The organism is Staphylococcus sp. AS1337 (assembly GCF_051408735.1).
Lineage (GTDB): Bacteria > Bacillota > Bacilli > Staphylococcales > Staphylococcaceae > Staphylococcus > Staphylococcus xylosus_B.
Genome location: NZ_JBOIHZ010000003.1, coordinates 57,672 through 115,342 on the forward strand (window position 1 = coordinate 57,672; position 57,671 = coordinate 115,342).

The 57,671-nt window shown below is 32.9% G+C and carries 52 protein-coding genes (2 of these 52 cut by a window edge); 23 read left to right on the forward strand and 29 right to left on the reverse strand.

Features of this window, described 5'->3' with window-relative positions:
• Together ACSUE0_RS05825 and ACSUE0_RS05830 are read left to right on the forward strand one after the other, a co-directional pair.
• Positions 1 to 388: the final stretch of an APC family permease gene (locus tag ACSUE0_RS05825; RefSeq protein WP_119614203.1), read on the forward strand. The gene continues 968 nt to the left of window position 1, outside the view; 388 of the gene's 1,356 nt are visible here — the last part of the coding sequence; the start codon falls outside the window, past its left edge; its stop codon occupies positions 386 to 388.
• Positions 389 to 657: 269 nt separating this feature from the next.
• Positions 658 to 2,028, forward strand: coding sequence for a CitMHS family transporter (locus ACSUE0_RS05830; protein WP_119614202.1), 1,371 nt, complete (start codon positions 658 to 660; stop codon positions 2,026 to 2,028).
• A gap of 105 nt (positions 2,029 to 2,133) precedes the next feature.
• Here the strand turns inward: ACSUE0_RS05830 and ACSUE0_RS05835 are convergent, their stop codons facing one another.
• From ACSUE0_RS05835 to ACSUE0_RS05850, 4 genes are all read right to left on the reverse strand, one after another.
• Complete coding sequence (locus ACSUE0_RS05835) at positions 2,134 to 3,312, reverse strand: MFS transporter (RefSeq protein ID WP_436956501.1); 1,179 nt, start codon at positions 3,310 to 3,312, stop codon at positions 2,134 to 2,136.
• A 321-nt stretch (positions 3,313 to 3,633) separates the two neighbouring features.
• Positions 3,634 to 4,407, reverse strand: a complete 774-nt coding sequence (locus ACSUE0_RS05840; RefSeq protein WP_436956503.1) for an ABC transporter permease — start codon at positions 4,405 to 4,407, stop codon at positions 3,634 to 3,636.
• Positions 4,404 to 5,054: an ABC transporter ATP-binding protein gene (locus tag ACSUE0_RS05845; protein ID WP_436956505.1), complete on the reverse strand. Its 651-nt coding sequence runs from the start codon at positions 5,052 to 5,054 to the stop codon at positions 4,404 to 4,406. Before ACSUE0_RS05845 ends, ACSUE0_RS05840 begins: the two co-directional genes overlap by 4 nt.
• A 103-nt stretch (positions 5,055 to 5,157) precedes the next feature.
• Positions 5,158 to 5,934, reverse strand: a complete 777-nt coding sequence (locus tag ACSUE0_RS05850; protein WP_119614198.1) for a CPBP family intramembrane glutamic endopeptidase — start codon at positions 5,932 to 5,934, stop codon at positions 5,158 to 5,160.
• 191 nt (positions 5,935 to 6,125) lie between these two features.
• On the opposite strand from ACSUE0_RS05850, the gene ACSUE0_RS05855 reads away from it, so the two are divergent.
• Positions 6,126 to 7,709, forward strand: a complete 1,584-nt coding sequence (locus ACSUE0_RS05855) for an FMN-binding glutamate synthase family protein (RefSeq protein WP_436956507.1) — start codon at positions 6,126 to 6,128, stop codon at positions 7,707 to 7,709.
• Positions 7,710 to 7,763: 54 nt separating this feature from the next.
• Here ACSUE0_RS05855 and ACSUE0_RS05860 read toward each other — a convergent pair whose 3' ends face one another.
• Positions 7,764 to 8,282, reverse strand: a complete 519-nt coding sequence (locus tag ACSUE0_RS05860; RefSeq protein ID WP_119614196.1) for a thioredoxin domain-containing protein — start codon at positions 8,280 to 8,282, stop codon at positions 7,764 to 7,766.
• Positions 8,283 to 8,481: 199 nt separating this feature from the next.
• Between ACSUE0_RS05860 and ACSUE0_RS05865 the strand changes: the two genes are divergently transcribed.
• Positions 8,482 to 9,558, forward strand: coding sequence for a M42 family metallopeptidase (locus ACSUE0_RS05865; protein ID WP_119614195.1), 1,077 nt, complete (start codon positions 8,482 to 8,484; stop codon positions 9,556 to 9,558).
• 210 nt (positions 9,559 to 9,768) lie between these two features.
• Here the strand turns inward: ACSUE0_RS05865 and ACSUE0_RS05870 are convergent, their stop codons facing one another.
• The gene (locus tag ACSUE0_RS05870) at positions 9,769 to 10,587 is read right to left on the reverse strand and encodes an SDR family oxidoreductase (protein ID WP_119615025.1); all 819 of its coding nucleotides are present in this window, start codon (positions 10,585 to 10,587) and stop codon (positions 9,769 to 9,771) included.
• 222 nt (positions 10,588 to 10,809) lie between these two features.
• On the opposite strand from ACSUE0_RS05870, the gene ACSUE0_RS05875 reads away from it, so the two are divergent.
• From ACSUE0_RS05875 to hisIE, 13 genes are all read left to right on the forward strand, one after another.
• Positions 10,810 to 12,348: an AbgT family transporter gene (locus tag ACSUE0_RS05875; protein ID WP_436956510.1), complete on the forward strand. Its 1,539-nt coding sequence runs from the start codon at positions 10,810 to 10,812 to the stop codon at positions 12,346 to 12,348.
• Between the two features lie 237 nt (positions 12,349 to 12,585).
• Complete coding sequence (gene ppx, locus ACSUE0_RS05880; protein WP_182475184.1) at positions 12,586 to 14,115, forward strand: exopolyphosphatase; 1,530 nt, start codon at positions 12,586 to 12,588, stop codon at positions 14,113 to 14,115.
• 68 nt (positions 14,116 to 14,183) lie between these two features.
• The gene (locus tag ACSUE0_RS05885; protein WP_436956512.1) at positions 14,184 to 16,343 is read left to right on the forward strand and encodes an RNA degradosome polyphosphate kinase; all 2,160 of its coding nucleotides are present in this window, start codon (positions 14,184 to 14,186) and stop codon (positions 16,341 to 16,343) included.
• Between the two features lie 322 nt (positions 16,344 to 16,665).
• Positions 16,666 to 17,982, forward strand: a complete 1,317-nt coding sequence (locus ACSUE0_RS05890) for a D-serine ammonia-lyase (RefSeq protein ID WP_119614917.1) — start codon at positions 16,666 to 16,668, stop codon at positions 17,980 to 17,982.
• Between the two features lie 380 nt (positions 17,983 to 18,362).
• Positions 18,363 to 19,178 (forward strand): ATP phosphoribosyltransferase regulatory subunit, encoded by an 816-nt coding sequence (locus ACSUE0_RS05895; RefSeq protein WP_017723149.1) that lies wholly within the window; start codon positions 18,363 to 18,365, stop codon positions 19,176 to 19,178.
• A gap of 16 nt (positions 19,179 to 19,194) precedes the next feature.
• Entirely contained in the window at positions 19,195 to 19,812 is a 618-nt protein-coding gene (gene hisG, locus ACSUE0_RS05900; RefSeq protein ID WP_119614918.1) for an ATP phosphoribosyltransferase, read from the forward strand.
• Positions 19,802 to 21,058, forward strand: a complete 1,257-nt coding sequence (gene hisD, locus ACSUE0_RS05905; RefSeq protein ID WP_259338101.1) for a histidinol dehydrogenase — start codon at positions 19,802 to 19,804, stop codon at positions 21,056 to 21,058. Before hisG ends, hisD begins: the two co-directional genes overlap by 11 nt.
• Positions 21,058 to 22,062 (forward strand): pyridoxal phosphate-dependent aminotransferase, encoded by a 1,005-nt coding sequence (locus ACSUE0_RS05910; RefSeq protein WP_436956515.1) that lies wholly within the window; start codon positions 21,058 to 21,060, stop codon positions 22,060 to 22,062. Before hisD ends, ACSUE0_RS05910 begins: the two co-directional genes overlap by 1 nt.
• Complete coding sequence (gene hisB / locus ACSUE0_RS05915; protein ID WP_119614921.1) at positions 22,040 to 22,618, forward strand: imidazoleglycerol-phosphate dehydratase HisB; 579 nt, start codon at positions 22,040 to 22,042, stop codon at positions 22,616 to 22,618. The genes ACSUE0_RS05910 and hisB overlap by 23 nt, the downstream gene beginning before the upstream one ends.
• Positions 22,615 to 23,211 carry an imidazole glycerol phosphate synthase subunit HisH gene (gene hisH, locus ACSUE0_RS05920; RefSeq protein ID WP_119614922.1) on the forward strand — a complete coding sequence of 199 codons (597 nt, stop codon included), beginning with the start codon at positions 22,615 to 22,617 and terminating at the stop codon, positions 23,209 to 23,211. Before hisB ends, hisH begins: the two co-directional genes overlap by 4 nt.
• The gene (hisA, locus tag ACSUE0_RS05925; protein WP_119614923.1) at positions 23,186 to 23,890 is read left to right on the forward strand and encodes a 1-(5-phosphoribosyl)-5-((5-phosphoribosylamino)methylideneamino)imidazole-4-carboxamide isomerase; all 705 of its coding nucleotides are present in this window, start codon (positions 23,186 to 23,188) and stop codon (positions 23,888 to 23,890) included. The genes hisH and hisA overlap by 26 nt, the downstream gene beginning before the upstream one ends.
• The gene (hisF, locus tag ACSUE0_RS05930) at positions 23,887 to 24,645 is read left to right on the forward strand and encodes an imidazole glycerol phosphate synthase subunit HisF (RefSeq protein WP_119614924.1); all 759 of its coding nucleotides are present in this window, start codon (positions 23,887 to 23,889) and stop codon (positions 24,643 to 24,645) included. The genes hisA and hisF overlap by 4 nt, the downstream gene beginning before the upstream one ends.
• A complete protein-coding gene (hisIE, locus tag ACSUE0_RS05935) occupies positions 24,642 to 25,274 on the forward strand; it encodes a bifunctional phosphoribosyl-AMP cyclohydrolase/phosphoribosyl-ATP diphosphatase HisIE (protein WP_119614925.1) in 633 nt (210 codons plus the stop codon). Before hisF ends, hisIE begins: the two co-directional genes overlap by 4 nt.
• Positions 25,275 to 25,362: 88 nt before the next feature.
• On the opposite strand, the gene ACSUE0_RS05940 is transcribed toward hisIE, so the two are convergent.
• Positions 25,363 to 26,280 carry an ABC transporter substrate-binding protein gene (locus ACSUE0_RS05940; protein ID WP_436956517.1) on the reverse strand — a complete coding sequence of 306 codons (918 nt, stop codon included), beginning with the start codon at positions 26,278 to 26,280 and terminating at the stop codon, positions 25,363 to 25,365.
• Between the two features lie 179 nt (positions 26,281 to 26,459).
• Between ACSUE0_RS05940 and ACSUE0_RS05945 the strand changes: the two genes are divergently transcribed.
• Complete coding sequence (locus tag ACSUE0_RS05945; protein ID WP_119614406.1) at positions 26,460 to 26,828, forward strand: VOC family protein; 369 nt, start codon at positions 26,460 to 26,462, stop codon at positions 26,826 to 26,828.
• Between the two features lie 267 nt (positions 26,829 to 27,095).
• Here the strand turns inward: ACSUE0_RS05945 and ACSUE0_RS05950 are convergent, their stop codons facing one another.
• The 3 genes from ACSUE0_RS05950 to ACSUE0_RS05960 all read right to left on the reverse strand — a co-directional run bounded on the left by ACSUE0_RS05950 (position 27,096) and on the right by ACSUE0_RS05960 (position 29,031).
• Positions 27,096 to 27,629, reverse strand: a complete 534-nt coding sequence (locus tag ACSUE0_RS05950; RefSeq protein ID WP_119614405.1) for a GNAT family N-acetyltransferase — start codon at positions 27,627 to 27,629, stop codon at positions 27,096 to 27,098.
• Positions 27,630 to 27,670: 41 nt separating this feature from the next.
• Entirely contained in the window at positions 27,671 to 28,171 is a 501-nt protein-coding gene (locus ACSUE0_RS05955) for a GNAT family N-acetyltransferase (RefSeq protein WP_119614404.1), read from the reverse strand.
• A 155-nt stretch (positions 28,172 to 28,326) separates the two neighbouring features.
• On the reverse strand, positions 28,327 to 29,031 hold the full coding sequence (locus ACSUE0_RS05960) for an SDR family oxidoreductase (RefSeq protein ID WP_119614403.1): 705 nt from the start codon (positions 29,029 to 29,031) through the stop codon (positions 28,327 to 28,329).
• Between the two features lie 194 nt (positions 29,032 to 29,225).
• On the opposite strand from ACSUE0_RS05960, the gene ACSUE0_RS05965 reads away from it, so the two are divergent.
• Positions 29,226 to 29,495, forward strand: coding sequence for a DUF1413 domain-containing protein (locus ACSUE0_RS05965; protein ID WP_119614402.1), 270 nt, complete (start codon positions 29,226 to 29,228; stop codon positions 29,493 to 29,495).
• A 223-nt stretch (positions 29,496 to 29,718) separates the two neighbouring features.
• Here the strand turns inward: ACSUE0_RS05965 and ACSUE0_RS05970 are convergent, their stop codons facing one another.
• From ACSUE0_RS05970 to ACSUE0_RS05990, 5 genes are all read right to left on the reverse strand, one after another.
• On the reverse strand, positions 29,719 to 29,910 hold the full coding sequence (locus tag ACSUE0_RS05970) for a hypothetical protein (protein ID WP_119614401.1): 192 nt from the start codon (positions 29,908 to 29,910) through the stop codon (positions 29,719 to 29,721).
• 252 nt (positions 29,911 to 30,162) lie between these two features.
• Positions 30,163 to 31,206 carry a mannonate dehydratase gene (gene uxuA / locus ACSUE0_RS05975; RefSeq protein WP_436956521.1) on the reverse strand — a complete coding sequence of 348 codons (1,044 nt, stop codon included), beginning with the start codon at positions 31,204 to 31,206 and terminating at the stop codon, positions 30,163 to 30,165.
• Positions 31,207 to 31,225: 19 nt separating this feature from the next.
• The gene (uxaC, locus tag ACSUE0_RS05980) at positions 31,226 to 32,632 is read right to left on the reverse strand and encodes a glucuronate isomerase (RefSeq protein ID WP_119614399.1); all 1,407 of its coding nucleotides are present in this window, start codon (positions 32,630 to 32,632) and stop codon (positions 31,226 to 31,228) included.
• 20 nt (positions 32,633 to 32,652) lie between these two features.
• Positions 32,653 to 34,047 carry an MFS transporter gene (locus tag ACSUE0_RS05985; protein ID WP_436956763.1) on the reverse strand — a complete coding sequence of 465 codons (1,395 nt, stop codon included), beginning with the start codon at positions 34,045 to 34,047 and terminating at the stop codon, positions 32,653 to 32,655.
• 398 nt (positions 34,048 to 34,445) lie between these two features.
• Positions 34,446 to 35,084 carry a bifunctional 2-keto-4-hydroxyglutarate aldolase/2-keto-3-deoxy-6-phosphogluconate aldolase gene (locus ACSUE0_RS05990; RefSeq protein ID WP_119614397.1) on the reverse strand — a complete coding sequence of 213 codons (639 nt, stop codon included), beginning with the start codon at positions 35,082 to 35,084 and terminating at the stop codon, positions 34,446 to 34,448.
• Between the two features lie 520 nt (positions 35,085 to 35,604).
• Between ACSUE0_RS05990 and ACSUE0_RS05995 the strand changes: the two genes are divergently transcribed.
• Both ACSUE0_RS05995 and ACSUE0_RS06000 read left to right on the forward strand, forming a co-directional pair.
• Positions 35,605 to 36,450: an HAD hydrolase-like protein gene (locus tag ACSUE0_RS05995; protein ID WP_436956523.1), complete on the forward strand. Its 846-nt coding sequence runs from the start codon at positions 35,605 to 35,607 to the stop codon at positions 36,448 to 36,450.
• A 3-nt stretch (positions 36,451 to 36,453) separates the two neighbouring features.
• A complete protein-coding gene (locus ACSUE0_RS06000; protein WP_119614395.1) occupies positions 36,454 to 38,178 on the forward strand; it encodes a glycoside hydrolase family 3 protein in 1,725 nt (574 codons plus the stop codon).
• A 548-nt stretch (positions 38,179 to 38,726) separates the two neighbouring features.
• On the opposite strand, the gene uidA is transcribed toward ACSUE0_RS06000, so the two are convergent.
• The 12 genes from uidA to ACSUE0_RS06060 all read right to left on the reverse strand — a co-directional run bounded on the left by uidA (position 38,727) and on the right by ACSUE0_RS06060 (position 52,439).
• Positions 38,727 to 40,520 carry a beta-glucuronidase gene (gene uidA, locus ACSUE0_RS06005; protein WP_436956525.1) on the reverse strand — a complete coding sequence of 598 codons (1,794 nt, stop codon included), beginning with the start codon at positions 40,518 to 40,520 and terminating at the stop codon, positions 38,727 to 38,729.
• 34 nt (positions 40,521 to 40,554) lie between these two features.
• Entirely contained in the window at positions 40,555 to 41,958 is a 1,404-nt protein-coding gene (locus tag ACSUE0_RS06010; RefSeq protein ID WP_119614392.1) for an MFS transporter, read from the reverse strand.
• 529 nt (positions 41,959 to 42,487) lie between these two features.
• A complete protein-coding gene (locus ACSUE0_RS06015; protein WP_119614269.1) occupies positions 42,488 to 43,702 on the reverse strand; it encodes a helix-turn-helix domain-containing protein in 1,215 nt (404 codons plus the stop codon).
• 99 nt (positions 43,703 to 43,801) lie between these two features.
• On the reverse strand, positions 43,802 to 44,875 hold the full coding sequence (locus ACSUE0_RS06020; RefSeq protein WP_436956528.1) for a YkvI family membrane protein: 1,074 nt from the start codon (positions 44,873 to 44,875) through the stop codon (positions 43,802 to 43,804).
• A 303-nt stretch (positions 44,876 to 45,178) separates the two neighbouring features.
• On the reverse strand, positions 45,179 to 45,952 hold the full coding sequence (locus tag ACSUE0_RS06025; RefSeq protein WP_436956530.1) for an SDR family oxidoreductase: 774 nt from the start codon (positions 45,950 to 45,952) through the stop codon (positions 45,179 to 45,181).
• A 218-nt stretch (positions 45,953 to 46,170) separates the two neighbouring features.
• On the reverse strand, positions 46,171 to 47,529 hold the full coding sequence (locus tag ACSUE0_RS06030; RefSeq protein WP_119614272.1) for a gluconate:H+ symporter: 1,359 nt from the start codon (positions 47,527 to 47,529) through the stop codon (positions 46,171 to 46,173).
• 209 nt (positions 47,530 to 47,738) lie between these two features.
• Positions 47,739 to 49,277 (reverse strand): gluconokinase, encoded by a 1,539-nt coding sequence (gntK, locus tag ACSUE0_RS06035; protein ID WP_119614273.1) that lies wholly within the window; start codon positions 49,275 to 49,277, stop codon positions 47,739 to 47,741.
• Positions 49,278 to 49,312: 35 nt separating this feature from the next.
• The gene (locus tag ACSUE0_RS06040) at positions 49,313 to 49,993 is read right to left on the reverse strand and encodes a GntR family transcriptional regulator (RefSeq protein ID WP_039069717.1); all 681 of its coding nucleotides are present in this window, start codon (positions 49,991 to 49,993) and stop codon (positions 49,313 to 49,315) included.
• Between the two features lie 209 nt (positions 49,994 to 50,202).
• Entirely contained in the window at positions 50,203 to 50,649 is a 447-nt protein-coding gene (locus tag ACSUE0_RS06045) for a hypothetical protein (protein ID WP_436956532.1), read from the reverse strand.
• A gap of 36 nt (positions 50,650 to 50,685) precedes the next feature.
• Complete coding sequence (locus ACSUE0_RS06050) at positions 50,686 to 50,868, reverse strand: MerR family transcriptional regulator (protein WP_259338060.1); 183 nt, start codon at positions 50,866 to 50,868, stop codon at positions 50,686 to 50,688.
• Between the two features lie 134 nt (positions 50,869 to 51,002).
• Positions 51,003 to 51,698, reverse strand: coding sequence for a GTP pyrophosphokinase (locus tag ACSUE0_RS06055; protein ID WP_119614274.1), 696 nt, complete (start codon positions 51,696 to 51,698; stop codon positions 51,003 to 51,005).
• A 327-nt stretch (positions 51,699 to 52,025) separates the two neighbouring features.
• The gene (locus ACSUE0_RS06060; protein ID WP_119614275.1) at positions 52,026 to 52,439 is read right to left on the reverse strand and encodes a DUF2188 domain-containing protein; all 414 of its coding nucleotides are present in this window, start codon (positions 52,437 to 52,439) and stop codon (positions 52,026 to 52,028) included.
• A 183-nt stretch (positions 52,440 to 52,622) separates the two neighbouring features.
• Between ACSUE0_RS06060 and ACSUE0_RS06065 the strand changes: the two genes are divergently transcribed.
• Both ACSUE0_RS06065 and ACSUE0_RS06070 read left to right on the forward strand, forming a co-directional pair.
• Positions 52,623 to 53,783 (forward strand): hypothetical protein, encoded by a 1,161-nt coding sequence (locus ACSUE0_RS06065; protein ID WP_436956534.1) that lies wholly within the window; start codon positions 52,623 to 52,625, stop codon positions 53,781 to 53,783.
• Positions 53,783 to 55,000, forward strand: coding sequence for a 5,10-methylene-tetrahydrofolate dehydrogenase (locus ACSUE0_RS06070; RefSeq protein ID WP_119614277.1), 1,218 nt, complete (start codon positions 53,783 to 53,785; stop codon positions 54,998 to 55,000). Before ACSUE0_RS06065 ends, ACSUE0_RS06070 begins: the two co-directional genes overlap by 1 nt.
• A 149-nt stretch (positions 55,001 to 55,149) precedes the next feature.
• Here ACSUE0_RS06070 and ACSUE0_RS06075 read toward each other — a convergent pair whose 3' ends face one another.
• Together ACSUE0_RS06075 and budA are read right to left on the reverse strand one after the other, a co-directional pair.
• The gene (locus tag ACSUE0_RS06075; RefSeq protein WP_436956535.1) at positions 55,150 to 57,018 is read right to left on the reverse strand and encodes an FUSC family protein; all 1,869 of its coding nucleotides are present in this window, start codon (positions 57,016 to 57,018) and stop codon (positions 55,150 to 55,152) included.
• A gap of 479 nt (positions 57,019 to 57,497) precedes the next feature.
• Positions 57,498 to 57,671, reverse strand: the 3' end of a protein-coding gene (gene budA, locus ACSUE0_RS06080; RefSeq protein WP_119614279.1) for an acetolactate decarboxylase. The gene runs 525 nt beyond the window's last position; only the last 174 of its 699 coding nucleotides appear in the window; its start codon lies beyond the right edge, outside the window; it ends in the stop codon at positions 57,498 to 57,500.

Below are 57,671 nucleotides of genomic sequence, written 5' to 3' on the forward strand. Positions count from 1 at the left end.
TATTTTTTATATTATTGGTGCACTACCTATCGTTACGGGGATGTCACTAAATGTTGTTGCTCAATTAGGTACAGGCATATCATTAATAGTATTTGCATTTCCTGCATTAGCAGTAACACAATTACCTAAAAAATATCCTGAAGCCTATAAACAATCACCTTTTAAAGTGCCCTACCCTGTAATAATCGTTATAGCAATTACTGCTATAATTGTTTTACTATATCAGTCTTATTTATTAATATCTGACTTGAAAGTTGGTTATATGATAGGTACTTTAATATATATTTTACTTTCAGCTGCTATAGCGCAAGTTTCAAATACTAAAGCTAATTTAAATATAGATGATATACGCTTAAATTCAACTCAACTTTCAGAAAAAACAAATTAACGAATTATCTTTAACAGGAAGCAAGTTAGAACTCATATTATTCTATTATGATTTCTAACCTGCTTCTTTTTCTATATTATACATTTAAAAAATATAATTCCTGTCAGTACATTTGTTTTACTTATTATTTAATATAAGTAAATTAATATGAAATAAGACAAGAATAATCACTTAACAATATTCAATTTTGTTACAATTATCTATAATCATTACAATTTAATCAGATGATGATCGTTTTTGTAAGCGCTTTAACTTAAGGGGGAAGTAAAATGCAACAAGAAAGTATTTGGTTAACGATTGTAGGCCTAGTGATTATTATTTCCATTGTAGGCTTATTAATTGCGCAACGTATTAGCCCAGTAGTTGGTATGATTTTAATACCGAGTATTGGCGCATTACTTTTAGGTTACAATGTTGGGGATTTAGTGAAATTTTTCAATAGTGGATTGGATCAAGTTATAAACGTTGTTATTATGTTTATTTTCGCTATTATATTCTTTGGTATTATGAGTGACAGCGGTATGTTCAAGCCACTTGTAAAAAGGTTGATATTACTCACTAGAGGTAATGTCATAGTAGTCTGTATCGTTACTGCATTAATAGGTATCTTCGCACAACTTGATGGTGCTGGAGCAACAACTTTTTTATTATCTATTCCTGCATTATTACCACTTTATAAAGCATTAAATATGAATCGCTATTTATTACTACTATTATTAGCACTAAGTGCAGCTATAATGAATATGGTTCCTTGGGGAGGACCAATGGCTCGTACAGCTTCAGTATTAAATGTCAAAAATGTTAACGAACTATGGTATGGCGTAATTCCTGTTCAGTTAATCGGATTTGCACTTGTATTATTATTCTCAGTATATTTAGGCATTAGAGAAAAATCACGTATCAGTAAAAAGATTAATAATGGAGAAGTACCTGATACGCAACATCTAGATATTCATAAAATTGTAGATAATTATGAAAAAGATCAAGCTGTAAAGTTCCCAGTACGTGGTACTGCAGTTGATAAACCTTGGATTATATGGGTAAATGGAATACTAACGATTATTGTAATCGTTATGATGTTAGCTAATATCGCACCACCAGAGTTTGCTTTCTTGATTGGCGTTGCAATCGCATTGGTAATTAATTTTCCAAATGTAGATGAGCAAATGAGCCGCTTAAAAGCACATGCACCTAATGCATTAATGATGGCTGCCGTAATTATAGCAGCAGGTATGTTCTTAGGTGTATTAAATGAAACAGGTATGTTAGAAGCTATTGCTGTCAACTTCATAACAATTATTCCAGACGCAGTCGGACCATACTTACATATCATCGTGGGCATCTTTGGTGTTCCACTTGATTTACTTACGAGTACGGATGCTTATTATTTTGCCGTGCTTCCAATCGTAGAACAAACCGCGAGTCAATTTGGTGTTCCTTCGATTTCTACAGCATATGCAATGCTAATTGGTAATATTATTGGAACCTTTGTCAGTCCATTCTCGCCGGCCTTATGGTTAGCAATTGGTCTTGCAGAGGCAAATATGGGAACATATATAAAATATGCCTTTTTCTGGATATGGGGATTTGCTATTATCATGTTGATTATCGCTGTATTAATCGGTGTAGTAGCAGTCTAAATTACTTATATAAATTTTAACTTTCAAACTTAAAATGGGGACAACTATCTGACACTAAGCTTTAGTTAGTATTTCGGATAGTTGTCCCATTATTATATATAAACTTTACACCTGAGTTTTATTAAATTTCGCGACATTTTTTAAACTAATGATTAATATAAATGCTAATAAGGCAATCGCCGCACTAAAATACGTTGTTGCAAAAACATCTACTTTTGAAACAACTAAGCCACCTACTATGCCACCTATACCAATTCCTGCGTTTAAACTAGACATGTTCCAACTCATAACTTGGCTCGTATCACCTTCTACATGTTCAATGATACCACTTTGTACAGCTGGATTTGTACTCCACTGCATGATATTCCATATAAAGATAACCATCAATAATAAACCTGTGCCCGGTAAGAAGACATTTAAGATTAACATCATAATGATAAAAATGGTTGTCGCAATCGTTAACCAACGTTTACTTGTGAGTTTATCTGATAAGAATCCACCCATTGAGGTACCTATTACACCTGCTACACCATTAATCAATAATGCGATAGACACAAATGATAAATCATGGCCACTTTTCAGCATCAATGGATTAATATAAATAAATGTCACTGAATTGGCAACGAGTAGTAAAAACGTTATACTCAAATATTTTACAATTTCTGCCGGTCTTAATATTTTAGAATAACTACTTGTACGTTGCGTTGTTTCTGTACCTGTTTTAGGCGTTTCAAATTGTGGCTGTGGTACATAAAAGTACATTAGTATACCAACTAGCACGCTGACTGCGACGATAAATAAGAATGTATATCTCCACCCTACTAAGTCACCTATAATTGTCCCAATAGGTACACCAAACACATTAGCACCACTAAATCCTGAATATACAATACCAATCATTTTCCCACGGTGTTGCGGAGCTGTTAATAAGGCCGTTAATGCTAATATTTTAACCACGATTAACGCTGCCGCAGCAGATGATAATATACGTCCAAACACCAAGATTGAAAAATTAGGCGCCATAGCAATAATTATATTCCCTATAATAAAAATTGCTAACGCCCATAATAATACTGGTCTCGGTGAAAAGCGATTAGTTAATTTCACTAATATTGGACCAGCTATAGCAAATGTGATTGCATATAAAGTCACTAACTGGCCCACTACCGCTTCTGAGACATGTAAATCATTACTCATTAAATTCATAATCCCAGCAACCATCATTTCAACCATACCTACTATAAATATACTTAAAATGAATGTTGCGATTCTCATAACTGACATAGATTCACTCCTCCCTTTTATAAGTTTTTATTTTTACATAACCATTATATTATAAACCATTCGTCAACTCGTTTGAATATTTTAAAATAATAATGATTATCCATATCTAGTAAGGAGTTAAGTTATCCACTCATCTTTGGATTGTTAAATTTAAGCAGTATATAAAGAAACGCTAAAAAAACCAACAAACACTTAGCTTTGTTGGTTTTTCGTTTCAACTATAAATATGATAAATGAACCTTTAATTTGCATATACTATTTTACTCTTGTGAGGAGCAATTTTAATCATAATCAAATACGCTATCATAAAACTGTTGTATATTATCTTTCTTCCGTATGCATATGGCGTCCAATCAGTTGATCTCGATGATTAAAGAATTGTTTATAGCTTAGGTAAGTCGCAATTAAAGCTGACATAATTGTCGCAGTTGTATGGATAAATACAACCATCAACTGAAACTTCACTGCTTCTAAAGGTGCAACACCACCTAGTATCAGCCCCGTCATCATACCAGGTATAGAGACAATACCATATGTTTTGACAGAATCAATCGTAGGTACAATTGCTGTTTTAATACTGTTTCTAATCGTTGCCTTAGATGATAACTTAGGATTCGCACCTAAAGCTAATTTAGCTTCTATTTGACTCATTTCTTTTACAAATTCTTTATCTAAATTTTGATAGGCTAAATTGATGGCTATCAGACCATTACTTCCCAACATACCTGCTATCGGTATAACTTCATTCGGTTTAAACTGTATCGCACCAGTTAAGATAACGCCAACTAATGGCAAGGCAACACCAACGAATATAGATATAAATGAAATCCAAAACACATGATGCATGACTGGCGAAGCCCTACTTATTGTATTCCAAGAAGCGTTTATAATAATTATTAATACAAATGTAAGCAGTAACCACTTTTGGTTTACTCCAAAAATAAAATGTAAGAGATACCCCAATATAACGAGTTGGACCACTGCACGTAATGTAGCAATTAATAAATCTTTAATTATATGTAATTTTTCTTTATAAGAGACGATAATAGGAAATAACAATAGAAGGCCGGTTAATGCTAACGCAGTTGTACTCATGATAAATCATCCTCCTGTTCAATTCGACCTTCAACGACTTTAATTCTTTTCTTAAAGTGCCTACTACTTTGTTCATTACTATGAGTAATCCATAAAATAGAGACACCTTCTTTGGCCATATTAAAAATTAGCTTTTCAATTTTTTCACTATTTTGCCCGTCTAGTGCACTAGTCGCCTCATCTAATAATAGCATCTGTGGTTTGTACATTAACTGCCTTGCTATGGTTATTCTCTGTCTTTCACCACCGGATAAATGATCTATTCTTGTATTGAAATTGTAATGACCCAAACCAACGGACTTCAATAAATATTTTGCTCTTTTGCGGTCAAATTTATCATTACGCACTTTTGCTGGAAAAGCTAAATTCTCTCCTATAGTTCTATCAAACAAGTCACTCTCTTGTAATAGATAACTAATTTTCATACGCAATGCTTCTGGATCAATCTGCTCGTAAGGCTTACCATTTAAATATATTTCACCTTTTGTCGGACTAATTAAATTATTAATCAATCGCATTAATGTACTTTTCCCGCTTCCTGAAGGTCCTACAATCGCAATAGTATCCCCTTGCTCAATTTTCAAAGAAATATTGTTGATGATGTCACGGTTATCAACACGATATGAAACATTTTTCAGTTCTAACATGCTTCGCCCTCCCTAATATTTGCTTTACTAATCATTATTCCCTAACACATGATGTAAATAACCAGTTTCTAGAAAATATAACTTAACAATACTTTATTAAAAGTTATTTTAAAATAACAATCGTTATAAATGATATGAAATTATTTAAACTATGCAATATGATAGAAACAGCTAAATTCATACCACTTTTTAGATAAACAAAAGCTAAACTTGCACCGATTATAATATAACTTCCTATTTCAAAAGGCGACGTGGCACCTAGAACATGCACACTCGCGAAAAGAATCACTGACAGAACTGTAGCAAAACCATAGGTGATTTTTTTACCTAATTCATGAATAATTAAGTGCCTAAATAATAATTCTTCAATAAAAGAGGTTAAAATGACGATATCTATAAACAGCAATGGTAACATCCAATTATTATCAAACAGTTCTTCTAGTAACATTTGATTCTGAGTTTCTCCATATTGAAGAGATTCAGGCAAAAAATCTGTGATCCATTCGTATCCAGTAATCAATACTAGTGAAACCATATAAGTCAGTAAAATTATTAATAAATATTTTTGACCTTTCTTAAAACGGTCTATCGCAATCGGTATTAATCGATGGTTCTTATGTATTAAATAAAAACTTAGCAGAATAATAATTTCAGAGATTATTGTACTTATAATCTTATAATCATTGCCTACTACTTCATTTTTAATATTAAATAAAAAGAAAACTCCAAATATTACAGCTACGACAATTAAAGGTACAGCTTGATTGAATAGTATATAAAAAGGTATAAGCCAGAAATCTCTTTTCACAATACGCTTACTTTGCCATATGTTTTGTTCTTGAAATTGTTTCGTTCTTCTCAACGTTGATTCTTCATCCATAAGACACCTTCCTTTATATTTATGTATTGTAAATATATCATGATTCAAATTACTTATATATGTTTTATAAAATTTTTCATAGCATTTCATTTTTTAGAATTTTAATATCAAGTAACTTTTTCTTTTTTTAGTCATTTTATTGTAAAATGATCATTTTGTTGTAACATGTAGTTAAATGGGGGGGATGCTTTATGACAATATTAACCGTACTACAGTTTATAGTTAATATAATCATTGTTTTATTTCTAATAAGTGGGCTTATTATTGGTGCACTATTGCTATTTAAAGATAAGCGTCAAAAACAACACAGCGTATTACGTAATTATCCTTTATTAGCTAGAATACGTTATTTTGGTGAGAAAATAGGACCGGAATTACGTCAATATCTCTTTTTAGCAGATACCAAAGGTAAACCTTTTTCTAGAAATGATTTCACTAATATCGTTGTTGCAGGTAAATATAATTCCAGAATGACAAGTTTTGGTACACAACAAGATTATGAAGAGGGCTTTTATATTCAAAACACTATGTTTCCATTACAATCATCAGAATTGCACATCGATCAATCGCCTATGATATCTTCTTTTATTTATCAGATAGATAACGAGAGGCTATTTGATCGTGACGAGCATAGAATAAAAACAGAAATAGACCCTTACTATTTATCAGACGACAATCAAATTATACTTGGACCAGAGCTTGAACAACCTTTCAAACTAAAACGTTTGGTTGGTCAATCTGGTATGAGTTACGGTGCATTAGGTAGTCATGCTATTACTGCTCTTTCTAAAGGTTTAGGACAAGCTGGTACATGGATGAATACAGGTGAAGGTGGGCTATCAAAACACCATCTTTCTGGTGATGTAGATATTATTTTTCAAATCGGACCTGGTCTATTCGGAGTACGTGATAAGCAAGGTAATTTTGATACAGACGCCTTTACACATTTATCACAGCATCCTCGGATTAAAGCCTTCGAAATCAAACTAGCTCAAGGTGCTAAAACAAGGGGCGGCCATATGCAAGGCAATAAAGTCACTGAAGAAATTGCAGAAATTCGTAAAGTTGAGCCATGGAAAACGATAAATTCACCTAATCGTTTTGATCAAATCAACAATCCGGTTGCATTACTTTCTTGGGTACATCAATTACAGCAAATTGGTCAAAAACCTGTTGGCTTTAAAATAGTAATCAGTAAAGTCTCAGAGGTAGAAGATCTGGTGCGCTCAATGGTTGATACACAACAATATCCAAACTTTATAACAATAGATGGAGGAGAAGGTGGAACTGGTGCAACTTTCCAAGAATTAGAAGATGGTGTAGGTTTACCTCTTTTCACAGCACTGCCTATACTTACTTCTTTACTAGAAAAGTATGGCATTCGAGATCGTATTAAAATATTTGCTTCAGGCAAACTAATCACACCTGATAAGATTGCAATTGCACTAGGTTTAGGTGCAGATTTAATCAATATAGCTCGTGGCATGATGATTAGTGTAGGTTGTATTATGAGTCAACAATGTCATATGAACACTTGTCCAGTAGGCGTCGCCACTACAGACCCAAAAAGAGAAAAAGGCCTGATTATTGAAGAGAAAAAATACCGTGTCACTAATTTTGTAACAAGTCTGCATGAAGGTTTATTTAATATCGCAGCTGCAGTTGGTGTTGAATCACCTACACAAATTTCTAAAGAGCATATTATTATTAAAAATAAAGATGGTAGCATTCAATCAATCCAAGACTATAAATTAAAATTGATAGAAAATGTATAAAAAATCAAAAAACACTATGACAATCGTTAATATTGTTGTCATAGTGTTTTTATTTTATCTACTTAATTGGTTTATTTTGTCAGTAATCAATGCCTCTATTTCACTTTGTTTATCTTGTAATGGGTTGAACTCAAATTGAACTTCATTAATAAATACTGTTGGAATACCTTTAATACCACGTTTAAATGTTTCTTCATTAATTGCTAGTGAACGCTCATCCGCTTCTTTGTTAGGCACTAAGTTAAATGTTTGTGTCATTTTTTCTTCAATTGCAGTAAAGCTCTTCTTCCATTCATCTTGCGTATCGTATAAGTCGCGTATAACTTCTATCGTTTCATTAACTTTTTGATAATTTAAATGTATATTTGCAACCGTTCCTTTTAATAAAGCTTGCTTAGTTTTATCAAAATGTTTGATTACATGTTGTACTTTACCTGCCTCAATAAATGGTTTTAGAGCTTTGTCTGCAGCTCTAAAATAGTTCTTACAATATGGACATGCAAAATTAATAAAAGATTCGACTTGAATTGGCGCTTCATTTGACCCCAATGTAAGATAATTAACTTTTGTCATTTTAACCCCTCCACTTTATCTAATATATTCATTGAAACACGATTGTTTGTTTATTGCACACTTTTAGTCTTAGTGAATTAGTAAGATTTATTTCAAGATTTATACAGTTCTTATCAATTTTTATTTAAATCAAATGACTATATGGTATTAATCTTAAAATGGTAAAATATAACTATAAATCAAACTTGGGAGGGTTAATATGAATCAATCAGTAGAACTATTAAAATCTTTAACTGATGTCGACGGCATCGCAGGTCATGAAATGAAAGTGAAAGCTTTAATGCATGATTATTTAAAGCCTGTAAGTGATGAAATTGTAGAAGATAACCTTGGTGGTATCTTTGGTAAAAAATCCGCAGCAAATGGTAGCAAAACATTGATGGTTGCTGGCCATCTAGATGAAATTGGTTTCATTGTTACTAAAATTGATAATGATGGATTTTTAAAATTCACTCCAATTGGAGGTTGGTGGAACCAAGTCATGTTGTCACAAAAAGTTACTGTCACAACAGACAAAGGTAAGAAAATAAGAGGAATTATCGGTTCTAAACCTCCGCACATACTATCACCTGAAGAGCGTAAAAAAACGATTGATATGAAAGAAATGTTTATAGATATTGGTGTTAAAAGTAAAAAAGAAGCCGAGCAATTTGGTATTGAACTTGGAAATATGATTACGCCATACAGTGAATTTGAAACATTAGCAAACAACAAATATTTAACTGCAAAAGCATTTGATAATCGCTATGGATGTGCACTTTCTATTGATGTTTTACAACAATTAAAAAATGATAACATCGATGTCAATTTAGTCGCTGGTGCAAATGTCCAAGAAGAAGTTGGGCTCCGTGGTGCTAAAGTTGCTGCTAATAAAATCAAACCCGACTTAGCAATTGCTGTTGACGTTGCAATTGCATATGATACACCAGGAATGTCTGGTCAAGTTAGTGATACAGCTATTGGTAATGGACCTGTTGTCATTATTATGGATGCTTCTAATATCGGGCATGTCGGCTTTACCAAACATATTAAAGAGGTAGCTAAGAAACACAACATTTCTATTCAATTAGATACTACAGCTGGTGGCGGTACTGATGCTGGTAGCATACATGTTGCGAATGAAGGCATACCAACTGTTTCTATTGGCGTCGCATTACGTTATATGCATTCAAATGTGTCGGTACTACACACAGATGATTACAAGAATTCAGTTGCACTTGTAACCGAAATTGTTAAATCTTTAAATGATGACGTTGTAGAAGAAATTATTTGGTAATCTTTCTAACATAACTTGAGTAATTTTATTAAACTAATTTTTATATGTTAATGATTACACACTATGTAAAAAGACATAATACACTTAGCATATCAGCGATACTTTAAGCTATTACCAAGATGTGTTAAAACAGCGAGGCTGAGACAAAGTAATTGTCTCAGCCTCGCTGTTTTATATAATTATTTTATTCATTATTATAAACTGCTTATTTTATTTAGTCGTATTTTTCCAGCTATCATCACTTAACATTTCACCAGGCCATGTATAAGCCATTACCCCACCATCAATAGTAATCGTCTCGCCAGTAATAAATGAACTATCGTCTGAAGCTAGGAACGCAACAAGTTTCCCAATTTCTTCAGGTGTTCCTAACCTGCCTAAAGGTGTAACCCATTTTTGATTTTCTCTAAATGCTTTGCCAGATTCCTCATCGGCAGTCCCAGTCAATTTATCGACAAGTGGCGTTTCAATAGTACCTGGTGCAATCGCATTCGCTCTAATATTTTCTCGTCCATATTCTATTGCAGTGGAACGTGTGAAATTGATTACGCCACCTTTTGCAGCATTATATCCTGAACGATTTAAATCTGCTGCTAAACCTGAGAATGATGCCGTATTAATAATAGAACCACCTTCATCCATCATTAAAGGTAAGAAAAACTTAGTCATTAAAAATGTCCCTCTAAGATCGACGCCCATTATCTTATCGAAGACTTCTACAGGATATTCATGTATCCTACCAGCAGCATTATCAACACCCGCGTTATTAAAAAGTACATCGATTGCTGAGAATTTTTCTTTAATAGCTTCTGCAAATCGTTCTACTGCATGTTCATCTGAAATATCAACAGTATAACCTGATGCTTTATACCCTGCATTATTAATTTCTTTAACCGTATCATGTACTTTTTCTGAGATATCTACCGCTATGACATGAGCTCCCTCTTTAGCTAAAACGTGTGCAGTAGCAGCACCAATACCTGTACTGACACCTGTTAATATAGCTACTTTATCTACTAATCTTCCCATGATTACTCACGACTCCTTTTCTAAAATTATCTTTTTTTCTTAACACATCTCAATTATACACTTCCTTTTTTAATTACCTGCAAAACTTCATTTATTAGGTCTTTTAAATAAAAGCGTTTACAACAACTATATTTATTTAACCATCTAAGTTGTCAAAATTTTCATTTAATTATTAATTTTAATTTGTTATACTTTCGACAACTTAATTGGGAGGTAAAGATCATGTCATTAAATTCAAAAGAAAAACCAACGCTTTTCAATAAATTTTTAAACATAGTAGAAAAAGTTGGGAACAGATTACCTGATCCTAGTATTTTATTTTTCTTAATGTGCTTAGGTCTAGCCGTATTAACTTGGATAATTTCATTTTTCTCTATCACTGTTAAACACCCTGGCACAGGTGATACCATTGCAATTAAAAGTATTTTAAGTAGTGATGGCTTATCAATGATATTGAATGATACTGTTAAGAATTTTTCTGAATTCCCTGCACTAGGTCTTGTATTATCAGTCATGCTTGGTATTGGCGTATCGGAAAAAACAGGGTATTTTGATAAATTGATGATACAAGTAGTACATAAAGCGCCAAAGAAAATTATAGTTCCTGTAATTATATTAGTTGGTATCTTAGGTAATGCTGCTGGTGATGCCGCTACTATCGTGTTGCCACCACTTACTGCCATGGTGTTTATTAAATTAGGGTATCACCCTATTGCTGGGTTAGCTATGGCTTATGCGTCAGCACTTGGCGGTTTCTCAGCTAATGTCATGATTGGTATGTCTGATGCTTTACTTTATGCTTTTACAGAGCCTGCAGCAAAAATTGTTTCTGATAATGTACACGTAAATGTCGCAATGAATTGGTACTTTATAGCTGCTAGTATTATCGTTTTATTACCAGCTGTATATTGGGTAACCATGCGATTTGTTATACCTAGACTCGGAACATATGATACATCCAACTCAGATATTAAAGTTGATGAAGAAAATACAGGATTAACACCTGAAGAAAATAAAGCAGTTTTTTGGGCAAACATAAGCTTCTTTGCAATGATTGCTTTACTCATTGTTTTAGCAATTCCACAAAATAGTTTTCTAAGGAATGCTAAAACAGGTAGCTTACTTAACGATGCACCAATTATTAATGGTGTAGGATTGATTATTTTAGTCTTATTTTTAGTACCTGGTTTAGTATATGGGATTAAAATGAAAGTATTTCATAATTCTAAAGACTTAGGTAAAATGTTGGCTGATTCTATGGGATCGATGAGTTCTTTTATTGTTATAGTATTCTTTGCAGCACAACTACTAGCATTCTTAGAGTGGAGTAATCTTGGTGTTATTGTTGCTGTTAAAGGAGCTTCATTACTCCAAGGACAAAATGGAATTGTATTAATCTTAGGCATTATTATATTAAGCGCACTCATTAACTTACTGATAGGTAGCGCATCCGCTAAATGGGGAATTTTGGCACCTATATTTATACCAATGTTAATGCTTGTTGGATTTCATCCCGCGTTTACACAAATGTTATATAGAATTGGTGATTCCATCAGTAATCCAATCACTCCGATGATGCCATATTTACCACTGCTATTATCTTATGCTCAAAAATATGACAACAATATGAAATTAGGTTCTTTACTTTCAAGTTTAATGCCTTATACCATCATTTTAAGTATTGTTTGGCCATTGTTTATGATCATTTGGTATTTATTAGGTTGGCCATTAGGCCCTGGTGGTCCATTAAATATGAAATAATATGTTGAAAATTACACACATAATAGACAAATCTAACAGTCAGTAAATATAACTGACTATCGGATTTGTCTATTTTATATTGCGTATTGTAATTTATGCTATTTATTTTAAATTAATTTCTATTGAGCAGTATGAAAATAATTAGTAACCAATTATTATATTTAATGTAATATAAACTTAAGAAATGGGTAAATAAAATAGAACAATATAAATTACCTCATTAATATTTTAGGAGGCATTATGGAACGCATAGGATTAATTGATATCGGATCAAATACCGTTAGATTAGTTATTTTCGAATTTGATAAAAAAACAGGATTAAATGAATTATTAAATATTAAAACACCCGCAAGATTAAGCCAATATTTAACTGAAGATTTAGCAATGAACAACAATGGTATTAAAGTATTAACTGAAACGTTAAGTAGCTTTAAAAAAGTAGCAGATAAATTCGAAGTTGATGCATTACATCCTGTAGCTACTGCAGCAATCAGACAATCAACAAATAGAGATAAAATTCTCGAAAAAATAAAAAAAGAACTAAATATCAAAATTAAAATCATAAACGATCAAGAAGAAGCATTTTATGGTTTTTATGCAATTACACATACTACAGACATTAATGATGGTGTTTCTGTTGATATTGGTGGTGGCTCAACAGAAGTCACACTTTTTAAAGATAAGAAACTTATAGAATCGCACAGTTTCCCTTTCGGTGTCGTCACTTTACAACGCAAATTTTTTGATGGTAAAGATCATAACGACAAATCTGCAATTAAAGATATGGAAAAATTCTTATCTAAACAATTTGACCAATTATCATGGATAAAAAATCAAGAAGTCGCACTCGTAGGTATCGGTGGTTCTGCTCGTAACGTAGCACGTATACATCAGTCTGAACACTCGTACCCTATCGGCGGTGTACACAACTATACAATGTCTGAAGATAACATTGAAGAAGTATATACAATCATTAAAAAAAGTTCACGTGATGATTTAAAGGATATTGATGGACTAAGTAGAGACCGTGTAGATATTATACTGCCAGCCGTAGCAGTCTTTAACACTCTATTTAAAAAAATAGACGCTACTCAATTTACATTCTCTCGAAAAGGTCTTCGTGAAGGATATGCCATGAATGTCATTGGTGAACGACACCCAGAAGAATTTAAAAAAGAAAATATTAGGACCGATGCTTTGTATCATTTAGCGAATGAATACGGTATTGAAGAATCAAGCGCTAACCAACGCGTAAAATTAGCACAATCACTCTTAGAGCAATTAATTAAATTAGATAAAATTGAAGTTTCAGAAAAAGAAAAATCTTTATTTGCTGAGGGCGCATACTTGTATTATCTAGGTAGATTTATTGACGCGGATTCTAGTTCACCACATACCTATTATATAATTGCCAATTCAATGATAGATGGCTTCAAACATGAAGATCGTGTCAAATTAGCGTTACTTGCAAGTTTTAAAAATAAATCACTATTAAAATTCTTTAGCCACGAAACAAAATGGCTTCGTGGTAAAGAACTAGATAACATTCAATATCTGGGAGGCATTATAAAATTCGTTAATGCACTCAATGTTTCTCACACAAATACTGTTGAGCGCTTAAATCTTAAACATGAGAACGATGGTTATACCCTTTACGTTTTTTATAATGGCGCGCCTATAGCTGAAGAATATCAAGCTCATAGACAAAAGAAACATATCGATAAAATCTTAAAGGAAAATATTTCTATAGTCTTTACAAAATCTTAAAATTCTTATGATAAATTAAGTGTAGCAAAACATGTATCTAAGACTACTAATGAGGTGTAATAACAGTTATGCATAGAAATTTGGGAGAGAAGTATTTAAATTCACCACAGTATTATAATAATAGAGAGCTAAGTTGGTTAGATTTTAACTATCGTGTGTTACAAGAAGCACAAGATAAAAACAATCCATTATTAGAACAGCTTAACTTTGTTTCTATATTCAGCTCAAATTTAGATGAATTTTTTATGGTACGGGTAGCCGGTCTACAAGATCAAGTCAAAATGGGCTATGATAAACCAGAAAACAAAGCACAATTGACACCAAAAGAACAACTTGATCAGATTAAAATAAAAAACAAAATGAACGTTGATTTACAGTATGAAGTTTATAACGAATTAATCAATGATTTACGTCAGTATCAAGTAGAAATCGTAAAACCTCATCAGTTACCTGAAACACTCTTAGCACAACTTGAAACAGAATTCAAAGTTGGTATATTACCTACTTTGACACCATTAGGTATCGATGCTTACCATCCATTTCCTAAATTAAATAATAAGAGTTTAAACATTTTTGTAAACATTGATACACCTGATGAAATTAATTCAGCTATTGTGCAAATCCCATCATTAATACCACGCTTTTACGCATTGAATGAAGGCGATAAACAATACATTATTATGGTTGAAGACATTATCACTTATTTTATAAATGATTTGTTTACAGGGTTTAATGTCATAAATACATTTACCTTTAGAATTACAAGAAATGCAGATTTAACCATCCATGAAGATGGTGCAGAAGATTTATTAATTGAAATTGAACGTTTCTTAAAAGAACGCAAACGCGGTACAGCTGTACGTTTAGAAGTGGATGGCAGAGATGCAACACATGAAGATATTATATGGATTATGAATCAATTAGAAGTTCATGACAATGATGTTTATTTCTTGGATGGACCACTCGACTTAACTATGCTTTCAGATTTAGTCGGACATTTATCTAATAAATTAAAACACTTAAAATATAATAACTATGTACCACAAATCCCAAAATCTTTAGGTGATAATAATATTTTTGATCTATCTTTAAAAAGAGATATATTTTTCCACCATCCCTATGAATCTTTCGAGCCTATCGTAGACTTTATACGTGAAGCATCTGAAGATCCTGATACGATTGCCATTAAACAAACACTTTATCGTGTTAGCAAAGACTCACCTATTATTAATAGCTTGAAAAATGCTGCAGAAAACGGTAAACAAGTTACCGTACTTGTAGAATTAAAAGCGCGTTTCGACGAAGAAAACAATGTTCATTGGGCTAGAATGTTAGAAGACGCTGGTTGCCATGTTATTTATGGTATGACACATTTAAAAACACACAGTAAAATTTCGCTAGTAGTTAAACGTATTAATAATAAACTTACTTCTTTTGTACATCTAGGAACTGGAAATTATAATGATAAGACTGCTAAGCTGTATACTGATATGGGAATTATAACGACGAACAATGAAATTGCCGAAGATGCAATTAACTTTTTTAATTATCTAAGTGGTTATTCGATAAAACCAGTTTATAACAAATTGATTGTTGCGCCATTCGATATCCGTGATGTCTTTTTAGCTCGTATAGATAACGAAATTAAGACTCATCTAGAACATGGTAATGGGAAGATTATTATGAAGATGAACTCTTTAACTGATAAAGATATTATACTCAAATTATTCGAAGCTTCCTGTACTGGTGTCAAAGTACAACTTATTATTCGTGGTATCTGTTGTTTAAAACCAGGAGTCCCTGGGATTAGTGAAAACATTGAAGTAGTGAGCATAGTCGGACGCTTTTTAGAACATTCTCGTATTTATTATTTCCATAACAATGGAGAAGATAAGATTTATCTCTCTTCTGCAGATGCGATGACGAGAAATATGATTAAACGCGTAGAAATTTTATTCCCTGTTGAAGATAAGGCAATTGCAAGTCGTCTGTTAGATTATATGAATCTTCAACTTTCTGATAATCAAAAAGGACGTTACCAAGATCAAAATGGTAATTACCATTATATTGAAAATAATTTGTCGCCATTAAATTCACAAGCTTATCTTATGAATGAAGCTATAAAATTTGGTCAATCTTTACAAGAAAAATCTGCACAACCTCGAGTTATTTCATCCAATAATCGCAAAGGTTGGTTTACTAAAATTCGAAAATCTTTTAAAAAATAAATTACTATCTTATAGTTTAGCTTTTAAGTCACGTCTATAAAGTGTTTTACTTATTAGATTATCAGGTATTGCACAAGAGATAAATTCATAAAAGTGGAATAGAAATCAAATTAAATCGTGATTTCTATTCCACTTCTTTTTCTATTTGTTAACTGTAACTATACTCTCTAACATGGCACATAAATGTTTTCTCAGATACTTGAATAATAAGTAAGGCTTTTTATCCATTCTACCAATGTTATATGAGTATATGCACCGATTATTAAGAGCAATTTGCTATAATATATATATGAGAATGAATTCGTACTGTAGGAGGATTACCATGACCACTCTCAATGAACTTAAACAAACGTTTCCTTTAATTAATGATTTACAAAACTATACGCCTTTATTCTGGGAAAATCCAAATTTTCAAAAACCAGGATCATTCCCTTTTACTATAAATGATATTGAAGAGGCTGCCGCAAGATTGGATAGGTTTACCAACTATATTCGTAAAGTTTTTCCTGAAACAGAAAAAAATAACGGCTTAATAGAATCACCTTTAAAGCATATTCCATTTATGCAAGACGCTTTAACGAAGTCAGAATTTCAAACTAATATAGGAAATTTATGGCTTAAATGCGATAGCCACCTTGCGATATCTGGTTCTATCAAAGCACGTGGAGGGATTTATGAAGTACTGAAATTAGCAGAAACCATTGCAATAGATCAAGGTGGCTTAAACTATAGCGATGACTACAGTATTTTAGCTGAACCAAAGTATCAGACACTATTCAGTCAATATAATGTGGCTGTTGGTTCAACAGGTAACCTCGGTTTAAGTATTGGTATTATAAGCGCAAAACTTGGATTCAGTGTGACAGTCCATATGTCGAGTGACGCGCGTCAATGGAAAAAAGATTTATTGCGTGACCGTGGTGTAGAAGTTATTGAACATCAATCTGATTATCAATTTGCTGTTGCAAAAGGTAGGAAAGCAGCAGAACATGATCCTACCTGCCATTTTGTAGATGATGAAGGATCAGCCGATTTATTCTTAGGCTATGCCGTAGCAGCTTTAAGATTAAGATCACAAATTAGAGAACAAAACATACAAGTTGATGCTGAACACCCTCTCTTTGTATATCTACCATGCGGTGTTGGCGGTGGCCCTGGTGGCGTAGCTTTTGGTTTAAACCAAATTTTGGGTGAGCATGTTTATTGTGTGTTTGTTGAACCGACACATGCTCCTTGTATGTTACTAGGAATGATGACACAACTACATGATGAAATTGCTGTCACAGATATTGGTTTAGATGGACGCACAGATGCTGACGGTTTAGCAGTATCACGTCCCTCTCGCCTAGTTGGTCAAATAATGAATAACTTACTTTACGGCGCATGTACTGTATCTGATAAGCAAATGTATCGATATTTATATACTTTGAGCCAAAAGGAACACATATTCATTGAACCTTCAGCAGCTTCTGGCTTTGCTGGTATAAAATCAGCAACTCAAACAGCAATTAATAATGGCATTGCTGTAGAAAATGCGAACCATATCGTTTGGGCAACAGGTGGTAATATGGTGCCTAAAGATGAAATGCTCAAGTACGTAGATTATGGCAAGAAATTAGTTGAAAATAAAAAATATTAATTTCACTCTTTGCTACAACAATATACAAAAATCACTCAATCAAAATAAATTACATCCCTAATTAAATTTAATATTGTTAATATCAAAACTTAGAACTGTATGGTGGGACAGCAATCAATTTTTGGTAAAATAATTTTGTTATTTCGTCTAGTTAATGATCACTAAACATACTAAGTCCGAGACATCTATTTTATGGCTCGGACTTTACTTTTATTTTTATTAAAATGTATCATATGTATATTTTGAGGTAGCTAAAATGAACTCTGCCCATTATTTTCAGAATATTTATTGAATTACAAAAACATCTGTGTTAAAGTGTTCTTTATCAATTCACTTTAGTTCGGTAGAGAAACAAAGTAAATGTAAAGGATGGTTATACTATGAATGCTACAACACTTATTAAAAACAAAGAAATTGAGCTCGCATTTTTAAAGCATTTTCAACAAGCAGGATTTAAACTTGTCGATTTCAGCTTTATAGAATCTCTATCATGGCAAACACTTACGAAAGACGACCTTCAACAAATGACAGAGCGTAGTTTCTGGCAACATGACCATCATATCTTTGCACTACGCAATGATTTTACTGATCAATTATTGCGTTATTATAGTAATTATCCGCGACAATTAAGCAATGTAGCTTATTCAGGCCCTATTGTGCGTGACAATGAAGTCTATACTCAATTAGGTATAGAACACTACAACCCTACCATTACAGATATGCAAGAAGACTTTATGGCTTTTTATGAGTTTATAAAAACTTCACTTAACGATGAGATAGATTTTGTTATTTTAGGTCATTACCAACTTATTGACTTACTTTTAACTACTAAAGAACAAACTGATGAGGTATTAAAACTCGTCCAAGAACGCAATATTTCAGAGCTTACTTCGCAACTTGGTATCGCTCATCCAATCGTTCAATTATTAACTACTAAAACAACAGAACAATTGGATCTATTAAGTCAGCTCTTCCAACACGACCATCGTACTATACAGGCATTAAGACGTTGGGATCAGTGGTTCAAATCACTTGGTATTAGTGATATACATCTAGATATTACACCTCAGCCACCTCGTTCATATTACAAAGGTGCATTTATGAGGTGTCATCTTAAAGAAAATAAATCTCAACAACTAACTGGTGGTTTTTACAAAGGTGATCTAGAAGGATTTGGACTCGGATTTATTTTATAAAAAAGGAGCGACACACATGCTTACAGTAGCTTTAGCAAAAGGAAGATTATTAAAAAGCTTTATTGCTTATTTAAATGAGATAAATGAACAATCATATGCACAAGCGTTAGAACAGAGAGAACGTCAATTATTAATTACTGTTGATTCTATCCAATTTGTATTAGTTAAAGGGAGCGATGTCCCTATCTATGTGGAACAAGGTGTAGCAGATGTAGGTATTGTCGGAAGTGATGTACTGGAAGAAAGTAATTATACAATCAATAACCTTCTAGACTTACCTTTTGGCAATTGTCACTTTGCTTTAGCTTCTAAACCAGAAACAACTAATTTCACTAAAGTTGCTACTTCATATATGAAAACAGCACGTAAATATTTTGAATCGCAAGGACTTGATGTAGAGCTTGTAAAATTATCTGGTTCTATCGAGTTAGCTTGTTTAGTTGATATGGTAGATGGCATCGTTGACATCGTCCAAACCGGCACAACATTGAAATCTAATGGGTTAGTCGAAAAAGATACCATTAAGAATATAAATGCAAAACTTATTACTAACAAACAATCATACTTTAAAAAATCAACGGAAATTGACGATTTAATTCAAACTTTGGAGGTTTCGCTCATTGATTATAAATAAAGAGACATTTTTAACTGACTATTTAGATCAGTCCTCTTTAAATGAGGATTTGTATCCCTTAGTTAAAACAATTTGTGAAAGAGTTAAATTGGAAGGTGATCAAGCACTCAAAGCATACAACAAAGAGTTAGACAAAGTAGATACACCTCAATTAGCAATTCCATTCTCAGAGTTAGAAGCAGCCTTCCACCGGTTAGACAATAACTTGCGAGAAGCTTTACAACACAGCCACGCACGCATTGAAACTTATCAAAAATCTATCAAATGGACAGGTCAACAAGGTTCTACTGAATGTTATGAAATGTATCATCCTATAGAACGTGTTGGTGTTTATGTACCTGGTGGCAAAGCGAGCTACCCTTCAACTGTATTAATGACTGCAACACTTGCGAAAGTTGCTGGCGTTGAAAATATAACTGTTGTAACACCACCGCAAGCAGATGGCCTACCTGATATCGTTTTGGCCGCATGTTATATTGCTGGTGTTGATTATGTATTTCAAGTTGGTGGCGCGCAAAGTGTAGCTGCACTTGCTTATGGAACTGAGACAATACCTAAAGTAGATAAAATTGTTGGCCCAGGCAATCAATATGTTGCTTATGCGAAAAAGTACCTCTTTGGACAGGTGGGTATAGATCAAATTGCAGGACCAAGTGAAATTGCTTTAATCATTGATAAGACTGCTGATTTAGATGCGATTACATATGATGTATTTGCGCAAGCTGAGCATGATGAATTAGCACGTACATTTGTTATTAGTGAAGATGTGGAACTACTAAAACAACTTGAACAAAAGATTCAACAAACACTCACTAAAATTGAACGTCAATCTATCGTAAAGGCAAGTTTAACTAATCATCATTTCTTGATTGCAGTTGATGATTTCACAGAAGCCTGTGATTTAATGAATCAAATCGCACCTGAACATGCATCAATCCAAACCGCTTCACCACGAGACTATTTAAATCATGTACGTTATGTAGGAGCTCTATTTTTAGGTCATTATTCACCAGAAGTCATAGGTGATTATGTTGCTGGACCAAGCCATGTATTACCTACTAATCAAACAGCAAGATTTACGAATGGTTTATCAGTGAATGATTTTTTAACGCGTCACTCGGTCATAGATTTGTCTCAAGATACCTTCAATCAAATTGAAAAGCCCGCTCGTGACCTTGCTCATATTGAACAACTATATAACCATGAACAATCTATTGAAATCAGAACAACAAAGGGGTCATATTGATGATAAGAATTAACAAAAACGAAAGCCCACTTCGTCCTTTAACAGATTCACAACTAGCTACAATAATACAAAAAGCATCATTTAACTTTTATCCAGATGATGAATACGAACGCTTTAAAGCAGCTTATGCAAATTATTATGGCTATACTGCTGAACAAGTCATAGCTGGTAATGGATCTGATGAACTGATTCAAAAATTAATGTTAATCATGCCAGAGGGTCCGGCATTAACACTTAATCCAGATTTTTTCATGTACCAGGCTTATGCCGCTCAAGTAAATCGTCCTATTGAATTTGTGGAAGCTGAGGATGATTTAACATTTAAGCTTGAACAGATTTTACAACGGATTGAGGAAGTGCAGCCAGCATTTTTTATAATGAGCAATCCACACAATCCATCAGGTAAACAATATGGCACTACATTTTTAAAAGCTATAGCTGACAAAGTGAACAATATTGGTGGCTATTTCGTAATAGATGAAGCATACCTGGATTTCGGTGAAGCTTACAACTTTGATATGCAACCGCATGTACTACAAATGCGTACTTTATCAAAAGCGTTCGGCATCGCTGGCTTAAGATTAGGCGTTCTAATTGGTACACCTGAGACAATTCAACATATACAGAGTATTGAACATCCCTATCCACTAAACACGCTTACGTTACACATTGCTTTGTATATGTTTGAACACCCTGAAAAAACCAAACAATTCATAGATCATCAACGCCAGTTAGCACTTAGATTAAGAAACTTGTTTAGCGACTATGTTGCAGATATTATGGTCGTATTTCCATCATATACTAATTTCGTACTTACTAAAGGACCAGAAGCACAAAACTTAGGGCAATATATTCAATCACATGGTTTTTTACCTAGATTATATGATGAACCAGAAATGAATGACTATGTGCGTTACTCCATTGCAACAGATTCACAATTGGATGACTTAGAAGAAATTATTAAAACTTGGAGGTCTCAATATGATTTATCAAAAAACACGTAACACTGCTGAAACACAATTATCTATCTCACTTGCAGACGACAATCGTCCAAGCAAAATCAACACTGGCGTGGGTTTTCTAGATCATATGTTGACCCTCTTCACCTTTCATAGCAACTTATCTATTACTATTGATGCGAACGGTGACACAGAAGTAGACGATCACCACGTCACAGAAGATATTGGTATTGTTTTAGGTCAATTGTTGCTAGAAATGACCCGAGAAAGAAAATCCTTTCAACGCTATGGCGTAAGTTATATCCCTATGGATGAAACGTTATCACGTACTGTCGTTGATATTAGTGGGCGTCCTTTCCTTTCATTTAATGCACATTTAAGCCGTGAAAAGGTAGGCACTTTCGATACGGAATTAGTGGAAGAATTCTTTCGTGCATTAGTCATTAATGCGCGCTTAACAACGCATATTGATTTAATACGTGGTGGCAATACCCACCATGAAATAGAAGGAATCTTCAAATCTTTTGCGCGTGCACTTAAAGAATCTCTATCAAGCAATGATATGGAAGGCACACCGTCATCTAAGGGTGTGATAGAATGATTGCCATTATTGATTACGGCTTAGGAAACATTAAAAATGTGCAACGTGCAATCAATCATCTTGGTTATGAATCTAAATTAACAGATGATCCAAAAGATATTGAAGCTGCTGATATGATTATTTTACCTGGTGTTGGTCACTTTAAAGATGCCATGCAGGCTATTCAATCTCGAGGTTTGCTGGAGATTTTGCAATCTGTTACAAACAAACCTATGATTGGTATTTGTCTTGGTATGCAGCTGCTATATGAGTGGAGTGCTGAAGGCGAAGTATCTGGTTTAAAACTAATTCCAGGTCAAATCATACCAATTGAAACGCCCTATCCAGTACCTCATTTAGGTTGGAACAATCTAATCAGCAATCAACCAACACTTTCTCAAGATGTCTATTTTGTGCATTCTTATCAGGCGGAAATGTCAACATATGTTGTAGCATTTGCCGAATATGGCACGCAAGTCCCTGCAATTGTACAATTTAAAAATTATATAGGCATCCAATTCCACCCTGAAAAGAGTGGCGATGATGGCTTAGCAATACTTAATCAAGCACTGAAAGGTGGATTCCTAAATGATCAAACTATGGCCAGCCATTGATTTAATCAATGCAACAAGCGTACGTCTTACTGAGGGGAAATATGATTCAGAAGAAAAAATGTCACGTAGTGCTGAAGAAAGCATTCAATTTTATAATCAATACAAATGTGTAGATCGTATTCATATAGTAGATTTAATCGGTGCTAAACAACAGTCATCTATTGAACAAGATTATATTAAAGACTTACGTTCCCTAACTGATAAACCTATAGAAGTTGGTGGTGGTATTAGAAGTCTAAAAACCATTGAAGCATATTTTAACGATGGTATTGATTATTGTATTATCGGTACCAAAGGTATTCAAAACTTAGAATGGTTAGCCGAAATGGCACACCAATTTCCTAATCGTTTATACCTTTCAGTAGATGCCTATAGACGAGAAGTAAAAATAAATGGTTGGGAACAAGATGCTGAATTAGATTTATTTGAGCTAATTGAAAAAATTGAGTCATTACCAATTGGCGGTATCATCTACACAGATATTTCTAAAGATGGACGATTAGAAGGACCTAATTTTGAAATTACTGGACAATTAGTCAACGAAACTCAAAAACCTGTCGTTGCTTCTGGCGGTATTCGTCATCAACAAGATTTAAAAAAATTAGAATCACTTGGTGTCTCTGCAGCTATCGTAGGTAAAGCTGCACATAACCCTACTTTTTGGGAGGGATTATCATGATTAAAAAGAGAATCATTCCTTGTTTGGATGTTAAGGATGGGCGTGTAGTTAAAGGCATACAATTTAAAGGATTAAGGGATATTGGTAACCCAGTCGAATATGCACTATATTATAACGAACAAGGCGCCGATGAGTTAGTTTTTTTAGATATTTCACGGACAGAAGCGGGACATGACCTAGTACTCGATGTGATTGAAGAAACTGCAGATAAACTATTTATACCGTTAACTGTCGGTGGTGGTATATCAACTATTGATGATATTTCTCAACTCTTAAATCATGGTGCTGACAAAGTATCATTGAATTCAAGTGCACTTAAAAACCCTTCATTTATTAAAGAAGCCAGTGAAAAATTTGGTAGTCAATGTATATGTATCGCTATTGATAGTAATTATGATAGTGAATTAAATGACTATTTTTGCTACACGCATGGTGGTAAGCAACGGACAGATAAACGTGTTTATGATTGGGTTCAAGAAGTTGAAGCTTTAGGTGCCGGTGAGTTACTTATCACAAGTATGACTCATGACGGCATGAAACAAGGATTCGATGTCATTCATTTACATGAAATCGAACAACTTGTAAATATTCCAGTTATAGCTAGTGGAGGCGGTGGCAATCCAGAACATTTTGTTAATTTATTTAAGCAAACTGATGTTTCTGCTGGTCTTGCTGCAAGTATTTTACATGATAAAGAAACAACTGTAGATGAAATTAAAAAAACAATGTCACAAGGAGGTATCCCAGTGAGATGAATACACAACAACCTGATTTTAGCAAAGGACTTTTACCAGCTATATTGCAAGATGTAAATTCAAAACAAGTGCTAATGCTCGGTTATATGAATGAAGCAGCTTATCAACAAACACTCACAAGTGGCGTTGTTTGTTTTTATTCACGTTCCAAAGATCGTTTATGGACAAAAGGAGAAACATCTGGAAATACTCAAATCGTAAAGGATATCCATTTAGATTGCGACCAGGATACGCTCCTTATCGATGTTGTCCCAAATGGGCCAACATGCCATACAGGTAGTCAAAGTTGCTTTAATACACCTGTACCTTTCAACGTACAACAACTAGAACAAACGGTAACTACTAGTGCCAAATCTAATAAAGAAAACTCATATACACAGTATTTATTGAATGAAGGACTAGAAAAAATCACGAAAAAATTCGGCGAAGAATCATTTGAAGTAGTCATAGGTGCAATGAAAAATGATCGCGAAGAAGTAACGAATGAAACTGCTGATTTAATGTATCATCTCTTTGTGTTATTACACTCCTTAGATATAAAATTTGACGACGTTGAACAAGTTCTCGCTCAACGTCATAAAACTGCTAATAATTTCAAAGGAGAACGTACAGATATTAATCATTGGTAATAATGTCTTAAATACAAAAACGAGATGAATTTGGAATAAAATCTATTTTGTAATTAGATTTTCGTAGTCCATACTCATCTCGTCTTTTTTATTTGTCTTTCAACAACTCTTTTTTAAATAGTTTTGCTTGTTTTTCTACAGAAATTAAATCTGCATATATTGCTTCATCCATATCATAATAAATTACGTTACCATTTTGTACAGCTTGATTATTGTTCCAAGTGTTTGATTTTACGAAATCATTATTAGGTTTCTGTCCGTCTTTTGTAGGGAGTAACAAATAATCGCCTGAATAAGCATTAAATTTCTCTTTGGGAACTTTCATAAATTTCTCTTTAGGCATAGCTTTTTTTGCTTCAGGATCCTCTTTTAAATTGAATCCTTCATAAATTGCTTCACTGCCTCGTCCAAATCTAGGGCCGAATTGATATATATCTTTGGCTTGAATATCCATGATTGAAAAAGTTTTATCTTTACCAATTGCTTTTTTAATTTCTTCACCATCTTTTGCTAGTTTAGATGATAATTTATTAGCTTGCTCTTTAGCTTTTTCTTCTTTATTTACTAGTTTACCTATTTCTATATGTGTATCTTTATAATCCATATTCTGCACCTTAATTGGAACAGTTGGCGCTATTTTTTCTAATTTTTTGTTATTTTTATTTTCTTTATATGTAATGATTAAATCGGGTTTTAATTTTGCTGCTGCTTCCACATCTTCCGGGTCTATCTTCTTAATTTTGTCCATATCTAAATATTTTGAATCAGGAAAAACACTCGTTATCGCAATCGGTTTAATACCTAATTTTTTAAAATTGCCATAATTAGCTGTTAAATCAAGTACTCTCTTAGGCTTTTTAGGAATTTGGACTTTACTACCTTCACTTGTTGTATATGTTTTCGTCTTGGTATCTTCTTTTGAAGTTGCATCTTTAGACTCAGTGTTATTACCACAAGCTGCTAAAAATAATAATAAACACAACATGAAATATAATAATTTCTTCAAAATATTAACCCCTTCCATAGTATTGTACTTCTATTGTAATCGAAAACGATTATCAATTTCAATATAATAATATAGAAATTTTAATTAATTATAGTATTACAAGTTTCAACTTCATAAATTATTATAATCGTTTTATTTTTACACTTTTGATATTATAAATTACAAAAGGAGTTGTTATTATGAAAAAGCACTTTACAGGAATTGATCATGTTCAAGTTGCAGCACCAGCAAATCAAGAAGATTTAGCTAGAGCATTTTATACTAAAAAATTAGGCTTTAAAGAAATACCCAAACCAGATAACCTTGCACAAAAAGGTGGAGTTTGGTTTCAAATCGGTCAACAACAACTTCATATTGGCATTGAAAACAATTTTAGCCCATCCAAAAAAGCACACCCAGCATTTGCAGTACACAACGCAACAGAAGTAAGGAAAAACCTTGAATTACAAGAAGTCGAAATTATATATGGAGATGAAATTGAAGGTGCTGATCGCTTTTATATTTACGACCCATTTGGCAATAGGATTGAAATTATAGAATGGCTGTAAATCCACTCTATATAAAGTACCACTCTATAAAGAGCCACTTCTTTATCTATAAAGATAGTGGCTCTTACACATGAGTTCCTACTCAGGTGTCCCTCTTTTAAAAGCTAGTGGGACTTATGCATGAGCGCTAGCTCAGGTAATCATAGTTGATTTATCCAGACTTACACATTGACCTTACACAGAGGGCTACTAAAAATTTACAATTATTTGTAGGGTAGCTATCAAACATCTCATCGCAAACACGTACCTTATAATCATAAATAGATGTCACTCAAAAAGATAGATGTCTCCCATTTCCTCAAAATTGTTATAACTGCTTAATTTTTCAAATCCTAACGATTGCGCAGTCATAATAGATGGGAGGTTGTCTTTTTTTGTGCGCACAAGTATTTGATGGTTCACTTGTATGTCCTCTTTCACATACTCTATGATTGCTAAACATGCTTCTTTGGTAAACCCTTTTCGGGCATACTCTGGATTCAATCGATAAGCCAAATTAAGGTATGTTTCACCTAACATTGTTTTATACGTCAAACCACACATACCAACCATTTGACCGCTTGCTTGTTCTATCATTAATGCGTAACCAAAACGGTATTTAAACCAATGTTCAATCCATGACTTAAGCATCTCTTCTGTTTCTTCTATACTTTGATGAGGCCCCGCGGGATTATAAATGTTTGTTCTCGGATCTGAATGTAAACTATGCAAGTCAGTTAAGTATTCTTGAGAAGGTCTTACTAAATATAATCTATTTGTTTCAATAATAAAATTTGTCTCCATAATATAATCTGTTTCCATATTTTACCCCACCTTAGTTTAATATCTACAACCGCTATATATTATAATTCCATGTACATTAAATCTTCATCATAATAACTATTACCATCAAATAGTGCTTTAGGTTCAGTTCCGTACCACTTAAATCCTATTTGTTCATATAATGAAATAGCACTTTTATTTTCGGATAGTACGCATAAGCCAATTATTTTCACAAAGCCTAGTTCATTTACCTCGTTAATTAATTTTTTAATCAATAAACTGGCAATACCTTGTCGTCTATATGATGGATCACAGTATATTGTCACTAAGTTGCCTTTATGCTTCACCTTTTCTAAAGTTTCACTATAAAAAGTACCTATACAAACTAATTCGGCATCGTCAAACGCACCCATTGTAAATTGAGTTTCTGAAGATATGATTCGGGATTTAAACTTATCTAGTGGGAATTCCACCTCACGTTTATAAGTAGATGCAAAACCTTTCGGATCAGTTTGCAATGATTTCAAACGAAGTTTGCGATATTGTTTCACATCGCTTTCAATTAATCGTCTATAGTACATTAATTATCACTTCTTTCATTTAAAGAGGTACAAAAATATAAATTTTAAGAGTGAGACAAAAATCAACATTTATAATTTGATTTTCACCTCACTCCTATATGGATTAACAGATAACAAAGTACATAATATATAAAACAACACTTACCTGTGATATTTTATACTGGTCTTACAGTAACTTCATTGATATTGACATGGCTAGGTTGTTGTAACGCATAAACGACAGCTTCAGCAATATCTTGCGGATCTAACTTTTTACGAGAACCCCAATCAGTGTTACCGCTTAGTGGTGTGTCTACCATACCAGGTGAAATACTTGTAACTCTTACACCTGTTTTAGCTAATTCTTTTTCTAACCCTTGTGTAATAGTATGTACCGCTGCTTTAGATGCGCTATATAAGGTACTTTGTTTTGTAACTTCAAAACCAGAAATAGAAGCAATATTTATAATATGACCTGTAGATTGATTTAAAAATATTGGTAAAACGGCATTAATACCATATAAAGTACCTTTGACATTGACATCAATCATATTTTCCCATGCTTCAACATCACCATCTGTAATTGCAGAAGAAAGCATTAAACCAGCACTATTCACTAATATATCTACATGACCAAATTTATTTTCAGTCTCTTCTACTAATTTGGCTACTTCATCTTTTTGCGTAACATCTACGATATGTGTATCAATTTCAGACTGACTATTTTCTTGAAGTTGTTTTGCTACATCAGATAAACGTGCTTCATTACGTCCTGTTAACACTACTTTAACGCTATGTTGTGATAATATTTCTGCAATACTTGCGCCGATACCACTACTCGCACCTGTAACAATTGCAACTTTATCTTTTAATTTACTCATCCATATCTTCCTTTCTACTTCAATTTAACTATGTATAAGGTCATTTCCCTATTTTCACTTATTTTATCATGTTAATTTATTTTTTATTAAATTTTTGAATTATAACAATTATTCATTACCTATACTTCCATTTAATGTGGGTATATAATGGGGAGATATCAATTTAATAACATTTGTTTAAAGGGGGATTAAATTTGAACTTTGATGAAAGAATCAATCATTTACATGCATCTATGGCCAAAGATAATTTTGAATTTCGTTTTGAAGCATTGTTCGAACAAGAAGAATGGATTCAAATGTCTTTAAGCCAACGCAATCAATTAGAACGTGAATTCCGTATCTACGTGGAACAACATGATCATTTACGTATTCCTTATGCTTCACAAGACCACATTCGCATGCGTATGTATAATTCCGTTTACGACTTTAATTCGGTTAAACATAATTTCAAGGCATATATCTAAGATTAGCCATTCAATAGGTTTTCTTTTAAATTAATGTAGAAAAAGCCTACACTACTGTAAAAACAGTATGTGTAGGCTTTTCTTAATACTGGGGGTGAGGGTGTTTAAATAAATCATGAAAGTTTCACTGGGGAGAAAAACTTGCACGAAGTTAATAGGTTTTATTGTAAGCGCATGTTAAAAACACTATTAACCTTCAATTCACATCGATGTATACAGTGTATTATTGGTTAACTAATAGCTCTTTCTTTAAACCATAGTTGTAAATTTTCTCTGCATCAATGTAAGCTATATAGTCAATACTTCTGTATCCATCTTTAATGTCATTAATAATACCTTGGTTTACACCTGTGTTTGTGTAAATTTCATAACTACTTTCGTTTGAAAAAATAACTGCTTCAATTACTTTTCTCATAATTAATCACTCCGTAGTTTTTCTATTAAGAAGCTTTGTTTATCTTCTACACCCTTATCATAATCCATGTTCTAGCAAATTAAAAGAGTTTTGTGATTTTTTTCACAAATTTATCACTTTTATTCTTTTTCCTTATTCTATTAAAGTCTTATATTTGACATTTCTCTTTGCCTTCATACATCATGATATTGTTCACTATAATCATTATTAAATACTTTACAAGGGCTGGCACTTATTTTCTAGGACTATGTGCTATGCTTTTTTAGTTATTGCCTCATATAAGCCATTTAAATATGTTGCACCTAATGCTCGATCATATAGACCATATCCTGCTTTACCTGTTTCCCCCCAAATCATACGTCCATGATCTGGTCTTATTGGCCCCTCGTATCCAAAATCATGTAGCGCCTTTATAACTTCATACATATCAATAGAACCAGCTTCTGATAAATGTGCCGACTCTTGGAATGACTTATCCCCAACTAATTTCACATTACGTGCATGGACAAAATGTACCCGCCCTTTTTGACCAAAATATGCTAACATTTCTGGAAAATTATTTTGCTTATCCGAACCCAAAGAACCTGAACACATAGTCAAACCATTATACTTAGACGGATGTAAGTGAAGGAACCTTTCTAGATTTTCTCTATTTGTAATAATTCTGGGTAATCCAAATATTCCCCAAGGTGGGTCGTCTGGATGTATTGCCATCAGTACATCCGCTTCTTCTGCAACAGGTATTACTTTGTTGATAAAGTAACTTAAATTCTCCCATAACTTTTCTTCATCAATTGTTTTGTAATCTGCAAAGAGTGTAGCTAAGTCTTCTTTCCTATAGCTTGAATCCCAACCAGGTAAAGAGAGTTCACCTTTTAGTGGATCCATTTTAGCAATTTCTTCTTCATCATATATTAGTGCGGTTGAACCATCCTCTAACGGAAAATCTAACTGTGAGCGCGTCCAATCAAATACTGGCATAAAGTTATAGCACACTACTTTAATACCTACTTGACCTAAATGACGTAACGTTTGGCAATAATTTTCAATATATTTATCGCGCGTTGCCTTCCCTAATTTGATATCTTCATGTACAGGTACACTCTCAATGACCGACAACTCTAAATTAGCATTTTCAATTTCTGATTTTAGCTCTTGGATTTTATCTAATGGCCACACTTCGCCTACTGGCATGTCATAAATTGCGCTGACAATACCTTTCATACCAGGTATTTGTTTGATATATTCTAAGCTGATGGGATCATCCTTACCATACCATCTAAATGTCATTTCCATTCCAAATGACAGCCCCTCTCTAAATCAATTTAAAGTAATTATAAGCGTTGTGATAACAAATGTTTTTTATTAACTTCCCTAATAATCTCGGGTCATCTGGTATTTCTCCTAACTCCACCAAATTACCAATATAAGTACATAGAATCCTTCTAAAATAATCATGCCTTGAGTAAGAGATAAAACTTCTAGAGTCTGTTAACATACCAACAAAATGCATTAATAATCCTTGATCTGCCAATGATGTCATTTGATTTAACATGCCACGTTTCGTATCATTAAACCACCATCCCGCACCATGTTGTACTTTACTTTGTATGTGAGACTGGTTTTGAAAATTTGCAATCGTAGATCCTACAACATCATTATATGTCGGATTCAAATTATATAATATTGTTTTTGGTAAGTGCTCACCTGAAGCCATCATATTTAGCAAGCTATTTAAGTTTTCAGCAAGATTTTGTTGGTCTCGTATAGAATCAAATCCAGCATCTGGACCTAATTGTTCAAATGCCACAGTATTATTATTACGTATTGCGCCAAAGTGAATTTGCATAACCCAATCTTTTTCATTATAAATTTTGCTTAATTCATTTAATAAGAACGTTTGAAATTGTGCATATGCTTTATTACTTATCTTTTGTTTTTTCAATCCTTTTTGGAAAATATCATCAACATCGTCGCAATTATATGGCTGATACTCAATCGTATTTAATCCATGATCTGCTAATCGTCCACCTCTATCATGGAAATAATTAACTCGTATTTTCATAGCTTCTATAAAGTCATCTACATTACTAATAGGGTGTGTTAAACCACTTAATGTTTCTATGAATTCAGCAAAACTTTCTTCGCCTACTTTAAAAGCAATATCTGGTCTAAACGAAGGTAAGACCTGAGTCTTGAGGTCTGACTGTGTAAGCAACTCATCATGATAACGCAAATCATCTGTAGGATTATCTGTAGTACAAATTACTTTAACATTTGATTGAGTAATTAAAGATTGTGGTGTAATATTATGATGCTTAATATAACTATTAACTTGGTCATATATTTCGTCAGCATTACTTTCATTTAACACTTCATGCACATCAAAATACATAGCTAACTCTAAATGAGACCAATGATATAAAGGATTTGCAACCGAATTTTCTAAAGTAAGTGCCCATTTTCTAAACTTCTCTCTTGGAGTAGCATTACCAGTTATATAGTATTCATCAATACCTTGTGCACGCATTGCTCTCCACTTATAATGATCTCCCCCTAGCCACAACGTGGTGATATTATCAAAGTGTGTATTCTCACTAATTTGTTGTGGGTCTAAATGGCAATGATAATCATAAATAGGCATATCTTTTGCGTATTTCTTATATAGCTGAACTGCTTTATTATTTTGTAACATAAAATGATCAGTGATAAATTGTGTCATTACCGAAAACGCCCTTTCCTTTAAATTTCTTCTCTTAATGCTAGTTCTTTAACAATTTGTTTATGACGCTTATCTGTTAGTGGATAACCAATTAAGAATATAATTAGCGCAATTAAACAACCTACACCTGGCACTGCAAAGAATAATATTTTAAGACCTGTTAATGTTTCCGTAGTCTGAGCAACATTTGGTTGATAGCCAATCATTGTTAATGCAAGACCAGGAATAAAACCTGCCAACGCTTGTGAAATCTTACGGGTGAAACTATAGCTTGAATACGTAATACCTTCAGAACGTATTCCAGATTTCCATTGCCCATATTCAACAACATCAGCAATAAATGCCCAAGTTACTGTATTAGGTATAACTAAAAAGAATGAAGAAATTGTATTTACTATTAAAAATGTAGTTATATAATCTCCAAAAAGTGCAAAGTTTAGAATTTCACACAGCACAAATCCAGCTATACCTATAATAGCTGTCATCTTTTTCCCTACCTTCTTACTTAACAACGTTGTTATATAAAGCGCTGGAATAAGCACGGCAAAGTTTAATGTACTCACAAGACCAACTAAATTAGGTGCATCCATAACATACTGGAAATAGTACAATTGAGATGACTGTTTTAAAAACATCGACATAATTGTTAATAGTGTATAAATTGCTAATACTGCAAATGCTCCATTTTTCAACAAGCTCACAAATGCCTTTTTACCCATACCTTTCGTCTTAGGACGTTGTATCACGTGTCTTTCTTTAACATTTTTATAACAAATTAAATGTAGAACAACTCCAACAATGGCTAATAATGCTACTGCAACAGGATATCCAACTGCATGATTAGTAAACTGATTAACTAAAGGTATGACCACAATACCTGCCACAAATAATGCAGCTTGTGACCCTAGGTTTCTATATACTGATAGCTGCGTTCTATCTTCAGCATTAACAGTCATAGACGCAGAAAGTGACCCATAAGGTATATTCACAACTGAGTACGCCGCATTAAATAACATATAAGTTGCAAATGCCCAAATCGTTTTACCAGTTTGATCTAAATTTGGCGCGATAAATGATAAAACCGTACAAATTGCAAGTGGTACTGTACCATATAAAATAAACGGTCTAAATTTACCACGTTTCCCAATATTTGTTCTCGAATCTACGTAAGTGCCTACACAAGTATCTACAAATGCATCAAATATTTTTGATACAAGAAACACCAGCCCACCATAAAAAGCGGAAATACCTAGTATATCCGTAAAAAATTTCAATAAATATATTTGTCCCATATCAAACATCATACCGTTACCTAAATCACCTAAACCGTATGATAATTTTTCTTTGAATTTTAATTTTGGTGTACTAATATCGTCAAATTTTTCTTGCTTTGTTTGTTTTTTCTTCGCTGACATTGAAACCATAAGATGACCTCTTTCTAACGTTTGATGTCCCCTAAATATTTACTTAAGCATTAAAATTATATAAATATAACTGTCTTTAATTATAGTTTTATAAGTACTTTCTTTTATAAATAATTCAAACATAATTTGAATTATAGAATGATTACAACAAAGGATAGTAAAAACCATCTATATTCATATTTCAATTACACATATATTTTCTTAAGTTAAAGATCCTATGACTTTATTCTGTAATTCCAACGATATATAAACGATTTCTATAAACTTCAAAATTTTACTATCCATACTCATGTTAGCTATACCATTTGTTAATACAACAATTACTGATGTTTGAAATATTATGCTATTTACTGAAATAATGAGAATTGACAGTTACCAAAGTAAAAATGTTAAGCTTTTATACTTTTAAATTTTTCCACAAATGCACGTGTTTTTTCTACAATACTTCGATCTGATCCATCTTGAGCACTTCTGGTTAATGCACTACCAATACCTATGGCAAACGCTCCTTTTTCATACCATTCATGCATATTTTCTATGGATACGCCTCCTGAAGGCATCATTTCTACTTGTGGTATCGGTCCATGTACATTTTTTATAAAATCTGCTCCTAAGCCGTCTCCAGGAAATAACTTCACTACGTCAACACCATGTTGCAAAGCAGTCGTTATTTCCGTAACTGAACTACATCCTGGCAAATAAGGTATCGTATATAAATTACACATCATTGCTATTTGTGCATCAAAATGAGGACTCACAATAAATTTTGCTCCATTCATAATTGCGAAACGCGCTGTAGTAGCTTCCATAACTGTTCCGGCCCCAATTAAAACATCATTTTTACATTTCGTACTCAAGGATTTTATGACTGTTTCCACATGTGGTGTTGTGAATGTAACTTCAATATTTAGTATTCCACCTTCAATAATTTGTTTACATTTTTGCCATGCATCATCCTCCGTATTACCTCTAACAACCGCAACCAGATAATTTTCTTGTAGTTGTTGTAAAGTTCGCATTTTATTCATCATCATCTTCCTTTTCTGATTAAAATCTCATACTCAACTCACTTTCATTATATTTTTTATTTATTTCCAGTCAATTGCAATAAAAATATGTCTAAATAGTGTCATTATATTATTTGTAATATAATCATTCGAAAGCACTTGATAAATCTATGCTCAATACTAATACCTCAAATTTCAAATGATTTAAAAATTAAATAGCACACAAATTTGTAGTGGCATAGTTAATCATTTGAATCATTGAGATATATGCTACTTTTTATAAACTTATTAACATTTTTAGAAATAAATTAGCCTAAATAGCGATTTTGTGAAAAAAATCACATAATTAATGATTATTCTGTAGTTTTTTTGAATTCTAAATGCTAACTTTAATAGTGTAAAGAAAGCGCTTTATCATATGAATTATCTGCTTTAAAAGAACAATAATTCCAATCGTCTATTACACTACTCAACTCAATTATGATTGTAAAAGACATTATGATAATCACTTTATTTAAACTTATGGGAAAGGAATTTTAAAATGATTCAATCTTTATCACACTATAAAGCTAAATATAATAAACTCATTTGCGTCGATTCAGATGGATGCGCTATTGATTCTATGACTATTAAACATGAACGAGCTTTTGGTCCAGCGCTTGTCGACGAATGGCATCTCGAAGATGAGTCAGAAAGGATCTTAGAACGATGGAATGCATTCAATCTTTATGAAATAACTAGAGGCATCAACCGTTTTAGAGGTCTTGAAAAAATGTTAGGAGAACTTGTTGCAGAGGGTTTAGATATTAAAGGATATGACGACATAAAACAATGGGTACAAACTACTCAATCTTTTTCAAATCCTAGTCTAGAAGATGCCATTGAAGATAACCCAAATCAATCTGGTTTACGCAAAGCTTTATCTTGGTCTCATAAAGTCAATGCGCGTATCAAGGAACTTCCTAGTATCGGTCCTTTTGATCACGTACACAATGCCTTAAAAGATGCCTCTTCATTTGCAGACATAGCTATCGTATCGTCAGCCAACCTTTCTGCAGTTCAACATGAGTGGGAGTCTTATCACTTAACACCTTACTTGAGTGGCATGTTCGCCCAAGAATCAGGTACAAAAGAGCATTGTCTCGAAGTATTAAAATCATTCTATAACTTAGAAGATATTATTATGCTAGGTGATGCCAAAGGAGACTTGGAAGCTGCTCAAACGCATAATCTATATTTTTATCCTATCCTTGCCGGCCACGAAGATCAATCATGGCTAGATTTTCACAATAAATACTTAAAACTATTCAGAGAAGGTCGTTTCAATCAAGAAATACAATCTTCTTTAATTTCTACATTTTATAATAATTTTGAAGGAGCGAAATAATAAATGGTAAAAGTAAACCTAAAAACATCCCCTTATAATCTAGATGATACACAAATTGCTTGGGTTGAAGAAACACTAAAAGATTTATCAAGTGAAGAAAAAATTGGCCAACTCTTTTTCAATTTATTTTCATTAGAGGGTGGAAAAAAATTCCACGATGCAGATTTGAGTAATAAAGAAGTTTTAGAACGTTATCATATTGGTGGCGCACGTTATGAAGGCGGTAATAAAGTTGAAGTACAAAGCTTACTCAATGACTTACAACAAAATACAAAGGTGCCTGTTCTTGTCGCAGCTAATTGTGATTCTGGAGGTAATGGTGCATGTAAAGATGGCACTTATATTGCAAGTGCAGCGCAATGTGAAGCTGCACAAGATACTAAGATTGCATACAATGCTGGACTCGTTTCTGCACGTGAATCTTCAGCATTAGGTGTGCATATCAATTTCGATCCGTGTGTTGATATTCTTAAGAACTGGCGCAATACTATAGTAAATACACGCTCATATGGTACAAAGGCACAAACTGTCATCAAATATTCTAGTGCTTTTATTGATGGTTTCAACTCAGAACATGACATGATTACATGTATCAAACATTTCCCTGGAGATGGTACAGAAGAACGTGATCAACATTTGGTATTAGGTGTAAATGAATTATCTACTGAAGAATGGGACAATAGTTTCCGTAAAGTTTATCAACACCATATTGATCGAGGCGTACAAATGATTATGGCTGGACATATTGCACAACCTGCTTATTCTAAAAAATTAAACTCAAACCTTGAAGATAAAGATATTTTACCAGCAACATTATCAAAAGAACTTATCACTGATTTACTTAAAGACGACATGCATTTTAATGGTTTAGTCGTTACAGACGCTAGTCATATGTTAGGTATGACTGCTTCTATGCGTCGTGAAGATTACGTACCTCTTTCAATTGCTGCTGGATGTGATATGTTCCTATTCTTCAATGATTTAGAAGAAGATTATCAATTCATGTTAAACGGATACAACAACGGTATCATCACAGATGAACGTTTAGATGATGCTGTTCGCCGTATCTTAGGGCTTAAAGCACAATTGAATTTACACAAAAAACAAGTAGATGGAACAATTATTCGCGCTAAAGAAGACTTGCAAGTTATCGGTTGCCAAGAACATTTAGATATGCGTTCTGAAGCTGCTGATTTAGGTATAACACTCGTAAAAAACACTTTAAATCAATTACCGATTCGTCCAGAAACACATAAAAACATTCGCCTGTATGTAATTGAAGGTGAAAAAGATGGGATTTATAAATCTGCTAATAATGTGCCTGAAGACATTATTAAAGAACTTCAATCGAGAGGTTTTAATGTTACTTTAAACGATGGTTCTACACGCGTTAAAGGTAAGACATTATCTTATCGAGAAGAAGTTGATGCAGCACTTGTCTTCGCTAACATTATTGGTTACGCTGCTGAAAATAACTACCGAATCAAATGGGGTACTGCAATGAGCAATGAAATACCTTGGTATGTACACGAAGTACCGACAGTATTTGTCTCATTAAACTTCACAACTCATTTACACGATGCAACGATGGTGAAAGCTTATATAAATGCTTATCATTCTAACCCTGAAAGTATTAAACAAACGGTCGATAAAATTATGGGATTGAGCACTTTCAAAGGTACTTATAACGATTTGGTTTGGACTGATAAATGGCAAGCCAAATTATAATATAGACAACAACCTAATATAAATGAATAAATAGGATTGGAACATAAATCCCAGAAAAAGAAGCACTCAGATAATTTAATTCAATTTATCTGAGTGCTTCTTTTTTATTCAATACTTCGTATTGTTGGCTCGCTTTCTTAGGGGACCAGCTTCATCCTGGAGCCTTCAGCTTGCCCTATTCTCTCAAAAGTTTTGCCAAAATACGTCGCATTCATATGGAATTTCACATTAAAATATTTTTTAAAAAATGAGTCCCTTTCGTATATTTTAATAAACACTACTAGACTAAATTAACGAGATAACTATAATCAAAACAATAATGAAAAAGACAATTTCTATTTTATTTCAATAGAAATTGTCTTTTTTCACTTATCCAAGAACTTTATGTTCTAGATTCTTAGTCATTATATTGGGCTAATGGGACTTATGCATGAACTTTAGCTCACTGTTAAGTCTGTCATACTTTCGCCACTAGCCATCCTTATCTCGGGTATGACAGAAACCTTTTTAAATAAATTATATTTCTGTCCGACTCCCTTCCTTATTTATTATATTTTATATCCAAAATCTGGAATATTTGACCATCTTTCTTTGAAGTAATGAGCAACGGCTTTTGGTCTTCTTTCACGTGTGAAAATCCCTTTCTTATTTCCTTGAACTCTAATAATACCAGTAGAAGTTTCAAAATCTGCAAAATTCCATACCTGTTCTCCAATAAATTGTGGATACTTATCAATAACTTCATGATTAGCTTCATAATAACGTATTTGGTATTCCTCTGTGAATAATTCATCGTTTAATGCATGCATTCCTGCCACTGTATCAGCGCCATATTCAGTAAACATAATTGGTTTGTCTGGTTGTTTAATACTCCAACCATCTAACTCTTCTGCTAGTGCCAATTTAGCTGCTTTCAAATCTGCTGTTTGAGTATACCAACCATAGTACCTATTTAAGCATAATACATCGACTAAATCTTGAACTTGGCATGTGTCTGGTTGAGAAGTCAGTATTGTTACAATTGTAACAGGTCTCTGTTGTGGATCACAATTTCGTGCTAGATTCACTAATGGTTCGAAATATGCTTTAGCGCCCTGTTCGTCAGAAGCTGGCTCATTGGCAATCGACCACATAACCACACATGCATGGTTTTTATCGCGTTCAATTAACTCTTTAATTACAGCTTCATGCGCTGCTTTCGTACCTATTTCTTCAAATGTATTTCTTGCTTTTTCACCAGTTAAAATTGCATTAAAGTTTAAATGAACACCTACAGCAGTCGTTTCATCAATCACCACTATACCTTGTTCATCAGCTAAACGCATCATTTCTTCTGAATACGGATAGTGCGAAGTTCTAAATGAATTTGCTCCTATCCATTTCATCAAGTTAAAGTCTAATACATTCGCTACTTCATTCATACCTCTGCCATGATAATAACTATCCTCATGCTTACCAAAGCCTTTAAAATAAAACGGCTCTCCATTAATTAAAAATTTACCCTTAGCCACTTTGACAGAACGTATACCAAATCGCTCAGCATAAGTATCAATTAACTCTCCATCTTCTATAAGCGACACTTCTAAATGATATAAATACGCATTTAATGGTTGCCAAAGATGTGGATTCTGAACCTTTATCGTACCTTCTACACCTGTTGATTCCGCTATAACTTGCTTGTTTTCATCCACTAATCGAACCTCAACAGTTCCCCCGCTATGGTTCGTGCTCACTTTATAATTTACATAAGCATCATCACCTTGTAATTCAGGTACAATTTCAATATCTTGAATATGCATCTTAGGTGTTGTATATATTTTTACAGGTCTATGTAAACCCGCATAATTGAAGAAATCAAAGTTTGGTGTATTTTTCTTAATCACATTACCTTCTGGATCTGTTATTTCGTTATAATCTCCAACCGGTAAAGTTGTTTCATCTAATATATTGTTTACGCATACCGTTAAACGATGTGTCCCAACTGTGTAGGCTTTATCTAATGTTACTTCAAAAGGAAGGAAACCTCCTTGGTGTGATGTTACCTCATTACCATCAATATATACGGTTGCCTTATGCGTTGCTGAACCAAATCTTAAGACAATACGTTCATTATTTAAAACATTGGGAATAGTGAATGTTCTCTCATACCAAACATTCCCTACATGGTTACGAATATTAGCAGTGACACCTTGATCATTGAATGAACCTGGCACAGCCATGACTTGTTCAGTATTTAATGGTTGTGACACATCAATGTGATCTTCATTCTCCTCTAATTTAAAATGCCATATACCATTCAAATCAATGATACTTCTAAATTCATTTACAACTGGATACAACATACTCAATTACTCCTTTCAATTTCATTAAACCTATCTACAACTCTTCTCTCAATGCTAACTCTTTAACGATTTGTTTATGTTTACGGTCAGTTAATGGATATGCAAAGAAGAATAGTATGACTGCAATTAAACAAGCTGTCGCAGGAACGATAAAGAATAATACTTTCAATCCACGTAATGTATCTGCTGATTGAGTAGCATTAGGAACAAATCCAATAATTGTTAAAGATGCACCTGGTATAAATCCTGCTAAACCTTGTGATATTTTTCTTGTAAAACTATAGCTCGCATATATAATCCCCTCAGATCTAAGACCCGATTGCCATTGCCCGTATTCCACAACATCAGCAATAAATGCCCAAGTTACAGTATTAGGAATGACTAAAAATAATTGTGCAATGGTATTAATAATTAAGAACATCACGATATGATCTGAGAAAAAAGTGAAATTGATGAATTGGAATAAAATAAATCCTCCTACACCTATAATCGCAGTCATTTTCTTACCAACCAATCTACTTAAAAACGTTGTTAATATTAACGCTGGAATTAGCACAATGAAGTTTAGCGTACTAACTATCCCTACTAAATTTTGTTCTCCTAAAACATATTTAAAATAATATAATTGAGAAGCTTGCTGTAAAAATAGTGCACTAATTGTTAATAGTGTATAAATTGCTAATATGATGAACGGTCTATTTTTCAATAAATTTAAAAATGCCTTACGACCAATTCCTTTTTCTTTCGGTCTTTCAATCGTATGTCTTTCAGTTACACCTTTATAACAAATCATATGGAATATTACCCCAGCAATAGCAAGCATCCCAACTGCTATTGGATAACCTATTTGATGATTGGGAAATAAACTAACAACAGGTATAACGACAATCCCAGATATAAACATTGCGCCTTGAGACCCCATGTTACGGAATACCGATAGTTGCGTACGATCATCCGCATTAATAGTCATAGATGCAGACAATGAACCATATGGAATATTTACAAATGAATAAGCTGCATTAAATAACAAATACGTACCAAAAGCCCATATAATTTTCCCCGTCTGTCCTATCTCTGGTGATAAAAATGTTATGACTGTAAGTATTGCTAACGGTATACTGCCATATAAAATAAACGGTTTAAATTTACCACGTTTAGCAAAATTAGTTTGGTTATCTACAATTGTACCTACAGTTGTATCAACAAAGGCATCAAAGAATTTCGAAATTAAAAAAACTAAACCTCCTACCCACGAAGGTATTCCTAATATGTCAGTATAAAATAAAAGTAAGTAAATCTGCCCCATATCGAACATCATGCCGTTACCTAGGTCACCAAATCCATAAGATAATTTTTCCTTAAATTTCAACCTAGGCTCCTGAATCTCTTTAAACCGCTTTAGTTTACTGTTTGCTGGCTTTAATTTTGCTGTAACCATATCGATTACCTCTTTCCACTATTGAAGTTATTGTAATAATTAATTGTTCTAATAACTTCTTAGTATGTATTCATAACTGTATTCATAATTACCACTTAATAAGCAAACGCGTAAAATTGTAAGCGTTTTCTTATATGAGTAAAAAAGTAACTCTACAAATTTCTTCATCATTTCATATGATTGAATACATCCCCTGTAAGTAATTTATAGAGCTCTTTCTTTTATTATATTTTTAAAAATAAAACAGTCAACACAAAAATAACAACGTTGTTATAAATGTATAATGTACATCCTTGTGATTTAAACTGAGATAACACGAATAAAAGCTATAACTAAAGTATATTGTAAAAATTACATAGATCGAAACTATCTATTAGAAAATACACTACTTAATTTGTTTTAATATATTGTAAAATTGCATTTTCCATACTGTTTTGATTGTTTTTTGAGACTATTTTTACATTTTTTATAATTTTTTTACCAAAACAACAACTTTCTTTATAAATTTTAATTTTTTGAAGTTAATTTCTTAGTAAAATTCTTTATGCTCTGTTCTATATTTTAATGGAGGCACGCCATATTGCTTTTTAAAGCATTGTGTGAAGTAACTTTGTTCTTTAAATCCTACATATGAAGCAACTTCAGAAACTGTCATCTTAGTTCTAGCAATCAAATCACGTGCTTTTTTAATTCTCAGTTCAATGATATATTGTGAAATTGATTTGTGAATTTCTTGATTAAATATTCTGGATAAATAACTAGGAGCTAAATCAACATGACTAGCTAATTCTTTTAAGGTCAGCGTATTGTCCAAATTTCTTTCTATATACTGTATTACTTTACTTACTTTTGGACTGTATGCATTGGCTTTTGTCTTCATAGCTCTTTCCGCATACTCTTTAACAATTTCATGAATAATTTCATCAAGCATCTCACTGTCCATAGTCTGATCAATGATAGCAGCAAATCTCTCGGATATTTCATCAATGTGAATTAAGCTAATACCTGCCTTTTCTCCTGCCTTTCGACATAACGTATTGATAAGAAATGCTTTATACTGTTCATTAGATATATCATCTTTAACTCTACGTAACCCTGACACAGATACATTCATTTCATTTAAAATTGATAACGCTTCTGTCACATTTCCATTTTCAACTGCAGTAAGTAATTGATTCTCTAAATTATAGCGTTGTTCTATTTCTTGTAATGTATAATCCATTTGTGCTCTTGATTCAGCTAACATTTCTATAGTTGAATGAAAATTGAAATCAATCTTCACTGTTTCATAAACAACGTTTCTCTTTTTTAAAAAGCGAATTGCTAACCGACACATCTTTTGAGCTTTAACATGGTGACACAAAGGTATACTAAGTAAATACTGTTTTAATATAGACAACTTTGATATTTTAATATCTGCTCTTTGCAGTAGCTCATTACAACGTCGTTCATTCGGTCTTTGCTCCATATAAGGTCCAATGATATAAATCTGCTTATTTTTCTTAAATTTAAAAATCAAAAAATTAACATCAAAACTATTGGAATAATGATAAATTTTATTACTATTCATATGAACAATAAAATGCTTAAGCTCAGTTTTAAACTGTTTTCTCGCAGTATTTGTAAATGGTGTTTTAATATGTGTGCTAATACCCTTTATATCACTCATATCATAACCTTCTAATTGGATACCCAATAGCTGAAGTGCATTCATTTGTAAAATTTCTAACGTGTTCTCATTCATAAAAAATCACCCCATTCCTTTATTTTATTATAACTAAAAATAAAGGAATGGGGTTGTAAATTTAATTTCATTTTATTCTAATAGCATTTTTTAAATCGTTTATGCATTTTTATTATTAAACTTAAGTTTAAATGGCGCATAGCACAATACCAAAATAAGTACGAGCCCTAAATAGCCAATTAATGGATAGAATATAGCTACTAAATCTGTAAATCCGACAAAACTTAAACATAATCCCACAATAACTGCTATCGTATAGAATATTTTAAATCTCATCGTATCTACTACCGTAAAGCGTGACGCAAAAGCATAAAACATTCCTAATCCAGTATTAAATATCATACCGAATATAACAATTGCCATGATAATACCTAGCACTGGCGAAATATTATTTACAATACCTAACATCGGCATATCCATATCTCCAACAACATCAATTTGTGTGAAAATAGCCAAGTGACTCAATACAATCATAATACCTAAAGCAAGACCACCAATTAATCCACCAGTTGCAGCAACCTTCGTATTCTTCTCTGATCCTCCCATGACTATAGCCATTGAAGCACCAACAGCAGTATTAAAGGAAGCATAGTTCACTCCAGCTACAAACCAGTTTGGTAATGTTGAAGGTTTAGCGTCTGATAATGTATTAAGCTGTGAAAATGGTGTATTTGTAGTAATAAAACTATAAACTGAAATGAGGATAATAAATATAATTAAAAATGGCGTTATATTGCCAATAACTTTTACCACACCTTCAACCTTTAACATACCCGCTAACAAGATTAATGCAGTCATTAATAACGTACCCACAATAGAAGGTAAACCAAATTGTTGATTAAGATTTGAACCCGCTCCTGCAATCATTACTACACCTACGCCAAATAATGTAAAGATAATAACTAAATCAATAATCCAACCAAGTACTTTTCCTAACAATGATTTTCCCGTTATATTATGTATCACTTCTTTATGAGAATCTGTTTTGAATTTACTACCTAGCCATACCAGCATCATACCCACATAAGTAAATAATGCAGTTGTAATAATTGCACCAAACGTTCCCATAATACCAAAACTAGTAAAATATTGAAGTACTTCTTGGCCAGAAGCAAAACCAGCACCTACAATAACACCAATAAATGCACTTGCAATTAATAAGATCCTTTTCATAATGTAATCCCCCTAAATTAAAAAGACAAAATAACTTACCCCTTAAATCATCATAAAATGATTAAATTTATATAGTTTGACTTTCTGGCTCACTTATAAATCAATATCCCATTTATCATATACATAAAATGAGCAATCATTTCTACATTTTATCATTTAAAGCTTAATTTATGTTGTATTTTCAATAGTATATCTTTCAGATGACCATTTAGTTTCTTGCTAAACTTCAATATTCCATAAAAAAAGAGACAAGTATAAACACGATGTACTTGCCTCTTATAATTAATTGCTAATAATAACTTGTTATCTTAATAAATAACCGCCATCAACAGGTAATGTTATCCCTGTAACATAGTCAGATGCACTACTTGCCAAAAATATTAAAGGTCCCATTAAATCTTCGGGCACTCCCCATTCACCAGATGGTATATGCCCTTTAATTTCTGGCCCTCTTATTGGATCTTCTTCTAATACTTTAGTCATATCAGTACGAATGTAACCAGGAGAAAGTGCATTCACTTGAATATTATAAGGAGCTAGTGCATCAGCGTACGCACGTGTAATACCAACAACGCCATGTTTACTAGCTGCATAAGGAAAGATATTTTTACCCGCACGATATGACTGCATAGAACCTATATTAATAATTTTACCAGTTTGCTGTTCTGTCATAACTTTAGCCGCTTCATGTGCCATATAATACGTTGCGTTCAAATTGATATCTATAACATTTTGCCAGTCTTCATCTTTATAGTCTAAGACATTATTTCGAATTTGAACGCCAGCATTATTTACTAAAATATCTAAACTTCCCCATGTTTCCACAGCTTGCGCAACAACTTTTTCTGCTGCACCTTCTTCTTTTAGGTCTTGTTGTATAAAAGACACTTTACCTTCGTTCTGTTCGACACTTTCTTTTAAAGCTTCCCATGCCTGATTTGAAGAACTTACAACTATGACATTAGCGCCATACATCGTTAATGCGATAGTATAATATTTACCTAAACCTCTAGCACCACCTGTCACAATTGCATTTTTTCCTTTTACAGAAAAACTATCCGTATTAAATTTTGTCATTTACAGTTCCTCCTTGTTAGTCATAATATTATTTACTTATATTATATAATTTTAAATTGTCATTGTGTTGATAAAAATAAAGGAGTCAGGTAGAAACCAAAGTTTGATTTCGCATACCTGTCTCCTCATTTTTTTCAGTATCATTACTTTATTAGTTCAATGAACGCTTATTATTAGATTTTTCATACTAATTTTTTGCTGTAATATATTTAAATAATTTATACAAAAATACTTAATATTAATATAAACACAAGTCCAGAAACTGAAATTACTGTTTCTAGTAGTGACCAAGTTAAAAATGTTTCTTTGACTGTTAAGCCAAAATATTCCTTAAACATCCAGAATCCTGCATCATTAACATGGGATAATATAACGCTACCTGCACCTATAGCAAGCACTACTAAAGCCACGTTAACATCTGACGCTTGTAATAACGGTAATACTATTCCCGTTGAAGAAATCGCCGCTACCGTTGAAGACCCTAGTGCAATACGTAGTACTGCAGCCACAATCCACGCTAATAGTATAGGAGACATTTCTGTACCTTCGAACAATTTAGCAATTGTATCTCCAACACCACCATCAATTAGTACTTGTTTGAAGGTACCACCACCTCCAATAATTAAAAGCATCATACCAATTGGATAAATTGCATTAGATACTGAATCCATAATTTCTGAATTGTTACGTCCTTGCTTAATTCCCATTGTAAATATGGCAAATAATACTGCAATAAGCATCGCCGTTCCCGCTGTACCTACAAAGTAAACTACAGATTCAAAACCGTTCGTCGCTGTTTCATTACCTGTAATTAACTGTACAATTGTAGAAAACAACATTAGGATAACTGGTGAAACAGCTGTTAATAAACTAATACTAAATCCTGGCATCTCAGCTTCACTAAATTCTCTTTGTGCACCTAATGCTGATATGTCACCTTCACGTGTATAAGCAGTTGGCGCGATTTTTTGTGCAATTTTATTAAATAATGGTCCCGCTATCAATGTAACAGGAATAGCAATAATAATACCGTACATTAACACATGACCAAGGTTAGCTTCCAATTCTTTTGCAATAACTACTGGTCCTGGATGTGGTGGCAAGAAGCCATGTGTCACAGATAAAGCTACTACCATTGGTAAACCTAATTTCAACTGTGATACATTTGCACGCTTAGCTATAGTAAATACTAATGGTATTAACAATACTAATCCCACTTCAAAGAATAGTGCAATACCTACAATAAATGCTGCAACCAGCATTGCCCATTGTACATGTTTATAGCCAAACTTTTTAATCAGCGTGTCAGCTATACGCGTCGCGCCGCCACCATCAGCAAGTAATTTACCTAAAATGGCGCCAAGTCCAAAAATCAAAGCAATATGGCCAAGTGTACTGCCCATACCATTTTCAACAGTTTCTATTATTTTATCTAAAGGCATTCCCAGTAATATTGCAGTTACAATAGATGTAATTATTAATGAAATAAAGGTATTTAATTTCAAGAAAATTATTAATGATAGTAATACGATAATACCTATTACCACCGTAGCCAATGGCCAAATTGTTTCAAACATCATCGTTCTCCCCTTCCATAATAAAGAATGAATATAGCTAACAGACATAACCATCTCATTCTTGGTAACGCTTTCTTTTTGTTCTAAAAAAACTTTTCTAACTGTGCTATTTAATAGGTATGTAGGAAAGGTAATTAAATAAATTGTCACCCAATGACAACTACTAATTACAGCTTTCCTTCTCCTCCAACCTACTTACTTGATTATCATTAATCCATATGTTCACGTTGGAACGCTGAAATTTCTGTATAACGATCTTCTAATGAACGGCTTAAGTTTATAAATATTGAAATTAATTGTTGGTATATTTTCACATTGTCCTCATTTGGTTTATGTTCATTTGTAGTACCAACCATTTCCTCAATAATTGAGAAATCCTCAATTTCTCCTAATGCTTTCATTCCTAATACACAAGCACCTAAGCATGAGCTTTCATAACTTTCTGGGACACTTAAATTAGTATCGAAAATATCTGCCATCATTTGACGCCAAACTTCACTTTTAGCGAAGCCACCAGTAGCTTTAATAGTTGATGGCGTCTCATACATAACCTCAATCAAGGCTAAATAAACTGTATAGAGATTATAAAGAACACCTTCTAAGGCAGCTCTAATCATGTGTTCCTTTTTATGAGATAACGTCAATCCAAAGAAAGAACCTCTCGCATCAGCGTTCCATAATGGCGCTCGTTCACCTGCTAAATACGGGTGGAATATTAGACCTTCTGCACCAGGCTTTACTCGATTAGCAATTTTAGTTAGTACATCATATGGATCTACTCCTAAACGTTTTGCTGTTTCAACTTCACTTGCTAATAACTCATCACGTAACCATCGCAGTACTACGCCGCCATTGTTAACGGGGCCACCGATAACATAATGATCATCTGTTAATACATAGCAAAAGATTCTTCCTTTATAATCTGTACGTGGTTTATCTATAACGGTTCTTATAGCACCTGAAGTACCTATAGTTACAGCAACCTCACCTTTTTTAAAAGCGTTCACACCTAAATTAGATAATACACCGTCACTTGCACCAACAACGATTGGTGTATTCTCATCAATGCCCATTAATGTTGCATAACGACGTTTCATACCTTTTAATATATGTGTCGTTGGTACAAGTTCAGGCAATCGCGATTCGTTAATACCTAATAGTTCGAGTGCTTCTTTATCCCAAGATAATGTTTCCAAATTCAACATACCTGTTGATGATGCCATAGAATGATCTATTACAAATTTCTCGAATAATTGATAGAAAATATACGTTTTGATATCAGCAAAAATAGCTGTTTGATTATATATTTCTTGTTGTTCATGCTTCATCCAGAATATTTTAGATAATGGAGACATAGGATGTATTGGCGTTCCAGTCCTTTGATAAATCGCATCACCGTTATGGTTATTTTTAATTTCTTCTGCGTATTTGCTTGCTCTATTATCTGCCCAAGTTAAATTTTCAGTCAAACGTTGATTGCTAGCATCCATTGCTATAAGACTATGCATTTGAGCGCTAAATGAAACTAATTTCAAGTCCTTTTTATCAATATCAGCTTCTCTCATGACATATTTGATTGTCATTAATACCGCATCAAATAACTCATCTGGATTTTCTTCTGATATTTCGACATTCGGTGTATGCAAAGGATAACCGATATTATGTTTCATTATAAATTGACCATTTTCGTCATAAAGCACTGATTTCGTACTTGTTGTGCCTATATCGACACCTATCATGTATTTCATGCTTTTGCCTCCCGATTCTTTACTACATTAAAATACTAAGTTAACCAAAAGCTTTCGATATCATCACCTACGTCATCAAAGTTCAAATGAAATGCTTCTTTCAATTTATGCGCATCTTTATTTGCAATTGCTTCAATAAATACTTCGTGGTTTTGATGAATTCTTTCAAAGTCTTCTGGGTTTTCATTCATTCGTTTACGCATAGATAACAAAATAAGTGCTTCCATTACTGGGCGTAAGTTATTCCAACATGTTTTTAAGTATTGATGTTTAGACGCCATAATTGTTACTTCATGAAATTTCATATCATGTTCAGTAAAAGCTTCTGCGTCTTCAAATTTAACCGCTACCTTCATCATTTCCAATTGTTTTCTTAATTCTTTTACAATTTGATTATGCATTAAGGGCTTAATTCTACTGAACGCAAATGACTCCAGCATAATTCTTAAATCATAAAGTTCTTTTTTCTCATTATCATCAAACGGTAAAACTTCTGCACCCATTCTTTCTAGATGAATTAATTGATCTTGTTTTAACAATTTAAAAGCGTCTCTAACTGGTGACCTACTGACGTTAAATTCTTTGGCAATTTGATTTTCTGTTAATAAAGTGTCAGGTGTTATCGTACCATCAACAATTCTCAAACGAATTTCAGCTGCAATCATTTCGCCTTTTGACACACCGTCTAACCATTGTTCAGGATATGAATAATCCACTAAAATACCACCTCTTTATCAATACGATATACTTGTATACAAGTATGGTAATACACAACTGTCAATATTGCAAGCGCTTGCAATTATTAGTTAATATGGTGAATGGCATAAAAAACCGACACATCAGGTTTTATAGACCTAACATGTCGGAAAAAATTTTATTTAGTGAGTCTAATGTAAACGTGTAAACATTTTATTTCTTATCTTAATTACAATTTTCTTAGTAAGTTTGAATCTTCAATTGTCTGTCCAATTGCCATACAATGACTAACCTCATGACAATAAGGGCACTGTAGTTTTCTAGTCTTCGATGTATGTGATGCAAAGAGCCAGGATTTTATATTTGGTTTAAAAACTTCCTGACAATTTGGACAAACATATTTAAAATGCTTATAGATAAAACGCGTCAAATAGACTGCAAAAATCATCAAAAATGGTAATACAACAAAACTCGGCCACCACTTTCTCATAATAATACTTGTTACAAAAGCCGTATATTGTACAATCGCCATCGGTAACACTCGATATACAATTGCTCTTGTTAATGTGCTCACGTTTCCTTTATTTGATACATATTGACTGGTTTCTAACAATTTATTTAATGGGGCCTCAGAATCTTTGCTTATATAACTTTTAAATTGCTTCATTTCTGCCAAAAGCATTTGATTTTTTTGAATTTCATGCTCTTTGTTTCATGCTCTTTGTTCAATCATGGATCGTATCGTCTTTAATTTATTCTCTTCTACAATAATTTTTTTAATATCTTTCAAACTAAATCCAAAGCGCTTAAAAATTAAAATAATTTCTAAATCTTGCTTACTTTGCTCGTCAAATACACGTCTTCCATTGTCTTCAGTCTTAGTTGAAGTTAACAGACCCTTCTTATCATATTCTTATTGAGACATTACATCGCTTTGCTAATTCACCTGTTTGATATTGAGTCATATTTTTTATACCTCCTCAATAAAAAATATACATGATGACGTTACGTAATTAGCAAGCAATTTAATTAATTTTTAAATACTTCTGAGTAAATATCTTGTAATTTGCTTTCTACAGAAGTAATATCTGTTGCACACTGCTTCAATACAGATCTATATTTTTCTGTGTTCTCACTATTTTTATAACGAATTTTATGTTCTAGGCTAGCCCACATATCCATCCCTATTGTTCTTATTTGTATTTCTACTGGTACAAGCTCCATAGAATGTGCTAAGTAGACTGGTATAGTCACTACAATATGCAAACTACGATATCCATTTTCTTTTGGATGTTCAATATAATCTTTACGCTTTATCAAATTAACATCTGCTTGTTTAAGCAATAAATCTTCAATCACATAAATATCATCCAAATAATTACAAACCACACGGATACCGGCTACATCTAATATATTCTCTTTTGCAGATTCTGTACTTATATCACAGCCCTTACGTGCTAATTTGTTTATCAAACTTCTCATCTCTTTAACACGACGTTCCATATGATGTATTGGATTATGTTTGTACATCTGCTGAAATTGATCATCTAATATATCTAGTTTTGTACTTACTTCTTTTAATGCTGAAGAATATAGTTGTTCCAAGGCAACAAAACCAACAACCATTTCTAGAGCCTCTTCCGACTCATTAATATGGTCGATACTTTCTTTAAATTCTTCCTTCAAGTCGTCTACATTTAACGAAGGTTTACGTTCTATGTACATATTTCGTACCTCCAATTAATCACTTCTTATAGAGCATTATAGCTAATTCTAATTTACATTTTAAATATAAAGCTATACTTCTCTATAATTTCCACCATATTGAACGCGTGATGGTTACCAAACTTTATTTATTTTAGTCAATTAATATCCATAAAATTACAAATAAAAAGAGCAAGACAGAAATCAAATTTTGCTGAAATGATTTCATTGTCCCGCCCCGACACGTATGGCTAAGAATTAAAGACTAAATTGTCCTCAACATCTACTTATGTCAAAAACTGTTTTACTATTTCAACAATTATATAATCTTACGAATAGTCCATGTAGTTATTCATTCTTTTTATACTCTATAATTTCTGTTTCTCGGTTATCTGCAATATTTCGTGCACGTTTCAGCGCATCTTCTTTTTTAAAAAAAGTATCTGAGGCTTGTTTTGCACCATCTGATTTAACTTTCCATTCTTTGTCTTCATAATACACATGAACGTCTTTTTGGTTTAATTCCGGATTAGCTGAATCATCTTGTTTATGCTTTGTAATTTTTTTGTTTTTTAATTCTTTTAATTCACTGTCTGAGGCATCTCTATACCAAGATTCAGCTTGTTTAGTTGCGATGGGAATTACATTTTCTTCCTCATAACCATCTTTTAACATGGCATTGCCAATATCAATTGCTTTCTTGCGTTCTAACTCATCAAAATTTTTCCAACTTTGCGGATAATCTTCCATTGTCCAAGGCATGACCACCACTTCCAATCTATTTATTCATGCTTATTGTTTACCACTAATAAATTAGTATAAACTGTTCATTGCACTCAACTCATTTTATAGAACATAAAGCTAATAATGATTACTCGTTGTCATAAAGGGAATTGTAGTACATATATTAAGTTGATAAATTCTATACAGATTGGAGGGGCTTTTATGGCGAATATCACAGTTGGTTTAATCCCTTCACCTGATATGCCCCATAAAATGATAAATAAAATATACGATGAGTTACCTAGAGCAATTCAGGAACAGACAAATTATGAAAGTTGGCGCTTTGATAAGCATGTTGCTTCTATAGTTGGTACTGCTGAACATATGGACAAAGCAATGGATATAGCAACAAACATGAAAAAGCAAAAAGAATGGGATTATGCCATTTGTATTACTGATTTACCAAATTTTTCTAATCGAAAAACAGTTATCTGTGATATAAATTACGATAATAATATCGCGCTCATTTCACTACCCGTCTTAGGGGCAATAAAACTTAAAAAGAAATTAAAACATTTCATCACTTATGTCATTCAATTATTACAAAGCGGTGGTTCTGACAAGCAACTTCTTAATAAACGACATTTTAAATTAACTAAATTCAACACTGTAATTCCTAAAGAAGAAGCACAGGATCAATATCATCAACGTATTATCGTAAAGTCCACAACTATAGGATGGCTTCATTTAATAGCAGGAATGACCTATGCCAACGAACCATGGTCTGCAATCTTCGACTTTAAAAAAATAATTTCAGTTTCATTTGCTACTGGAACATATATATCGATTTTCTCTACCCCTTGGGATTTAAGTTTAGAATATGATTATTGGCGGTTTATATTACTTATGTTGTTATCTATATTCGGGATGGTTGGCTGGCTAATATATTCTTATAATTTGTGGGAACAACAAAGTCCTAAAACTCAAAAATTATATAGATATATTTATAATTTCACTACAGTGACCACTTTAACTACCATCACACTCTTTAACTTTTTAAGTTTATTTCTATTACTTACAGTTAGCACTTTACTCTTTGTCCCACCAGAATTATTTTCAAACTGGACAACACTTAACAGTAAAGAACCTACTTTAATTAACTATATTAATTTAATTTGGTTTATAACTTCTCTAGGTATCTTGGCAGGTGCAATGGGTTCAACAGTAGAGAATTCAGAAAAAATCAAACGTGTAACTTATTCATTTAGACAATATTATAGAAATAAACAGTTAGAACAAGCAGACGAAGATACTTATGATAAACACGAAGAACATCACTCTTACGTAGGACAGAAACAAACACATAGAAAGGAGCGTAATTAATGTGTAGTAATATTGTGAAAATAGGCTTAGTTGCAGCTCCCGGCGTAACTGAAAAAATTGCTTGTCATCTAAAAACAGAGCTACCAGAATTACTTGCCTCACATTTTTCTGAAGACAATGAATGGCAAATTGAGACAATCATTGACCCTCTTACAGGTTCTGCTGAAACCGTTCAAAAAATATTTCGCAAAATTTCTGATTACCAAAATAACAACGCATGGCAATATACAATTGGCCTAACCGATTTACCAATCGTTAGAAACGGAAATGCTGTTGCGTTTGATATCAATAGTAGTAATGGCGCAAGTTTAATCTCTATACCGTCTTATGGTTGGCGCCCTATAAAAAAACGGCTCCAACGCTCTATATTAGGTATTATTGAAGCTATTGATGAATATAATGAATCAAATATGAAACAAACGAAAGGTGAAGATGAAAGCGAACAGCAATTGGATGCTCAATTTCCCTTTTCAAATTTAGTCACAAAAACTGAATACTTTGAAGATACCAATTCACAACACACGTTATATTATGTTTCTTCAAATACAAAAGGTTCATTTCGTTTAATTAGTGGTATGACATTTGCAAATAATCCTTTTAATATGTTAAAGAGTCTTAGTAATGTAGTTGCGATAGCCTTCACCACTGGTGCTTTTGGTATCGTTTTTACTACGATGTGGAATTTAAGTTTTGTCTACTCTGCATGGCGCATGCTATTAATTATGTTGGTTGCCATTTTAGGTATGATGGTATGGATTATTGTTGCACATAATTTATGGGAATCATCAAAAGAAAGTAACAATAAACAAATAACAATGTTATATAATTTAACAACTACTTTAACTTTAACTGTGTCTATTGTTTTTTATTACTTAATTTTATTTTTTCTTTTTTTACTGGCTTCACTAGTAGTTTTACCGCCAGGCTATTTAGGACAAACACTACAGTTAAATGGCTCTGCTAACTTCATTACTTATATTAATCTCGCATGGTTTGCAACTTCTATTTCTACCGTTGCCGGGGCAATTGGTGCTGGTTTAAATAATGAATCACAGATATTAGAAAGTACATATGGTTATCGACAAAAACAACGGTACCAAAAAATGGCCGAAGATGAAAAAGAACGTGCTGAAAGAGAAGAAGATGCTCAAGATGCAATCAAAACAAAAAAACAAGAAAGCGAAGCAAAGGCTAAGCAATATAAAAATAGCGATTAGATTCTTACACTTACCGATAGTCTAACCCAAGACAAACCGCAGTCTACTCCAATTTATTATATTCAATGTAAGAACTGACATTCTCTATACAAACAAGCCACCCTTAATGCTAACAAACTAGCAAAGGGTGGCTTATTTTATACATTCAGTTATAATGACGCTTCTTGTCTTACATTCATACAGTTAGTTTGAATACTCAACAATGACGTTTTCAGATGTGCATATTGAGGTAAATTTGGTAATGTTTTCCATTGAATATGATTACCTCTTTCAAAGTGTTTAGCAATATTCTCAAAAACCAATAAATAATTTCCCATCGTATCATCATCTATATGATAACGTTGTTCATTACTTAACGCTCTTGTCAGTATAAAACTGATTTCTTCCAAAGCATAAATACTTGGATAATAGTATTGTATCACCATTTTATTACTAAATATCTCACCATTTGCACTGTTATAAACTTGTGTCATATTATTTAATTTAACGCTGAGTTTTAGCATTTCATGTTTATCTTGTTCCCTTGAAGCATACTTATTACTTGAGAATAGATAATGGAAAATGACTGCCTCATCTCTAGCAACTGCTGCTAAAGTATCTGGCAACATAGATGAAGCCGTTTTTCTGCCAATAAATAGCAAACAAATAACTGCTATGAGGATACCTACTATAACATCTATTACTCTTGGTAAAGCAATTAAGATAGTCAAATGGTTAGACGCAAGTCCATTTAATAAAATCACTTGTATTGTAATAAATATCACTGCAAACGAATAATTGGCACCGACGAACATTTCAGTTATACCTGCTGCAACTGCCAATAATATAATTGCTACAGGAATTGGCGGCGTTGCTAATAATATTAGTGATAAGAATAATACACCAATAATGGTACCAATTCCTCTAGCTCCTGCACGTTCAAAACTATGCAATGTAGTCGATCCTAATAATACAGTATGTGCACTTAATGGAATCCAATAAGCTTTCTCAAAATCGAACATGAGCGCTATAAAAATAGCAATTGCCATGATGACGATATAACGTACTGTATTTCTAAACACAAATGAATCTAAAGTTAAATTTTGCATCATGCGTTGTCCATAAATTGGTACCCGAATATCTATTTCATGTTCCACTCGTTCACTGTCTGCATTCATAATCGCATCTACTTTAATAATACTATCAACTAAATTTTGGTATACAGCATCTACTTCTACTTTTTGTGTCCATTGACTCGTTGTATTACCATGTGAATAAACACGTTTAATTACATAATCTGCCATCTCTTTTATTTCTTCTGGCAACGGGCGTGCATCCTTTTCATTCAACTCCAATAATTCTGAATGGATACCTTGTGCCGTATTATGTAACAATAACAGTCGCTGAAACTCTGCTGATTCTTTTGATTCCGCTGTACTTGATGTGATGAGTTGAATATCTGAATTTCTGAATGCCGTTACTGCAAATTGTGACGCTTTGGCAAATGCCTTTGCGTCGTCAAAATTATAAATCAATTGCTTGATAATATTGTAATCATTTTTAATTGCTTTTGATTCTGTAGATTCTTTGGATAGCAATATTACTAATATCACAATAACAGTTGCTAATAGTCCTCCGACAAACATTGCGCAGCCTCTTGTTAAAGCTTCTTCTGGAGCTACAGGTAAGTTGATTGGCAAACTAAATGCAACGATAAAAAACGTGGAAGACGGTCCAGGGATATTAAGAGAGCTAAAGATGTAGTATGGTATCACCGAAACAACTAAAAGTAATATACCAAATATGATTGGTTGGCTAACGGTTAAAGTCCCTAGAACCATAGCTAAAGATAAACCTATTGCTGAAAAGAGCACCATTCGTAATTTAGATTTAGCCGGACCTCCAAAGACATAGATATGTGCCAAAGTACCAGTTGAAATTAGTAACCCTATAGAAAAATAGCCAGTGACATAACCAATAAGTAAAGGAATTAACATTAAGATACATTGTCTAATTCCTTTTGTTACATCAATCTTCATCGAATCGAACCGTAGTAAAGATTTTATATAATTAGTCAATATTGTCAAACATCTCCTTTTCTATTTTATTTTACAATGATATGTATAATTTTATTAAATTTTCCGCCACATAAATAGAGCGGGACAGAAATCAAAGATGTGATTTCCTATTCCCGCCCTCATAAGGCTGATTAAATAGTTAAAAGTCTTGTATTGAAACATGCCATCTTAATTATTCGATAATCGATTTGCTATGTCCACCCTAAACAACAACTAACATTACTTACTATATTAATACGCTTGATTATTAAATAGCCATATGATTTAGTGAATTTGTTCCTAACTTATTTAGTTTAATAAAATATATAAAGTCATCTTAAATATATATACTTATCTAGAAGTATTACTTCTCTATTTTAACACTTTTTCTAAATTCTTCTAGATGCGATTAGTATGAACACTTTTCAAATTATTCAACTGAAAATTAATGGTTGTTATTTCTACTCGGCTTCTTTAATATCTTCTTCTACATTTGAATAATCAATATCTGCTTCTAAGAAAGTTTGATTATTTACTGGGAAATGTTGTTCTAGTGTCTCTATATTACTCAATTCAACAATACCATGATTCATTTCAAAATCTAGTACGTGCCCTCCGACAGATTTATGATTATC

What these genes read in the sequence shown, in the direction of transcription:
- ACSUE0_RS05840 (WP_436956503.1), bottom strand. Translation starts at nt 4,407, where the DNA reads ATGAGTACAACTGCGTTAGCATTAACCGGCCTTCTATTGTTATTTCCT.
- ACSUE0_RS05835 (WP_436956501.1), bottom strand. Translation starts at nt 3,312, where the DNA reads ATGTCAGTTATGAGAATCGCAACATTCATTTTAAGTATATTTATAGTA.
- hisF (WP_119614924.1), top strand. Translation starts at nt 23,887, where the DNA reads ATGATTAAAAAGAGAATCATTCCTTGTTTGGATGTTAAGGATGGGCGT.
- ACSUE0_RS05845 (WP_436956505.1), bottom strand. Translation starts at nt 5,054, where the DNA reads ATGTTAGAACTGAAAAATGTTTCATATCGTGTTGATAACCGTGACATC.
- uidA (WP_436956525.1), bottom strand. Translation starts at nt 40,520, where the DNA reads ATGTTGTATCCAGTTGTAAATGAATTTAGAAGTATCATTGATTTGAAT.
- ACSUE0_RS06010 (WP_119614392.1), bottom strand. Translation starts at nt 41,958, where the DNA reads ATGGTTACAGCAAAATTAAAGCCAGCAAACAGTAAACTAAAGCGGTTT.
- ACSUE0_RS05995 (WP_436956523.1), top strand. Translation starts at nt 35,605, where the DNA reads ATGATTCAATCTTTATCACACTATAAAGCTAAATATAATAAACTCATT.
- ACSUE0_RS05960 (WP_119614403.1), bottom strand. Translation starts at nt 29,031, where the DNA reads ATGAGTAAATTAAAAGATAAAGTTGCAATTGTTACAGGTGCGAGTAGT.
- ACSUE0_RS06030 (WP_119614272.1), bottom strand. Translation starts at nt 47,529, where the DNA reads ATGTTTGAAACAATTTGGCCATTGGCTACGGTGGTAATAGGTATTATC.
- hisG (WP_119614918.1), top strand. Translation starts at nt 19,195, where the DNA reads ATGCTTACAGTAGCTTTAGCAAAAGGAAGATTATTAAAAAGCTTTATT.
- hisH (WP_119614922.1), top strand. Translation starts at nt 22,615, where the DNA reads ATGATTGCCATTATTGATTACGGCTTAGGAAACATTAAAAATGTGCAA.
- hisA (WP_119614923.1), top strand. Translation starts at nt 23,186, where the DNA reads ATGATCAAACTATGGCCAGCCATTGATTTAATCAATGCAACAAGCGTA.
- ACSUE0_RS06025 (WP_436956530.1), bottom strand. Translation starts at nt 45,952, where the DNA reads ATGACAAAATTTAATACGGATAGTTTTTCTGTAAAAGGAAAAAATGCA.
- ACSUE0_RS05855 (WP_436956507.1), top strand. Translation starts at nt 6,126, where the DNA reads ATGACAATATTAACCGTACTACAGTTTATAGTTAATATAATCATTGTT.
- ACSUE0_RS05850 (WP_119614198.1), bottom strand. Translation starts at nt 5,934, where the DNA reads ATGGATGAAGAATCAACGTTGAGAAGAACGAAACAATTTCAAGAACAA.
- ACSUE0_RS06070 (WP_119614277.1), top strand. Translation starts at nt 53,783, where the DNA reads ATGTGTAGTAATATTGTGAAAATAGGCTTAGTTGCAGCTCCCGGCGTA.
- hisB (WP_119614921.1), top strand. Translation starts at nt 22,040, where the DNA reads ATGATTTATCAAAAAACACGTAACACTGCTGAAACACAATTATCTATC.
- gntK (WP_119614273.1), bottom strand. Translation starts at nt 49,277, where the DNA reads ATGAAATACATGATAGGTGTCGATATAGGCACAACAAGTACGAAATCA.
- ACSUE0_RS05945 (WP_119614406.1), top strand. Translation starts at nt 26,460, where the DNA reads ATGAAAAAGCACTTTACAGGAATTGATCATGTTCAAGTTGCAGCACCA.
- ACSUE0_RS06065 (WP_436956534.1), top strand. Translation starts at nt 52,623, where the DNA reads ATGGCGAATATCACAGTTGGTTTAATCCCTTCACCTGATATGCCCCAT.
- ACSUE0_RS05830 (WP_119614202.1), top strand. Translation starts at nt 658, where the DNA reads ATGCAACAAGAAAGTATTTGGTTAACGATTGTAGGCCTAGTGATTATT.
- hisIE (WP_119614925.1), top strand. Translation starts at nt 24,642, where the DNA reads ATGAATACACAACAACCTGATTTTAGCAAAGGACTTTTACCAGCTATA.
- ACSUE0_RS05985 (WP_436956763.1), bottom strand. Translation starts at nt 34,047, where the DNA reads ATGTCAGCGAAGAAAAAACAAACAAAGCAAGAAAAATTTGACGATATT.
- ACSUE0_RS05865 (WP_119614195.1), top strand. Translation starts at nt 8,482, where the DNA reads ATGAATCAATCAGTAGAACTATTAAAATCTTTAACTGATGTCGACGGC.
- ACSUE0_RS05885 (WP_436956512.1), top strand. Translation starts at nt 14,184, where the DNA reads ATGCATAGAAATTTGGGAGAGAAGTATTTAAATTCACCACAGTATTAT.
- ACSUE0_RS05910 (WP_436956515.1), top strand. Translation starts at nt 21,058, where the DNA reads ATGATAAGAATTAACAAAAACGAAAGCCCACTTCGTCCTTTAACAGAT.
- ACSUE0_RS06015 (WP_119614269.1), bottom strand. Translation starts at nt 43,702, where the DNA reads ATGAATGAGAACACGTTAGAAATTTTACAAATGAATGCACTTCAGCTA.
- ACSUE0_RS05875 (WP_436956510.1), top strand. Translation starts at nt 10,810, where the DNA reads ATGTCATTAAATTCAAAAGAAAAACCAACGCTTTTCAATAAATTTTTA.
- ACSUE0_RS05950 (WP_119614405.1), bottom strand. Translation starts at nt 27,629, where the DNA reads ATGGAAACAGATTATATTATGGAGACAAATTTTATTATTGAAACAAAT.
- uxaC (WP_119614399.1), bottom strand. Translation starts at nt 32,632, where the DNA reads ATGACACAATTTATCACTGATCATTTTATGTTACAAAATAATAAAGCA.
- ACSUE0_RS06055 (WP_119614274.1), bottom strand. Translation starts at nt 51,698, where the DNA reads ATGTACATAGAACGTAAACCTTCGTTAAATGTAGACGACTTGAAGGAA.
- ACSUE0_RS05890 (WP_119614917.1), top strand. Translation starts at nt 16,666, where the DNA reads ATGACCACTCTCAATGAACTTAAACAAACGTTTCCTTTAATTAATGAT.
- ACSUE0_RS06000 (WP_119614395.1), top strand. Translation starts at nt 36,454, where the DNA reads ATGGTAAAAGTAAACCTAAAAACATCCCCTTATAATCTAGATGATACA.
- ACSUE0_RS06020 (WP_436956528.1), bottom strand. Translation starts at nt 44,875, where the DNA reads ATGAAAAGGATCTTATTAATTGCAAGTGCATTTATTGGTGTTATTGTA.
- ACSUE0_RS05970 (WP_119614401.1), bottom strand. Translation starts at nt 29,910, where the DNA reads ATGAGAAAAGTAATTGAAGCAGTTATTTTTTCAAACGAAAGTAGTTAT.
- ACSUE0_RS05990 (WP_119614397.1), bottom strand. Translation starts at nt 35,084, where the DNA reads ATGAATAAAATGCGAACTTTACAACAACTACAAGAAAATTATCTGGTT.
- ACSUE0_RS05860 (WP_119614196.1), bottom strand. Translation starts at nt 8,282, where the DNA reads ATGACAAAAGTTAATTATCTTACATTGGGGTCAAATGAAGCGCCAATT.
- ACSUE0_RS06075 (WP_436956535.1), bottom strand. Translation starts at nt 57,018, where the DNA reads ATGAAGATTGATGTAACAAAAGGAATTAGACAATGTATCTTAATGTTA.
- ACSUE0_RS05895 (WP_017723149.1), top strand. Translation starts at nt 18,363, where the DNA reads ATGAATGCTACAACACTTATTAAAAACAAAGAAATTGAGCTCGCATTT.
- ACSUE0_RS05870 (WP_119615025.1), bottom strand. Translation starts at nt 10,587, where the DNA reads ATGGGAAGATTAGTAGATAAAGTAGCTATATTAACAGGTGTCAGTACA.
- uxuA (WP_436956521.1), bottom strand. Translation starts at nt 31,206, where the DNA reads ATGGAAATGACATTTAGATGGTATGGTAAGGATGATCCCATCAGCTTA.
- ACSUE0_RS05955 (WP_119614404.1), bottom strand. Translation starts at nt 28,171, where the DNA reads ATGTACTATAGACGATTAATTGAAAGCGATGTGAAACAATATCGCAAA.
- ACSUE0_RS06060 (WP_119614275.1), bottom strand. Translation starts at nt 52,439, where the DNA reads ATGCCTTGGACAATGGAAGATTATCCGCAAAGTTGGAAAAATTTTGAT.